The organism is Ruminococcus sp. OA3 (genome assembly GCF_022440845.1).
GTDB lineage: Bacteria > Bacillota > Clostridia > Lachnospirales > Lachnospiraceae > Ruminococcus_G.
This window is the reverse complement of the sequence record NZ_JAKNTO010000001.1, coordinates 1785937-1843607: the sequence shown is the minus strand read 5'-3', so window position 1 is coordinate 1843607 and position 57671 is coordinate 1785937. Positions and strand designations below refer to the sequence as shown.

At 48.2% G+C, this 57671-nt stretch carries 55 protein-coding genes (2 of these 55 only partly in view); 8 read left to right on the top strand and 47 right to left on the bottom strand.

The features are described 5' to 3' along the window. A protein-coding gene (locus MCG98_RS08420) for a dihydroorotase (protein WP_240301576.1) crosses the window boundary here: on the bottom strand, positions 1-282 show its beginning. It extends 999 nt beyond the left edge of the window; the window shows 282 of its 1281 coding nt (coding positions 1-282); it begins with the start codon at positions 280-282; the stop codon falls past the left edge of the window. 255 nt (positions 283-537) lie between these two features. On the opposite strand from MCG98_RS08420, the gene MCG98_RS08415 reads away from it, so the two are divergent. Further along, positions 538-738: a cold-shock protein gene (locus MCG98_RS08415; protein ID WP_028529056.1), complete on the top strand. Its 201-nt coding sequence runs from the start codon at positions 538-540 to the stop codon at positions 736-738. 88 nt (positions 739-826) lie between these two features. Here the strand turns inward: MCG98_RS08415 and MCG98_RS08410 are convergent, their stop codons facing one another. From MCG98_RS08410 to MCG98_RS08325, 18 genes are all read right to left on the bottom strand, one after another. Further along, a complete protein-coding gene (locus MCG98_RS08410) occupies positions 827-1894 on the bottom strand; it encodes a sulfate/molybdate ABC transporter ATP-binding protein (protein ID WP_240301575.1) in 1068 nt (355 codons plus the stop codon). After that, the gene (gene modB, locus MCG98_RS08405) at positions 1891-2565 is read right to left on the bottom strand and encodes a molybdate ABC transporter permease subunit (RefSeq protein ID WP_240301574.1); all 675 of its coding nucleotides are present in this window, start codon (positions 2563-2565) and stop codon (positions 1891-1893) included. The genes MCG98_RS08410 and modB overlap by 4 nt, the downstream gene beginning before the upstream one ends. A gap of 7 nt (positions 2566-2572) precedes the next feature. Continuing rightward, entirely contained in the window at positions 2573-3445 is an 873-nt protein-coding gene (gene modA, locus MCG98_RS08400; protein WP_240301573.1) for a molybdate ABC transporter substrate-binding protein, read from the bottom strand. A 136-nt stretch (positions 3446-3581) separates the two neighbouring features. Further along, complete coding sequence (locus tag MCG98_RS08395) at positions 3582-4073, bottom strand: MogA/MoaB family molybdenum cofactor biosynthesis protein (RefSeq protein WP_240301572.1); 492 nt, start codon at positions 4071-4073, stop codon at positions 3582-3584. 4 nt (positions 4074-4077) lie between these two features. After that, complete coding sequence (moaA, locus tag MCG98_RS08390; protein WP_240301571.1) at positions 4078-5052, bottom strand: GTP 3',8-cyclase MoaA; 975 nt, start codon at positions 5050-5052, stop codon at positions 4078-4080. Then, the gene (moaC, locus tag MCG98_RS08385) at positions 5045-5524 is read right to left on the bottom strand and encodes a cyclic pyranopterin monophosphate synthase MoaC (protein ID WP_240301570.1); all 480 of its coding nucleotides are present in this window, start codon (positions 5522-5524) and stop codon (positions 5045-5047) included. The genes moaA and moaC overlap by 8 nt, the downstream gene beginning before the upstream one ends. A 14-nt stretch (positions 5525-5538) precedes the next feature. After that, positions 5539-6462: an XdhC family protein gene (locus tag MCG98_RS08380; RefSeq protein ID WP_240301569.1), complete on the bottom strand. Its 924-nt coding sequence runs from the start codon at positions 6460-6462 to the stop codon at positions 5539-5541. A 20-nt stretch (positions 6463-6482) separates the two neighbouring features. Then, positions 6483-7517 carry a molybdopterin-binding protein gene (locus MCG98_RS08375; protein WP_240301568.1) on the bottom strand — a complete coding sequence of 345 codons (1035 nt, stop codon included), beginning with the start codon at positions 7515-7517 and terminating at the stop codon, positions 6483-6485. Positions 7518-7532: 15 nt separating this feature from the next. Beyond that, positions 7533-8141, bottom strand: a complete 609-nt coding sequence (locus MCG98_RS08370; RefSeq protein WP_240301567.1) for a histidine phosphatase family protein — start codon at positions 8139-8141, stop codon at positions 7533-7535. Next, a complete protein-coding gene (locus MCG98_RS08365) occupies positions 8138-9418 on the bottom strand; it encodes a DVU_1553 family AMP-dependent CoA ligase (RefSeq protein ID WP_240301566.1) in 1281 nt (426 codons plus the stop codon). Before MCG98_RS08365 ends, MCG98_RS08370 begins: the two co-directional genes overlap by 4 nt. Then, positions 9408-10790 carry a radical SAM (seleno)protein TrsS gene (gene trsS / locus MCG98_RS08360; RefSeq protein WP_240301565.1) on the bottom strand — a complete coding sequence of 461 codons (1383 nt, stop codon included), beginning with the start codon at positions 10788-10790 and terminating at the stop codon, positions 9408-9410. Before trsS ends, MCG98_RS08365 begins: the two co-directional genes overlap by 11 nt. A gap of 19 nt (positions 10791-10809) precedes the next feature. Next, entirely contained in the window at positions 10810-11112 is a 303-nt protein-coding gene (locus MCG98_RS08355; protein WP_240301564.1) for a hypothetical protein, read from the bottom strand. Further along, complete coding sequence (locus tag MCG98_RS08350) at positions 11109-12227, bottom strand: aminotransferase class V-fold PLP-dependent enzyme (RefSeq protein WP_240301563.1); 1119 nt, start codon at positions 12225-12227, stop codon at positions 11109-11111. The genes MCG98_RS08355 and MCG98_RS08350 overlap by 4 nt, the downstream gene beginning before the upstream one ends. Before the next feature lie 2 nt (positions 12228-12229). Beyond that, positions 12230-12856, bottom strand: a complete 627-nt coding sequence (locus MCG98_RS08345; RefSeq protein WP_240301562.1) for a nucleotidyltransferase family protein — start codon at positions 12854-12856, stop codon at positions 12230-12232. A 17-nt stretch (positions 12857-12873) separates the two neighbouring features. Continuing rightward, complete coding sequence (locus MCG98_RS08340; RefSeq protein ID WP_240301561.1) at positions 12874-13305, bottom strand: DVU_1555 family C-GCAxxG-C-C protein; 432 nt, start codon at positions 13303-13305, stop codon at positions 12874-12876. 23 nt (positions 13306-13328) lie between these two features. Continuing rightward, complete coding sequence (locus MCG98_RS08335) at positions 13329-13550, bottom strand: DVU_1557 family redox protein (protein WP_240301560.1); 222 nt, start codon at positions 13548-13550, stop codon at positions 13329-13331. Between the two features lie 3 nt (positions 13551-13553). Further along, entirely contained in the window at positions 13554-15812 is a 2259-nt protein-coding gene (locus MCG98_RS08330) for a pyridine nucleotide-disulfide oxidoreductase/dicluster-binding protein (RefSeq protein WP_240301559.1), read from the bottom strand. 153 nt (positions 15813-15965) lie between these two features. Next, positions 15966-18701, bottom strand: coding sequence for a molybdopterin-dependent aldehyde oxidoreductase (locus MCG98_RS08325; protein ID WP_240301558.1), 2736 nt, complete (start codon positions 18699-18701; stop codon positions 15966-15968). 169 nt (positions 18702-18870) lie between these two features. Between MCG98_RS08325 and MCG98_RS08320 the strand changes: the two genes are divergently transcribed. The 5 genes from MCG98_RS08320 (at position 18871) to xylB (ending at position 24054) form a co-directional block, all read left to right on the top strand. Continuing rightward, positions 18871-19269, top strand: coding sequence for a hypothetical protein (locus MCG98_RS08320; RefSeq protein ID WP_240301557.1), 399 nt, complete (start codon positions 18871-18873; stop codon positions 19267-19269). Between the two features lie 209 nt (positions 19270-19478). Beyond that, positions 19479-20324 (top strand): AraC family transcriptional regulator, encoded by an 846-nt coding sequence (locus MCG98_RS08315; RefSeq protein WP_240301556.1) that lies wholly within the window; start codon positions 19479-19481, stop codon positions 20322-20324. A gap of 107 nt (positions 20325-20431) precedes the next feature. Further along, a complete protein-coding gene (locus tag MCG98_RS08310; protein ID WP_240301555.1) occupies positions 20432-21049 on the top strand; it encodes a DUF4867 family protein in 618 nt (205 codons plus the stop codon). Positions 21050-21079: 30 nt separating this feature from the next. Beyond that, positions 21080-22573 carry an L-fucose/L-arabinose isomerase family protein gene (locus MCG98_RS08305; protein ID WP_240301554.1) on the top strand — a complete coding sequence of 498 codons (1494 nt, stop codon included), beginning with the start codon at positions 21080-21082 and terminating at the stop codon, positions 22571-22573. A 23-nt stretch (positions 22574-22596) separates the two neighbouring features. Further along, the gene (gene xylB, locus MCG98_RS08300; RefSeq protein WP_240301553.1) at positions 22597-24054 is read left to right on the top strand and encodes a xylulokinase; all 1458 of its coding nucleotides are present in this window, start codon (positions 22597-22599) and stop codon (positions 24052-24054) included. A 54-nt stretch (positions 24055-24108) separates the two neighbouring features. On the opposite strand, the gene MCG98_RS08295 is transcribed toward xylB, so the two are convergent. The 20 genes from MCG98_RS08295 to MCG98_RS08200 all read right to left on the bottom strand — a co-directional run bounded on the left by MCG98_RS08295 (position 24109) and on the right by MCG98_RS08200 (position 46808). Next, on the bottom strand, positions 24109-26307 hold the full coding sequence (locus MCG98_RS08295) for an extracellular solute-binding protein (protein ID WP_240301552.1): 2199 nt from the start codon (positions 26305-26307) through the stop codon (positions 24109-24111). 127 nt (positions 26308-26434) lie between these two features. Beyond that, positions 26435-27691, bottom strand: coding sequence for a uroporphyrinogen decarboxylase family protein (locus MCG98_RS08290; RefSeq protein ID WP_240301551.1), 1257 nt, complete (start codon positions 27689-27691; stop codon positions 26435-26437). A 15-nt stretch (positions 27692-27706) separates the two neighbouring features. Next, positions 27707-28870, bottom strand: coding sequence for a multiple monosaccharide ABC transporter permease (gene mmsB / locus MCG98_RS08285; RefSeq protein ID WP_240301550.1), 1164 nt, complete (start codon positions 28868-28870; stop codon positions 27707-27709). Next, positions 28863-30410: a multiple monosaccharide ABC transporter ATP-binding protein gene (gene mmsA / locus MCG98_RS08280; RefSeq protein WP_240301549.1), complete on the bottom strand. Its 1548-nt coding sequence runs from the start codon at positions 30408-30410 to the stop codon at positions 28863-28865. The genes mmsB and mmsA overlap by 8 nt, the downstream gene beginning before the upstream one ends. A gap of 35 nt (positions 30411-30445) precedes the next feature. Beyond that, entirely contained in the window at positions 30446-31603 is a 1158-nt protein-coding gene (gene chvE, locus MCG98_RS08275; protein ID WP_240301548.1) for a multiple monosaccharide ABC transporter substrate-binding protein, read from the bottom strand. Between the two features lie 79 nt (positions 31604-31682). Beyond that, entirely contained in the window at positions 31683-32732 is a 1050-nt protein-coding gene (locus MCG98_RS08270; protein ID WP_240301547.1) for an aldose 1-epimerase family protein, read from the bottom strand. A 1-nt stretch (position 32733) separates the two neighbouring features. After that, positions 32734-33633: a sugar phosphate isomerase/epimerase gene (locus MCG98_RS08265; protein WP_240301546.1), complete on the bottom strand. Its 900-nt coding sequence runs from the start codon at positions 33631-33633 to the stop codon at positions 32734-32736. Positions 33634-33648: 15 nt separating this feature from the next. After that, positions 33649-34752: a Gfo/Idh/MocA family oxidoreductase gene (locus MCG98_RS08260; protein WP_240301545.1), complete on the bottom strand. Its 1104-nt coding sequence runs from the start codon at positions 34750-34752 to the stop codon at positions 33649-33651. Positions 34753-34983: 231 nt separating this feature from the next. After that, entirely contained in the window at positions 34984-35226 is a 243-nt protein-coding gene (locus tag MCG98_RS08255; RefSeq protein ID WP_240301544.1) for a hypothetical protein, read from the bottom strand. A 74-nt stretch (positions 35227-35300) separates the two neighbouring features. Further along, positions 35301-36140 (bottom strand): DegV family protein, encoded by an 840-nt coding sequence (locus MCG98_RS08250; protein ID WP_240301543.1) that lies wholly within the window; start codon positions 36138-36140, stop codon positions 35301-35303. Between the two features lie 195 nt (positions 36141-36335). Further along, positions 36336-37715, bottom strand: coding sequence for a citrate/2-methylcitrate synthase (locus MCG98_RS08245; protein WP_240301542.1), 1380 nt, complete (start codon positions 37713-37715; stop codon positions 36336-36338). A gap of 193 nt (positions 37716-37908) precedes the next feature. Beyond that, entirely contained in the window at positions 37909-39027 is a 1119-nt protein-coding gene (gene nagA, locus MCG98_RS08240) for an N-acetylglucosamine-6-phosphate deacetylase (protein ID WP_240301541.1), read from the bottom strand. Between the two features lie 16 nt (positions 39028-39043). Continuing rightward, entirely contained in the window at positions 39044-39778 is a 735-nt protein-coding gene (gene nagB / locus MCG98_RS08235) for a glucosamine-6-phosphate deaminase (RefSeq protein WP_240301540.1), read from the bottom strand. Between the two features lie 28 nt (positions 39779-39806). Beyond that, positions 39807-40715, bottom strand: a complete 909-nt coding sequence (locus tag MCG98_RS08230) for a MurR/RpiR family transcriptional regulator (protein ID WP_345891634.1) — start codon at positions 40713-40715, stop codon at positions 39807-39809. Next, the gene (locus MCG98_RS08225; RefSeq protein WP_240301539.1) at positions 40645-41532 is read right to left on the bottom strand and encodes an ROK family protein; all 888 of its coding nucleotides are present in this window, start codon (positions 41530-41532) and stop codon (positions 40645-40647) included. Before MCG98_RS08225 ends, MCG98_RS08230 begins: the two co-directional genes overlap by 71 nt. A 73-nt stretch (positions 41533-41605) precedes the next feature. Further along, the gene (locus MCG98_RS08220; RefSeq protein WP_240301538.1) at positions 41606-42058 is read right to left on the bottom strand and encodes a YhcH/YjgK/YiaL family protein; all 453 of its coding nucleotides are present in this window, start codon (positions 42056-42058) and stop codon (positions 41606-41608) included. A gap of 3 nt (positions 42059-42061) precedes the next feature. Further along, positions 42062-43582, bottom strand: coding sequence for a sodium:solute symporter (locus tag MCG98_RS08215; protein WP_240301537.1), 1521 nt, complete (start codon positions 43580-43582; stop codon positions 42062-42064). A gap of 22 nt (positions 43583-43604) precedes the next feature. Beyond that, positions 43605-44525 carry a dihydrodipicolinate synthase family protein gene (locus MCG98_RS08210; protein WP_240301536.1) on the bottom strand — a complete coding sequence of 307 codons (921 nt, stop codon included), beginning with the start codon at positions 44523-44525 and terminating at the stop codon, positions 43605-43607. 15 nt (positions 44526-44540) lie between these two features. After that, positions 44541-45236, bottom strand: a complete 696-nt coding sequence (locus tag MCG98_RS08205) for an N-acetylmannosamine-6-phosphate 2-epimerase (protein WP_240301535.1) — start codon at positions 45234-45236, stop codon at positions 44541-44543. Between the two features lie 219 nt (positions 45237-45455). Continuing rightward, positions 45456-46808: an MATE family efflux transporter gene (locus tag MCG98_RS08200; RefSeq protein ID WP_240301534.1), complete on the bottom strand. Its 1353-nt coding sequence runs from the start codon at positions 46806-46808 to the stop codon at positions 45456-45458. 100 nt (positions 46809-46908) lie between these two features. Here MCG98_RS08200 and MCG98_RS08195 point away from each other — a divergent pair, with 100 nt between their 5' ends. Continuing rightward, positions 46909-47721, top strand: coding sequence for a MerR family transcriptional regulator (locus tag MCG98_RS08195; RefSeq protein WP_240301533.1), 813 nt, complete (start codon positions 46909-46911; stop codon positions 47719-47721). A gap of 13 nt (positions 47722-47734) precedes the next feature. Here the strand turns inward: MCG98_RS08195 and MCG98_RS08190 are convergent, their stop codons facing one another. The 5 genes from MCG98_RS08190 to trpD all read right to left on the bottom strand — a co-directional run bounded on the left by MCG98_RS08190 (position 47735) and on the right by trpD (position 53296). After that, positions 47735-49570, bottom strand: coding sequence for an ABC transporter ATP-binding protein (locus MCG98_RS08190; RefSeq protein ID WP_240301532.1), 1836 nt, complete (start codon positions 49568-49570; stop codon positions 47735-47737). After that, positions 49560-51326: an ABC transporter ATP-binding protein gene (locus MCG98_RS08185; protein ID WP_240301531.1), complete on the bottom strand. Its 1767-nt coding sequence runs from the start codon at positions 51324-51326 to the stop codon at positions 49560-49562. The genes MCG98_RS08190 and MCG98_RS08185 overlap by 11 nt, the downstream gene beginning before the upstream one ends. Positions 51327-51395: 69 nt before the next feature. Beyond that, on the bottom strand, positions 51396-51569 hold the full coding sequence (locus MCG98_RS08180; RefSeq protein WP_240303397.1) for a cysteine-rich KTR domain-containing protein: 174 nt from the start codon (positions 51567-51569) through the stop codon (positions 51396-51398). Beyond that, positions 51556-52038, bottom strand: coding sequence for a helix-turn-helix domain-containing protein (locus MCG98_RS08175; RefSeq protein WP_240301530.1), 483 nt, complete (start codon positions 52036-52038; stop codon positions 51556-51558). The genes MCG98_RS08180 and MCG98_RS08175 overlap by 14 nt, the downstream gene beginning before the upstream one ends. A 247-nt stretch (positions 52039-52285) precedes the next feature. Next, positions 52286-53296 carry an anthranilate phosphoribosyltransferase gene (gene trpD, locus MCG98_RS08170; RefSeq protein WP_240301529.1) on the bottom strand — a complete coding sequence of 337 codons (1011 nt, stop codon included), beginning with the start codon at positions 53294-53296 and terminating at the stop codon, positions 52286-52288. 481 nt (positions 53297-53777) lie between these two features. Here trpD and MCG98_RS08165 point away from each other — a divergent pair, with 481 nt between their 5' ends. Then, positions 53778-54278, top strand: coding sequence for a DUF5721 family protein (locus MCG98_RS08165; protein WP_240301528.1), 501 nt, complete (start codon positions 53778-53780; stop codon positions 54276-54278). On the opposite strand, the gene vanT is transcribed toward MCG98_RS08165, so the two are convergent. The 3 genes in view from vanT to MCG98_RS08150 are tightly spaced (at most 36 nt apart) and all read right to left on the bottom strand, a layout consistent with a single transcriptional unit that may run on beyond the window. Next, entirely contained in the window at positions 54262-56403 is a 2142-nt protein-coding gene (vanT, locus tag MCG98_RS08160; RefSeq protein WP_240301527.1) for a serine racemase VanT catalytic subunit, read from the bottom strand. The two genes, MCG98_RS08165 and vanT, sit on opposite strands and share 17 nt — an antisense overlap. After that, the gene (gene vanG, locus MCG98_RS08155; RefSeq protein WP_240301526.1) at positions 56396-57442 is read right to left on the bottom strand and encodes a D-alanine--D-serine ligase VanG; all 1047 of its coding nucleotides are present in this window, start codon (positions 57440-57442) and stop codon (positions 56396-56398) included. The genes vanT and vanG overlap by 8 nt, the downstream gene beginning before the upstream one ends. A 36-nt stretch (positions 57443-57478) precedes the next feature. Further along, a protein-coding gene (locus MCG98_RS08150) for a VanZ family protein (RefSeq protein ID WP_240301525.1) crosses the window boundary here: on the bottom strand, positions 57479-57671 show its final stretch. 377 nt of this gene lie beyond the right edge of the window; 193 of the gene's 570 nt are visible here — the last part of the coding sequence; the start codon falls outside the window, past its right edge — the gene reads right to left on this strand; it ends in the stop codon at positions 57479-57481.

Genomic DNA, 57671 nt, shown 5'->3' with positions numbered 1-57671 from the left:
ATTCGGCATGGCTACGATCGTTGTAAATCCACCCTTTGCAGCAGCTTTAGAACCGGTTTCAACATCCTCTTTATGTGTCTGTCCCGGGTCCCGGAGATGTACGTGCATATCAATCAATCCGGGCATCACATAACATCCCCTGGCGTCAATGACTTTCTTTGCCTTTTTTCTGATCGTCGGCTGCACATCTGCGATCTTTCCATCCTCAATATACAGGTCCGCCTTTTCATCCAGTTTTGTATCCGGATCGATGATCCTTCCGTTTTTAATCAAAATATCCATATTCGATTCTCCTTGTGCTCATCTTAATCATATCATACACGAAATTTTTCTTGAAATAAAGCTTTTTTTCTTCTTGACTTTTCACAATCTTCAGACTATAATATAACCGTATCGGGAAGTTATTGGATATAATAGTAATTCACTAGTTATTAGAGATTATATTATGTTTACAATATAGTCTGTGATAACTGGTGATTTTTTATTTTCCAGTTCTTTCAATTTATTATTTTTTTTATTTTATGGAGGTAACATCTTATGAACAAAGGAACAGTAAAATGGTTCAACGCTGAAAAAGGTTATGGATTCATCACAAGCGACGACGGATCTGATGTATTCGTACACTTTTCTGCAATCCAGGGCGACGGCTTTAAATCTTTAGATGAAGGTCAGGCTGTATCTTATGACTTAACTGAAGGCGCTCGTGGTATGCAGGCTGCCAACGTTGTAAAATTATAATTATATAAGAGACAACGCTTAAGTCGAAACCAAAACGCTTCTGCCGGTCTGTATATCAGCCGGCAGAAGCGTTTTTTGTGTCCCGGTCCTAATATTTATCTTCCATCACCAGAATGTCCCCGGGCGCGATGTAAAGTGTGTCGGGCAGTTTCTTTGCCAGCCTGGACCCAATCTGGTTTTTTCCGATCTTCCACCAGAGCAGTGAATTGTCCGCTGCCGGTGTTTTGATCAAAATGCTCCATTCAAACGGTGACTCACTGATCTCTTTTACACTGCACAAGATTATATTGTTTCCGTCTTTTATCTGCTGCTCATCTGCAGGCATAAAATCATGCGCACGAATGCCAATGTGGCTGAAATGTTCGGGCAATTCTGTCTCCACCTCAAATGTCAGCCCCCAGTCGGTCGCCCAGACCTTTTTACCGTTCAGCTTTTTCGCTGCTGAAATATTTTTACATCCTGTGAGTCTTGCAACTTTCATAAACCTGGGATTGCGAAAGACTTCCCTGGTCTCCCCCTGTCTTATGATACGGCCTTCGTCCAGCATGCAGACCCTCTCGCACGTCTGATACGCTTCGTCTCTGCTGTGTGTGACCAGTACGGCATCCCCCTGATACAACTCCAGAATGTTTTCGAACTGAATTTGCAGTTCTTCCTTTAAATACGCATCAAGTGCTGAAAACGGTTCATCAAACAGCATCACCTCCGGTTTATAGGCCAGGATCCTTGCAAGTGCCACACGCTGCTGCTGCCCGCCGGAAAGCTGCCCCGGTCTGCGTTTTTCCAGTCCTTCCAGCTGAAAAAGCCGGATCATGCGCTGTACCTTTTCGGTCAGATCTTCATCTGATTTTTTAAGCCCCGCTGCTATATTCTGTTCTACCGTCATATTGGGGAACAGTGCATAATTCTGGAACAGATAACCGACACCACGGCTCTGCGGTCTGATATTGATCTTCTTTTGAGAATCATAAAGCACACGTCCGTTGAGCTCGATATATCCTTCATCCGGCGTCATGATGCCTGCGATGCACTTCAGCGTCATACTTTTTCCACAGCCGGAGGCTCCCAGGATCCCCAGGCAGCCTCCATTTGTCTCAAACGCAATATCCAGCTGAAAATTCTTTACTTTTTTCTTTATCTCTACTTTCAGACTCATATCCTCATCCCGCGTTTCTCTCTCGCTGTCGCGAGATTCATCACTACGACGACGGCAAATGATATGATCACCAGAATCATCACATAGTCGTATGCCGTATTCATATCCCCCGCCGCCACCGCTGAGTAGACGGCAAGCGGAAGGGTCCTCGTTTTGCCGGCAATATTTCCGGCAATCATCGCCGTCGCACCAAATTCCCCGAGTCCCCTGGCAAATGCCAGCACTGCCCCGGAAACAACCCCCGGCATCGCATTCGGGAGCAGTACTCTCCAGAAAATCGTCCACTCCGACATTCCAAGAGTTCTCCCGGCATGGAGCAGATTTTCGTCCACCTGTTCAAAGGCACCGCGTGCAGAGCGGTACATCAGCGGAAACGAGATAACGACTGCAGCGAGTACCGTAGCCCCCCATGAGAATGCAATCTTAACGCTGAAATAGTCAATGAAAAATTTTCCCAGAGGTCTTTTGACCCCAAATATGTAAAGCAGGAAAAAACCTGCCACGGTAGGAGGCAGTACCAGAGGTAATGTGAACAGTCCATCCAGAATGTGTCTGACCGCAGTTTTTTTAATCCCCACGACAAAACGTGCCAGCCCAATGCCGATAAAAAACGTAACAATGATAGCGAGCCCGGCTGTCTTCATAGATATCAGAATTGGTGAATAGTCCATACGCCGCCTATCCTATATTTGAGGTGAAACCGTATTCTTCAAATACAGCCATGGCTTCCGGCGTCTGCAGAAAATCCACGAACTTCTGTGCCGCATCTTTTTTCTCAGATGCGGTGACAACTCCGACCGGATAGATCACAGGTTCCGCCAGAGCTCCCTCCGGTGCCTCTGCCACCACCTTAACCTTGTCTGTCGTCGCTGCATCCGTTGCATAGACGATACCTGCATCAGCACTTCCCTCAGCTACCCAGTTCAAAACTTCCGTCACATTGGTCCCAAAGCTGGACTTTGCCGCTACCTCATCATAAATCCCGAGACTCGTAAGCGCTTCCTGCGCATACTGTCCTGCCGGAACACTCTCCGGATCTCCAAGTGCAACTGTCTCAGCATTTTTAATATCCTCAAATGCTGCAAGTGAAGATTCGCCGTCAGCCGGAACAATCAGTACGATTTTGTTCTCCAGCAGCTCCACAACAGAATCCGCATCGATCATCGATTCGTCTTTCAGTGCATTCATCTGTTTCATGGCAGCTGACATAAAGACATCTGCTTCCAGGCCCTCTCCAATCTGTGTCTGCAGTTTTCCTGAGCTGTCATAAGTACCCTCTACCTTGATGCCCGGATTTGCTTCCTCGAACATTGGAATGAGTTCATCCGTGTAGGAATACTCAAGACTCGCAGCGGCCGCGACCAGGATCGTCGTCTCCTCGCCCGCCGCATCTTTATCATCTGCTGCCTCGGTCGGATCTGCCTCTTCCGTTGTTGGTTCTGCCTCCTGGGCAGTATCCGTTTTGGATTCATCTGCGGCTTTATCTCCGCACCCTGCCAGCGCCGCTGTCATCGCCGCTACCATCATCACTGCCATTAATTTTTTTTTCATTTTTGTCATCCTCCTTTTAGTAAACATCTTCTTTTTTATGATAACACGACCGGCTGGCCACCGTCACCGATGATGCCTCCTTTCATCATCTTTCCTGGTTCCCCTTACCGATCGGTGTTTCCAGAATCATACGGGGCTATTTCCTTGCACAATTCGCCGCAGTCCCAGTCAGAATATCAAGCCCATGTCCCAGTTCACTGATAATGTATTCCAGACACTCCCTGACCGCCTTCGGGCTTCCCGGGAGATTGACGATCAGTGTAGCTTCCCGGATACCGGCTGCCGCCCTGCTCAGCATCGCTCGTTTAGTAAACCGTGCGCTGTAAGCGCGCATAGCCTCCGGGATTCCCGGAACCATCCTCTGTGCCACCTCCGCCGTCGCCTCCGGCATACAGTCTCTCGGCGAAAAGCCGGTCCCCCCTGTTGTGAGGATCAGATCCGCCAGATTTCCGTCAGCGATGCGTCTCATCTCATCACTCAGCATCTGCTTTTCATCCGGCAGAACCACCGCTGATACCACCTGATATCCATTGTCTTCCACGATTTCCCTGATCGCGGGACCACTTAGATCCTCTCTCTCTTTTCGATATCCCGCATCACTGGATGTTATAATCGCTACCCGATACATATCATCATCCTCCTATCTGTGCCATGCAGTGAGATTCTTCTTCCGAAATCTGTTCTGCCAGAAACTCATGTCCTGTCGGTTTCTTTAAAACAACCTCACGGATGGCGGCCTCGATGTCCCCGTCATCCGCTCCTGTTCTCAAAAGCGTGCGCAGATCACGCCCCGTCTCATACTGCAGGCACGACTTCAGAAACCCCTGCGAAGTCATTCTGATTCGGTTACATTCATTACAGAACTTATGACTGATCGCACTGATAAATCCAATTTTCCCGGTCAGCTGTTCTACTGTATAGTAGTGTCCCGGTCCATTGCCCAGTTTATCCATACAAGGCGTCACCTCTCCGAACGCCGCCCTGAGCTGTCCGACAATCTCATCCTCTCCGATGAATTTGAATTTTTTTCCATATCCTATCGGCATCATCTCAATAAATCTCACATGAACAGGATGTTCTCCTGCCAGTGCCGCGATCTCCATCAAATCCTGGCCTTCCATTCCCATCGGTACACAGTTGATCTTCAGCGGAACATCCCTGTACCTCATGGCAGCTTCGATCCCGCATTTCACATGATCCAGCATATCCCGTCTCGTGATCTCACGAAACAGTGCCGGATTCATGGTGTCCAGGCTGATATTGATACCGTTGATCCCCGCCGCATGCAGGTCTTTCATATACTCTGTCAGCAATATGCCATTTGTCGTCAGCGTCACTTTTTCAATACCTGAAATCTGTTTCAGTTCACGTACAAGATACGGTACATCTTTTCGCACCAGAGGTTCTCCGCCCGTCAGTTTGATTTTGGAAATTCCAAGCCCCGCCATAATGCGGCATACTCTGAGAATCTCGTCATATCTGAGAATTTCTTCGTGAGGTGTGTTTTTCACACCGTCTTCAGGCATACAGTAGACACATCTCAGATTGCACCGGTCAGTCACCGAGATCCTGACATAGTCGATATTTCTCCCACATTGATCAATCATATGCAAAATCACCGCTCTTTCCGCCGCTTTTGTTCACCAGATGAATATCGGTCATAACCATCCGCTTGTCAATCGCCTTACACATATCGTAGATGGTCAGAAGCGCGATCTGTACACCCGTAAGCGCCTCCATCTCCACGCCTGTTTTCCCGTCAGTCATCACCGTACATATGGCTGTAATCTCCTGCTTTTCCTTTGAAACTTCAAACTCAACGCTGCATTTTCCGACAGGCAGCGGATGGCACATCGGAATCAGGTCAGATGTCCTTTTTACTCCCATGATCCCCGCTATCCTTGCAACCCCCAGTACATCTCCTTTTTTCACGCTGCCGCTTAGTACCGCCTGCATGATATCTTCATTCACCCTGATCGTACCGCGGGCAGTAGCCGTGCGGTGGGTCACTTCCTTTTCTGTCACATCTACCATCACCGCATTTCCATTGCTGTCAAAATGCGTCAGTTTATTCCCCATAATCGTGTTCCTCCTTACAGCGGCTCAAACATCACCGCCACACGTCCTCCGCATACCATTCCCAGCGTTGCCGCTTCTGAATTGCCAAGGTCATACCCTGCGGTGTCAAAACACCCTGTCCGGCATAATTCAACGGCCCGCTTAACCGCAGCATATTCAATTGCCCCGCCGCCTATTGTCCCATAGTTTTTCCCGCAGGAGGTCACCACCATCCGGCTGCCCTTACCCCGCGGCGACGATCCTTCCTTTTCTGTCACCGTCACCATCACAGACGGTTCTGTCTGGTTCAGGCCTTCAAGCACCGCCTCGTCCAGTGTGCTGCCCGATTCCGTATTCTTCACCTGTATAATTTCAGCTGCAATACTGACAGCGATCTCCGCCGGTGTCTGTCCTCCGATCCTTAATCCGATCGGCGCATGCACCGCATCCACCTGCTCCGCCGAAAAGCCTTCTTCCGCCAGCCGTTCTCTGGACAGCTTTACTTTGCTTCTGCTTCCGATCATACCGATATATCCATGTGAACGCGTCAGGATGTTGCGCAGGCACGTATAGTCATGCTCATGTCCCCGCGTCAAAATCACATAATAAGCATGCTCCGGAAACCGGGCATTCGGAAACTCTGTATCAAAATTCAGACAGCGAATCTCATCGGCCATCGGAAATCTGACCGTATTCGCATATTCCAGTCGGTCATCCACCACGATCAGGCGGTATTCCAATTCCCGGAAAATTCGTGCTGCCGCCTGCGACACATGACCTGCCCCGCACAGCACTACAGTCATTTGACCCTGAAAGTTTTCTGAAAAGCATCCATTTACCTGCTCTGTCTTGAATTCCTTTTCACCCCTTCTGGCCCCGGTCAGATACGTGGTCACGGGAACCAGCGCTTCCCTTTGCATTCTCCTATGCAGTTCCAGATAAAATCCCCGGTAATCCATATCTTCTCCTCCCATTTTGGTTATGCTTTTCCAAATCCACAGTTCGGGAACGTACATGTCGGGCATCCCAGGCACAATCCTCCAACTCCCAGGCGTGCGATTTCTTCTTTTGATATCCGGTCGTCCGCCAGTACCCGGGGAAGCATGATGTCAAAAATGGTCCTCCTGGCGTACATCACACATCCAGGAAGTCCCAGAATGGGAACCACCTGTCCGTCTTCTCTGTGATAGTAAGAAAGCAGCATCATCGCCCCTGGCAGAACCGGTGCTCCGTATGTAATAACCTCTGCGCCTGTGGCTGCGATCGCTCCCGGTGTCCGGTCATCCGGATCCACACTCATTCCGCCGGTACAGACTACGACCTCTGCCCCCTGTGCGATCATATTCAGAATTGCCTGTCGGATGTTCTCCTTGTCGTCACCCACTAAAGTCTTCATTGTGACCTCGGCACCGAATTCTTCAAATTTTTTCTCGACTACCGGAGTGAAGGTATCTTTTATCCTTCCATAGAATACTTCATTTCCGGTTGTTACGATCCCTGCCTTTTTCGGCTGTATCGGTTTGAGCATAAGCAGCGGCTGTTCCCCTGCGGCCTCCTTTGCGAGCTCCATCTTTTCCTTTTCTATGACCAGCGGGATTATACGTGTTCCTGCCAGTACTTCCCCCTTTTTAACAACCGTATTATTATGGCGGCATGCGATCATCATATCACCCAGCAGGTTGACTTTCAGCAGACGGTCTTCCCTGATCTTCAGCAGTCCGTCCCTTGTCGCTTTGATCTCTATTTTTCCTTCCTTTACCTCTGACGGTTCCATATATTCATTCCTGCACATCCGGTACAGGATATCAGCCGCCTCATTTTCATGAAGGATATTCTCATCTTTTTCCCAGACATAGATGTGATCTTTCCCCATGGAAAGCAGCACCGGAATATCTTCCTCCTGAATGATGTGCCCCTTTCGAAAAGCCGGTCCTTTCTTTTTGTCCCTGATGATCTGTGTAAGATCATGACATAATACCTGTCCAACTGCCTCTGTGGTTGCCATCTCTTTCATCTTATGTTCCTCCTTTTAGTGATAACTTTGATCCTTCAGTCTTTCCATAACAGCTGCCTTAGTCGCATCCCAGACCACATACTCTCCATATCCTATCTGATATTGCAGCAATTCATCGGGATTCCTGCCGTCTCTGCAGCAGCAGAGCGTTCTGATAACGCCTGCATGCGTAATAAAAAGAAATACCTTTTCTTCCTGTAGACATTGTACCCTTTCTTGTGTAAACTGTACAGCGCGTATCATCACCTGGAGAAAATTTTCTCCGCCCGGTGTGCGGTAGTTCCCCGGATGTTCCCCCCTGATCCTGTACTCTTTAGGATATTCCTGCCGGATCAGGCGGACGGATTGCCCCTCCCAGTCTCCGAGATTAATTTCCCGGAGACGTTGATCCGTCCGAAACGGCATTTCAAAATGCATTGCTGCACGTTCGGCAGTCTCCACGCATCGCTTCAGGTCGCTGGACCAGATTTCATCGACCCATCCGATCTGTCCTCCCAAACGCTCCAGGCTTTTATCGACCTCTGTCTGCCCCTCCTGCGTCATGGACCTATCCGTCTGTCCGATGTAACACTTTTCTTCGTCAGGCAGCCGGATAGAGCCGTGCCGCATCAAAATTAGCTTCACTCGTTTTCACCATCCCTTAAGATTGTACGTTTCTGCAGATACTGCGGGCGTATTTCCATCGAAGGTTCCGCTGTGATTTCCGTCTTCAGCCCCGTCTGTTCCCGTATGACCTTCTGTATCATTTCGATGAACTCTGTCATGTTACCCGGCAGCTTTGCATAGAACACCAGATGCAGCTTCAGCAGATTATCAGCGTATTGATAGCCAGCCCTGTAATCCATCAGTCCCTCCGCCGCGAACAGCAGTTCATCCAGATCCTCCATCGTCAGCATCCCGTCCCGATGCCGTATCTCATTGCCGATCCTGCCGCCCGATGCCCACAACCGCGTAAGAAAACTGCCACAGCTGCACCGTTTTCTTTCTATTTTTCCGTAATCGCCGGTCCGGTAACGGATCAGCGGCATACCTTCTCTCGTCAGGGTCGTCAGAACAAGCTCCCCGCTGCAGCCGTCGGGAAGGATTTCTGCGCTTTCTGGATGAATCACCTCAAACAGCAGATCATTTTCACGGATGTGCATGCCGCAGTGTGCCGGACAGTCGATTGCCGCACCGAGTCCTGCCTCCGTGATGCCAAAATGATCATAAACCTCACACTGCAGATCCGCCTCCAGGCGTTTTTTTACACTGCCCGACAAATGATCCGTGCTCAGCAGTATCTTATGAAGAAAGAGGCGGATGCCATGTTCCCGCACATAGCACGCAAGCGCAAGTGCCTGAACGGGCGCTGCTACAAAGGAGTCTGCCCTGTTTGTCATCAGGACATTCACTGCATCTTCAAGTTCCGTGATCAGCCCATAACCGATGCCTTTTGTATGCATCCTTGTCAGTCCCTTAAGCAGCAGGTCGCCCACACTGCCCACCCTCTCATAAGGCAGAAAGACCACCGTCACTCCGCCCGGTCTTGCCACAAGAGCCATGCCGTGGTAAAAAAAATCGATCGTCAGATCCTGATCTTGTCTTGTAAAATACAGACGTTTCGGCAAACCTGACGTTCCGGTTGTGGTGAGCGTGACCACACGCTCAATCTCTCCCTGTGGTACACACAGCATCTGCAGACCCTGCTCCCGGACTGCAGACGCATCCGTAAACGGCAGACACCGAAACGCATCCCACGAATCCGGCACTGCAGTATCATCATACAATCTTCTGTAATAAGGGCTTTCGCTCTTTGCTCTCCGGATCAGTTCCGTGATCCGCTTCAGCTGCCAACAGCGGATTTCTCCTTCCCGCTCTGTTTCTATTCCATGTTTTTGCCGGATCCAATCATCAAGTATCACCGTCTTCCTGCCCCCGATATAAGGTTCTCCCGTCAGCCGCCGTCATATTATAGGCACAGAACGGCACGAGATCCATCTTTTCTTTCTGAGATATCATATGAATATAGCATTCCCGCAGACGGTCCAGATCCAGATTCCATGCATCCATAAATGTCATACAGGAGACCGCAAGCGTATACTGCTCGATCCGCTCCAGGAAATCATCGAGGGACCCCGTCTGGCAGCAGCTCTGTTTCTGATCCGCGCTCTTAACCTTCGGACGCCCCGATGACCAGCGTCTGGCCACGAATTTCTGTGCTTTTCTGGATGCAGCACCCGGCTGTACATGCTCCGCTCCGCATCCGCAGCTTTTTTCTGAGTTCAGCGACCGTATCGTTCCATCCTGCATTTTCATAAAATTCCCGCTGAACGAACAGTAGGCATTCTCCGCATTTCCCGGCGAAAAACCACTGACTTTCATCCTGCCTTCCGTCTGTGCTTCAATGTCCCGCAGCAGATCCGGCAGTGTGTAACGTATTTCTGCATCCATATCCTCAAACCTTCCAAAATAACTGATCGGCTGAAAATGTACGCCGCGCACCACCGGCATATGATCCAGCGCAAATTGAAGAATGTCTCCCACCTCCTGTGTATTGACACCCGCCGCAAGTGTCGGCACCAGTACGACCCCGATATCGGCTGCCTCACATTCGGAAATCGCCTTTTTCTTCAGTTCGGCCAACGGCCGCCCCCGCAGCTTTTGATAAGTCTCATCACTCAGACCGTCAAACTGTAAAAACACGCAGTTCAGACCCGCCTCAGCCAGGCGCCTGATGTAGCCCGGCTCCTCTGCTATCCTGATACCATTGGTATTCAGCTGGAAGAACGTAAATCCCTTCTCTCTGCCCAATTTGATGATCTCATCCAGATCGTCCCGCATGGTAGGTTCTCCGCCGGAGAGCTGAATGTTGAATGGTCCACCGCACTCCATCATCGCATCAAACCATCCCTTGATCTGCACAAGATCCGGCTCCTTAGACGGAGTTCCTGCAGATGCAAAACAGACGGGACACCCCAGGTTGCAGCGGCTGGTAACTTCCATCAGCACACAGCACGTATGCTGGCGGTGATCCGGACACAATCCGCAGTCATAGGGGCACCCTCTCTCCGCTTCTTCATGCGCAGGGTTCACAGGTGTTGCCTGAACATGTGCCCGTCCCCAGCTCTCGTAATCGGGCGCCCCTCTCCAGATCAGCGTTCGAAAATACCCGTGATCAGGGCACTCCTTTTCGAGATATACCTCATCCCCCGTTTTTACTTTGCACGCCGGTATCCGCTGCAGACATACCGGACATACACTTTCCGTCGTTCCTATACACGTTTGATTCCCCATGACGTTTCCTCCTGCCGTCTCACGGCAGTTTTTCCAAAATCCCGAAAAGCTGCTGTTCAAATTCCTGTTTTTGATCTTCCCACCCGTCATCGGCAAAACCGGCTTTTACTATCACATCATTCAGGATCCCTTTTACCTTTACGCCGTATGCGGTCTCCATCATGAAAAACGGACGCCGAAAATTCCTCTTTACCGTGAGATTTCCCCAGTCTGCAAATTTCTCCAGCATGGCTTCATCGATCGGACGTTTTAGAAGGTAATGGAAAGATTTAGCATTGGCAAAACAATTCTCTGCTTTCTTACATGTAAAATATTCTTTCATAGCAGCACCGCCTTTAACGCCTCTTCCGTCTCCGCGATCTCCTCCTCTGTGGTGAAGCGGGAGAGGCTGAAACGTACGCTGCCTGTTTTCGGCATCCCGATTGCCGGAAAGATCAGCGGTGCACAGTGCAGTCCCGTACGGCAGATAATGTCAAAGCCTCCGGCCAGCATATCACCGATATCCTCCGCTTCCAGAGAATTCGAAGCGAATGTCAGTACCGGTGTCCTCATGTCTTCTACCTCTGCCACATGACATCCGAGAACCCGAAGAACCTTTTCCAGCCTGCGGATATAACCAAGCGTACGCTTAAGATTCATTGGATGTTCTCTTGCCCATCCGATGGAAAACGCAAGTCCGCTTAAAGATTGTTCATTCTGAGTTCCCGCTTCCAGATGAATCGGCATCTCATCCGGCATCTCGTCCTCATCGGAGCGGATTCCGGTTCCTCCCGTCAGCACCGGTGTCAGTTCCGTATTGCCGGAAACATACAATGCCCCTGTTCCCTGGGGACCCAGCAGATATTTATGCCCGGTCAATGCCACCATATCGATCCCCCAGATCTCTGGTTCAACAGGATATAACCCCACAGTCTGCGAAGCGTCCAGAAAGACCGTACAGCCGTATTCCTTTGCCAGTGCCGTCAGGCCTGCGGCATCATTGACTGCTCCCGTCACATTGGAGCCATGTGTCAGTATGACCATCCGGGGCCGGTACTCCTTCAAAAACTGTGCCAGCGTATCTTGGGTCAGGCGTCCGCTTCGGTCAACCGGCATCACATGATACCGGAGTTTCCCCTGTTTCTGCAGAAAATACAACGGTCTCAGCACTGCATTATGCTCTGCCGCTGTTGTCAGCACGATGTCCCCGTCTCTCCATGGGAACCCCAGTAATCCCATGTTCAATGCATGGGTGGCACAGGAAGCATACACGATACAGGCCTCATCCCGTACTTTCAAAAGCTCGGCCAGATAATTCCTGCAGGTACGCTCCGCTACATGGTCAGTCAGTGTCGCACGGTTTCCATGACCCGGAAGGTTTTGGAACACTTCCTTCATATATCCGGAAAGTCCCTCTGCCTTCGGCCACGAAGTCGCCGCATTGTTCAGATAGATCATTCTCATCTTCCTTTCTGCCGCAGATCATACGCCCTCAGCAACCGCTCATAATCACCCGGCAGGTCCGTATCCTGAAGGATCTCTTCATCGTCAACCTCCAGAAAACAGGTGCTGTCCGCGTAACGTTTGAAAACTCCTCTCAACCCCTCCTCTCCCCGGTATTCCAGAATTCCTTTGATTACGTTTCCGGAGAACATTGGCGGATGCCCCGGCTTCCCCTGAAATGTGGGAATGAGCAGTTTTGGCTGTTTCTCCTGAAAAGTCTCTGCGACACGCACGATCGTCTCCGGTGCGATCAGAGGTACATCCCCCGGACAAAACAATATCCCCTGTGTTCCCGGTCTCACGGCACGGATACCAATCCTGACAGATTCCATCATATCCGTCTCATCATAATCTTTATTCTCCGAATAATGGACTTTCATTCTCCGAAGCAGCGGAATCACTTTATGCCTCTGATACCCCACCACAACTTCAATGTGATCGAGACCTGCATGCCGGAAACTGTTGATGGTAGATTCCAGAATGCAGCCATCTCCCAGTGGGAGAAGTGGTTTAAACTTCTTCATTCTCCTTGAGCAGCCGGCAGCTACTATGACTACGGTATAGTTTTCAAATCTGTTCTTCATGATGTCCTTCACCTGTTTTATCCCTCTAAGATCTCATATTCTGTCAGTAATTCCAGTATCTTCCCGCAGCACTCCTCAATAATGGGGGCACACACTGTCAGACATTTTGAAAAATCTCCTCCAATGATCTGCATGCAGTCCGTGCTGCCATACTGCGGCATGTATCGTTCCCGAAACCAGCCGGTATACTCCTGAATGATTTCATGGCAACGGTTGTCCTCCATCTCCTCAGGATCCCCTTTTCCGGTGAACACTCCCAGCACACAGCATCCGCCAGTCAGCGCACCACACATTCCGCCGCCATGGCCCATCCCGCCGGTCAGTCCGCTTACCGCACGGATCAAATCCGGATTTTCTTTCCCTTCCAGCTCCAGTACGATCATCATCATGATCTGACTGCACTCAAATCCCTGCAGCCCAAGTTCCAGCAAACGTTCCTTCAAATCCATCAGCGTCCCTCCCTTTCCCGTCGTTATTTATCCTCGAGTGCCTGTTCTACCTGAAAGATTTTTCCCAGAGCGAGCTCCTCCGGAAGAAATGCCTGTCCGCAGCACGGACATTTCGGCATCAGAATCGGAAAATCATTTCCCATATAGTGGAGCACGATCTCTCCCGGTACCATTGACACCTGACATTTTTCGCAGATCAGGCTCCCCGGCTCAAAATCCCAGGACTCATAATATTTTTCTGACATCGCCTATCCCTCGCCCTCATTCGAAATCGTCATCCGATGTGCATACGCCTTCCCGATCACATAGGCTCCGTTTTGAGTCTCATGATAATACACCCAGAACGTCACATTCCCCACCTGCCGATGCGCGACTGACCAGCCGCTTTTCTGATCTCTGACACTGTATCCTTCCTGCGCGCGCGCCAACACGGCCCGTATATCACTGTCCAGGATTTTCCGTTCTTCCAGCATCTGCTTCACCTGATCGTCATACTGCAGTTCCATCCGTACCTCATCCACCGTCTTTTCATTCCAGAATCTTTCCAATACTGCACGGCGCAGCAGCAATCGGTTGTCCCATCGCATTGAATACCCGGGATACGCTCTCTTGTATGCGTCCTCCGTATCGTAGATCAGTTCCAGAATATGTACAGCCACAGCCCCGCCTTTCCGAAAACGTTCTCTGCAGTTGATGCAGTATGTCAGATAGAATTCTGCTCCGTCTGTCAGACATTGTTCTGTCATCAGATCCGCAACTTCCGGATTTGAAATCTGCGTCAGACCGCCGTATCCGCAGCACGCCGTCTGTTCCCCGCGGTATGTCCCCTCCCTGAGTTCATATCCCATTGCCCTTGCCAGCTGCCGCACCTGTTCCTGTACCTTTAAATCATTGCGGGCACCACAGGAGTCATGCATCATCAGCGTTCCCTGCTGCCCACGATACGATGATGGAAGGCCGATCTCCAGCAAAACCTCCCAGATACCCCTGCATTCCACACCGGAAATCTCCTCTGACAGCACCCGAAGACACATCGGGCATGCGGCGATCACGATCGGTTTTCCCATCTTTTCCCAGGCTCTTTGAATCTTTTCTATTGCCTCCGTGTATTGCTTCTTCTCACCTGCCCAGTCCGCCATCACACCACAGCATCCCAGGATCAGACCGACCCCTCCGTTCAGCCGCTCCCGCAGATGGGCATAGGCTTTTTCCACGGCTCCCGGTGCTGACGCCGGTAACTGGCATCCGGGAAAAAAGACATAGGCACTCTCCTCATCCTCCTGTGCCCTCGCCAGAAATACCTGTTCTGAATTGCTGTACTTCATGTCATTTAATGCGAATTCAAAAGCGGACTGAGGCATCTTTTCTTTTTCCACCATGATCTGCCGTGCTTCCCGGATGACCGCTCCGAGGTCAAGTCCATGGGGACAGACTTCTTTGCACTGACCACAGAGACTGCATGAATTGATCATCTTGTTCGCATGACGCGTACCCATGGCGATGGAAAGATTATTATAGATCTCTCTCAGATACTTTTTTGGATAGCCCTTATAATACCGCATAAACGCACAGGCATTTGTACAGTCTGTACATTTGCAGTCCAGGCAGCGTCCGGCTTCACGGACCGCCGCATCTCTGGAAATTTCCTGCTCACTGCCGGCAAGCTTTGACCTGAAGTTTTCTTCCTGCGCGATGTTGACGTGGAGACTGGTAGTGTAGACGCCTTCCTGCTCCCGTCCTGCATCCATGGAAACCCTTTTCAGAAAACGGTCTGCGGAGATCGCCGTACGCCTTCCCTCAGCCACCGCATCCACAAAACGTCCCGTGGAGGTACGAATGGCATCGCCGCAGCTAAAACGGTTGGTCTCTCCAAGCTGAAAATCATTTTTATTTACGTTCAGCACTGTATTCTGTATTCCCCACGCAATGACTACCGCATCATATTCAGCTGCCAGCCCTTCGAGATCCGTGACTTCCTGTCCCGTATTTATGGTTATCGGATATTTTTCGAGACGCTTCTGTTCCCGTTTCAGCATATCCTCTGAGATACCAAAATTTTCTTCCAGTGCAGACCATATTTTTTCCTCTTTTTCAAAAACAGTTACCGCATAGCCTTTTTTCCCCAGCTCAAGTGCTGCTGCCATTCCTGCAATACCGGCTCCCACCACGGCAGCCCGCTGTGTTTTTCCAGGCAGAAATACCCGTTTTTCTTTAACGTTTCCAAACCGGACCGCTGCCTTCTCAAGGACACGCAGCCACAGCCCTCCTCCACAGGCATCTCTTGCGCAGGAATCCCGGCACGGCTCTTCACAAAGAGTGCTTAAAAGTTCAGGAAAGACGGCCGCCTTTTCATAGACAGTCCTTGCCTTGTCAAAGTCCTCCTGCGCCAGTGCCCTGCAGATATCTCTGCAGTTGATATGAAGCGGACAGGCGGCCATCGCCGCAGGCGGCTGTTCCTGTGTACACAGCCGTTCCAGTTCATGAAGTTTTTGCTGGTTTACTTCCATTATATCACATCCCTTATGTATGGACAAAAAAGCCTGCCACAGGCAGCCTTTTTATACACGATAGCAAAAGGATGACAGAAATAATCACCTGTGGATTATCCCTGTCATCCATGGACGGGGAAACTTCTTTCCCTCTGTTACTTTCAGGCTAAACTACCTGAGTGCGTCCAGAGCCGCTTTCACTTTCTCCGGTTTTGCCGGAATCTCTGTGATTCTTGCACCGGTCGCGTTATAAATTGCACTTAAGATTGCAGGATGTCCTGCCGTCAGAGGACCCTCACCACATCCGGATGCACCGTACGGTCCAAGCGGCCTCGGTGTCTCTGTATAAATGATATGAAAGTCATCCGGCACATCTTCCGGATATGGAATTCCGCAGCCGGCAAGGGTCGTATGTTTCTTGTAATCTTCAAAGTCTTCAGAAAGTCCAAGTCCGAAGCCCTGTGTACAGCCGCCGTAAACCTGGCCGTCAACAACGATCTTATTGATAATTGTACCGAAGTCACAAACTGTCGTGAAGCGTATAATTCGAACTTTGCCTGTCTCAACGTTTACTTCCACTTCCGGAATAAACAACTGATACATGTAGTTGGAGAACGGTGCTCCCTGTCCTGTCTCCAGATCACAGTCCGTGCATGCGCTTGCCACCCAGGTTCCCTCATAGAATGTAGGAATATTCTCAGCAGTCATCTCATCATATGTGCGGAAAGTTCCATCCTGTTTTCTCATCGCATTCACAAGCATCTCCGCTGCTACACGCGTAGCGTTTCCGGTTACAACGTTGGAGCGGCTTCCGCCTGCCGGTCCGGATGCCGGTGTCAGCGCCGTATCATTCATAACAAGTTTGATCATATCCGGTGTGATACCTGCTTCGCGCAGTGTTTCATGTGCCATCGTCAGCGTACCGATATCAGCACCCTGTCCGTGATCTTCCCAGGAGTTAAACACCGTCACGGTTCCGTCCGGATTCAGCTGGATATTGGCAAAGGAACCATCCTTACCATCCAGGCCGCATCCATAGACACCTGCTGCGAATCCGACACCGTATCTCAGTTTATCCGTATTCATCCTGGCAAGACGTTCTTTTGCCTCATAATAAATCGGCCTTGCTTTCTCATACATTTCTTCCAGGCAGAAGACTTCCGGTTCCTGTCCGGTCGGAGTCGTACATCCGGTTCCTTCTCTGTAGATGTTGCGGTAACGCAGTTCAAACGGATCGATGCCCATCTTCTCTGCCAGTACATCCATACACAGCTCAGATCCCAGGAATGACTGAGGCGAGCCGTATCCGCGAAATGCAGACCCCCATGCATGATTGGTACATACCGTCTGGCTCTTATTACGTATATTGCGGATGTCATAGCCCGCACCTGTAAACTGTGTCAGACGCATAGTCAGCAGATCGCCAAACTCGGAATATGGACCGTGATCGATATAATTGTCGCCTTCCATTGCCAGCAGTTTGCCATTTTCATCCGCTGCCATCTTAATATGCATAAATGCCGGTGAACGTTTCCCTGTATACGTAATATTCTGATACTGATCGTACACGAGTGAACACGGACGTCCGTCCAGTGCCAGACATGCAACGCCGAGCAGAGCTTCCATCGTCGGACTGAATTTATAACCAAATGTTCCGCCTGCCGGATTCTGTACAAGACGGAATTTTTCCGGTTCAATACCGATGCCTGCCGTGATCATCGCAGAGTGCAGATGTATTCCGATACTCTTGGAATGTACGGTCAGTCTGCCCTCCTCATCGATATACGCGAGTCCGCAGTCGGGTTCGATATGCAGATGAGGCTGGCGGCTGGAATAAGCGTCAATTTCTGCCACGTATGGAGCACTCTCCATGATAGGCGCAGTCTCTTCGCCTTTGATACAGTTTGTTTCATAATAAATATTCGGTGTGCCCGGATGAATCTCAATAGCATCCTCAGCGATCGCTTCCATCGCGCTCATATAAGCCGGAAGTGCTTCCAGATCCAGTTTTACCTTCTTTGCAGCCTCCCTCGCATGCTCTTCCGTATCAGCGGCTACAATGGCAACTGCATCGCCGATCTGAAATATTTTTTCATCACAGAGGATCGGACGGTCCCATCCGTCACCCTTGTTGTTTGCAAATGTGATCAATCCGCTGATACGGTTCTTACCTTTTACATCCTTATGTGTAATCACCTTGTACACACCCGGCATCTTTTCAGCTTCCGAATAGTCAATACCTTTCAGCAGTGCATGCGGAATTTCCGCCTGAACGAGCGCAAGCCTGGCGGTATTGTCCGGCATCTGCAGCGCCATATCAGCACCGTAGTCCCATGTTCCAGTAACCTTCTGAGCCGCCGATGGGCGGATATAGCTGGTCCCCAGTATCTTATTGCCGACCGGTTTAAAGATCAGATCTTCTTTTGCCATCTCTCCACGCATAACGCTGGCTGCATCCATAACCGCATCCACGAGCGGCTTGTAGCCGGTACATCGGCAGAGGTTTCTGTGAACCTGAAACCAGTGACGTACTTCCTCACGTGTAGGTGAAGGATTCTCGGCCAGCAGCACTTTGGCAGACATGATAAAACCAGGTGAGCAGAAACCACACTGCGCACACCCATGCCCCATCCATGCCAGCTGCAGCGGATGCAGGTCCTCAGGTGTGCCAATACCTTCAATCGTCTCGATAACGGTATCATCTTTTACCTTGCTCATCTTCATAATACAGGAACGCACTGCCTTTCCGTCTACAATGACAGTACATGTCCCGCACTGACCCTGATCACAGCCGATCTTACATCCCGTAAGAAGAAGCTGCTCACGGAGCACTTTTGCCAGGGAGTCTTCTGGATTCACCAACAGGGTGCGTGGTAATCCGTTAATTACTAATCTTTTTTTAACCATTCATTAACCTCCTTAAATATCACGTTGACTTTCGTTTCCCTGGTAACCGAAGTTGTGACCGTAAGTAGCAGAACCATCATAAAAATACCATGCAAAAATGCTTTTCATCTCTGCGGTATTCTTTTATAATGAAAACATAGACAGGCATACACTGGAAAGGAAGAATATTATGAAAAATCCCTATGCAGAAATTGAACTGCAGATGGCACGTACCATCGACTATCTCATTGCAGCTGCCAAAGCAGACTCACAGGAAAAACTCGGTGATCTTCATTCCCAGATCATCCAGGCCGTAAATGCACAGATGGAACTTCAATATAAAAATTATGAACTGCCGGATCATATCTGCTCTTCCTCTGTCACACTTCAGATTCAGGATAATGAGACTGGGCGCCTTTACACCCGGACACTGCCGCTTGATTTTAAGGAAAACAACAATGGGCTGACTCTGGAAGGTGAAACTTCACAGGGAGTCCCTTCAGAAATTGTGTTCCTGTCCAACACAGCAGTCGATAAAATCGCAGATGTTACCGGCCATGGACCTGATCATTCAAGGTGTGATGATTAGATTGAACAGAACGATCAAATTTTGTGCATTTTTTCAAATTTTATCTATGTTTTGCATCATATTGTATTTATATTGTACATAATTCAGGCGGTTGCGTCAAGAAAATTTCGGAAAATTTCAAGATATACTTTGCATATTTCGATTCTTTCCACCTGAGAAATACACAGCCACACATTGTAAGAATCATGACATTACAGAGGAGAACATTCATGGACATTTCTCACGAACTGATCATACCGAATGATGACATTCCATTTAAGATGTTTGTCTTTGAAGGTAAGGACGGCAATTATAACCGAGAAAAACACTGGCACCGTTCGGTGGAGATTTTTGCACTTTTTGAAGGTGAACTTCAGTTTTTTATCAACGAAAAAGAATATCCGCTTATCCCCGGAGAATTCATGTTGGTCAACTCTAACGAAGTACACTCTGTTCATTCCCCCAAACCCAACCTGACGATCGTCCTGCAGATTCCTCTGTCCGCCTTCGAAAGTTATTATACAGATGATAAATTCATCTATTTCTCACACAGCTCACGCAATCAGGATGCAGAAGTTATGACCTTGCTGCACAGTCTTTACACAACATATGCCAGGGGTGAATGCGGTTATGAGCTTAAAGTGCTGAGCCAGTTCTATATGCTGGTGTATCTGCTCGTAACAAAATACCGGAAACTGGATGTGAATCCAGAGCTTGTGCGCAGCAATAAAAACCTTAACCGCCTCTCCAGGATCACTTCCTACATGAAGGAAAACTACGCTCAGAATCTGACACTTGAGAGCCTTGCTCAGACTTTTGGATATTCACCCACGTATTTGTCACGGATGTTTCAGAAGTATGCCAGGACTACTTTTAAAACGTATCTGCAGAATCTTCGCCTGGAGTATGCCTATAAACAACTCGTCAATACCCGAACTCCCATCGGTGAGATCGCCCTCAGCCACGGTTTTGCCAGCAGCAAATCTTTTTCTCATGTCTTCACCAAACGCTACGGCATCCTGCCCAGCGAATTTCGCAGAACTGAATTTTCCAAAAAGGATAAGAAATCGCCATAAACAAGCTAAGTTTTTGGTAGTTAGGTCAAATAAAGGTTGCTATAATGTCCATATAGAACACGGCGGGCCCAAACGGGCCGGCTGCCGTACCATGAAGGAGGACTTCTATGAGGATACAGGAAATAACAGCCTCTTCTTTCCGCAAATACGGAAAGATACTTCACTCTTATGACGTAAGCGGACTTCTCGAAGAGATGAAACACACACCGCTGCCTGACAATGATGTGATTTACGTTCCGTCCGATCAGGATATGGAACAACTTCCCGTCGCAGAAGAATTAAAAAACATGGCTTACGGCGGACTCCCCATTCAGATCGGATACTGTAATGGAAACAACCGTTCACTGAATGCAGTAGAATATCACCGTGATTCAGAGATTAATATCGCCGTGACGGACCTCATTTTGCTGCTCGGCATGCAGCAGGATATCACGGATGACTTTATATATGAGACTTCAAAGATGGAGGCTTTTCTGCTTCCCGCAGGAACTGCGGTTGAGCTTTATGCCACCACGCTGCACTACGCACCGATATCCGTCTCCGGAGAAAATTTTCGCTGTGTTGTCGTGCTTCCAAAAGGAACGAACACGGACATTGATTTTCCGCTGATTGATGACGCCGAAAACCGTCTGATGGCAGCAAAGAACAAATGGCTGATCGCCCATGCGGATGCACACATCGAAGGTGCGTTCTGCGGACTGAAAGGTGATAATATCACACTTTAATGACAAATTATATTTGGGAGGGAATCTATTATGAACAATCTACCAGAAGTAAAAATCGGAATTGTAGCCGTGAGCAGGGACTGTTTTCCGGAAAGCCTGTCCGTCAACCGCAGAAAGGCATTGGTTGAAGCCTATACACAGAAATACGGGGCTGACTCCATCTATGAGTGCCCGGTTTGTATCGTGGAGAGTGAGCTCCATATGGTGCAGGCGCTGGAAGATATTAAAAAAGCCGGCTGCAACGCACTGGCAGTCTATCTCGGCAACTTTGGTCCTGAGATCTCCGAGACACTGCTCGCCAAACATTTTGACGGTCCGAAAATGTTCGTGGCCGCGGCTGAGGAGAGCGGTGATCATCTCATCCAGGGCAGAGGCGACGCATACTGCGGTATGTTAAACGCCAGCTACAATCTGAAACTGAGAAATGTCAAAGCTTACATACCTGAATATCCGGTAGGAGATGCTGAAGAATGTGCGGATATGATTCACGAATTCCTGCCGATCGCGCGCGCGGTCATCGGTCTCCTGGACCTCAAGATCATCAGCTTTGGTCCGCGCCCGCTCAATTTCCTTGCCTGCAATGCCCCGATCCAGCAGCTGTACAACCTGGGTGTTGAACTGGAAGAAAATTCCGAGCTGGATCTGTTCGAGGCATTCCACAGGCATGACGGAGACGAAAGGATCCCGGCGCTTGTAAAAGAGATGACGGCAGAACTCGGCAGCGGAAATAAAAAACCGGACATCCTTCCGAAACTTGCACAGTACGAACTGACTTTAAAAGACTGGGTGGAAGAACATCGCGGTTACCGCAAATACGTGGCAATCGCCGGGAAATGCTGGCCGGCATTCCAGACACAGTTTGGTTTCGTTCCGTGCTACGTTAACAGCCGTCTGACTGCACAGGGGATTCCGGTGTCCTGTGAGGTCGATATCTACGGAGCCTTAAGTGAATTTATCGGAACAGCTGTCAGCCAGGATATTGTCACTCTGCTCGACATCAACAACTCCGTGCCGAAAGATCTTTATACAGAAGACATCAGCGGCAAATACGACTATACCTTAAAAGATACCTTCATGGGATTCCACTGTGGAAATACGGCATCACAGAAACTCTCCTTCTGTGAGATGAAATATCAGTTCATCATGGCAAGAGCACTCCCTGAAGAAGTGACACAGGGTACCCTGGAAGGAGATATCGTACCGGGTGACATTACGTTCTTCCGTCTGCAGAGTACATCCGACAACAAACTGCGCGCTTACATCGCACAGGGTGAGGTTCTTCCTGTAGCAACTCGCTCCTTCGGTGCGATCGGTATCTTCGCGATCCCTGAAATGGGAAGATTTTACCGTCATGTGCTGATCGAAGGCAACTATCCGCACCACGGCGCAGTGGCATTCGGTCATTTTGGAAAAGCATTGTATGAAGTATTCAAATACATCGGCGTTCCTGTAGAGGAAATCGGTTATAATCAGCCGGCCGGCGTCCGTTACCCCACAGAAAACCCATTTGGATGCAGCCTGTAGGCTGTATCATCGGAGGTGTACATATGCTGTATATCGGTATCGATCTCGGTACTTCAGCAGTCAAATTGCTGCTGATGGACGAAAAAGGAACCATCTGCAAAACAGTCAGCCGGGAATACCCGCTGTACTTTCCTCATCCGGGCTGGTCGCAGCAGAACCCCGAAGACTGGTTTGCACAGACAATGGACGGTCTGCTGGAGTTGACGGACGGCGCTGACAAGAGCAGCATCCGCGGCATCAGCTTTGGCGGCCAGATGCATGGTCTCGTTGTCCTGGATGATCAGGACCGCGTCATCCGCCCTGCCATTCTCTGGAATGACGGCAGAACATCAGAGGAGACCGATTATCTGAACCGGGTAGTCGGCAGGGATAAACTGTCGCAGTACACGGCCAACATTGCATTTGCCGGCTTTACTGCACCGAAGATCCTGTGGCTTGCAAAGCACGAGCCGGAGAATTTCAGGCGCATCAAAAAGATCATGCTTCCGAAAGACTATCTGGCATACCGCCTGTCCGGTGAATTCTGTACGGATATGTCAGATGCATCCGGCATGCTGCTGCTGAACGTAAAAGACAGACGCTGGTCAGACGAGATGCTTTCTGTCTGCGGCATTACACAAGAGCAGCTTCCGAAGCTGTATGAAAGCTACGAACCTGTGGGAACGCTTAAGCCGCAGATCGCAGATGAGCTCGGTCTTTCCCACTGTGTACAAGTCATCGCGGGGGCAGGAGACAATGCGGCAGCTGCCGTCGGAACCGGAACGGTAGGTGACGGAATGTGTAATCTCTCACTTGGAACTTCCGGGACTATCTTTATCTCCAGTGATAAGTTCGGAGTAGATGAAAACAATGCACTGCACTCCTTCGCACATGCGGATGGGCACTTTCATCTGATGGGCTGCATGCTCAGCGCTGCATCCTGCAATAAATGGTGGAATGATGATATTTTAAAAACTACAGATTATGCGGCAGAGCAGAAAAATATCACACGCCTCGGTGAAAACCAGGTGTTCTACCTGCCTTACCTGATGGGAGAACGTTCTCCGCACAATGACCCAAATGCCAGAGCCGTTTTTCTCGGTATGAGTATGGATACCACCAGGGAAGATATGACGCAGGCCATCCTGGAAGGGGTTGCCTTTGCCCTGAGAGACTCACTGGAAGTAGCCAGAAGCCTGGGTATTCCGATCGTAAGGACAAAAATCTGCGGCGGCGGTGCCAAAAGTCCTCTCTGGAAGACCATCATCGCCAATGTCATGAATCTGAAAGTGGATGTGCCCGAAGTTGAAGAAGGCCCTGCTCTCGGAGGTGCCATGCTCGCAGCAGTGGGCTGCGGAGAATATCCGGATGTCACAGGTGCTGCTGATGCGATTGTAAAGGTCGTACAGACAGTGGATCCCGATCCCGGACTGGTTGCCAGATACGAAGAACGGTATCAGAAATTCAGGACATTATATCCTGCTTTAAAAGACGTTTTCTAATATTTATATACTTTTCCTTAAAAAGGCCACCGATTTTACACGGTGGTCTTCTCCTTATTTTATCACCAGTTTCTCTATCCTGTCCTTCATATTACGTACAGCCTGGCTCTCATCACTCTCTCTTCTCAGCACACGCTCAATCTCACCCGGAATAATCTCCGTATAAATATTGTTCTTCCTCCGGCTCTCGTCCAAAATCTCCGGCATGTACCGTTTCTTGCTCTGCCGATAACTCTCCAGAATCAACGTCTTCCAGGGAACTGCATATTCCAGATCGGAACGCTCATAATAATCTTTTCTCAGCGTAGAGCCACCAAGCAGCGCCAGTGGTATTGCATTCTGATTGCCGCATGCCCAGATCAGGAAGTTCTGTGCGTCCTCCATATGACGGCCATAACGGTTCAGGCCGAGACTCCAGCCTCCAAGCACCGGTTTTCCTCCCGGTACCAGCGCACATCCCAGATTTCCCGCCACTTTGGATTTCGTATAGTTGTTGATGCTTCCCGCATCAGAATCATACAGTACAATCATCGCACTGTCGCCCCTGGCAAACTCATCCGCCACATCATTCCATGAAAACAGTTCTTTCCCTGACGTATACTGATAAGAAGTGATCAGATTCTTCAGCGCTGCAACCGAATTTCCGTTGTCGATCACTACATTTCCCTTCTCGTCAAAGACATCACTTCCATATGCCCAGAGATGAGAAAGAAAGCTGATGGTTGTATAAACATTTGCCCCCGTCGGCAGTGAAGTCCCGTATTTTACCGGAGACTGCGGGTTGATAGATTTCGTAAAGAATTCTGCAACCAGATTAAACTGCGCCCATGTCTTCGGCGGAGCCAGCTCCTCGCCGTACATCCTTCGAAACCGCATCTGCAGCATCCGGTCTTCAAACAGATCCTTCTGATAGAACAGAATCTGTGCACCTGACATGAAAGGAACTGCATACAGAGACTCCACATACATACCGCACTCCTTGACGACATCATCCACAAATCCGGTAAAGTATTCCTGATTTTCCTTCAGCAGACCATCCAGATTTGCCACTCCGCCACTCTCGGCCAGTCCCTCCAGCCATGTGATGTCCATCATAAACCCGTCATACCTGCTGTCCTTCTGCATGGAGTTTTCATACAGAAGTTCTTCGAGTTCCCTGTATTTCAAAAGATCGAAACGGATCTTCTTACCGCTTTCTTTTTCATAAATCTGCGAAAGCATCTGCAGACTCCTGGACGATGAACAGTCATACATAGCAAATACCAGCTCTCCCGGAGCTCTCTGAATCTGCGCACCTGACGCCGGATCCTTATCATATCTTGCCTTAATTATATTCGTAATATTTTCATGCAGGTTCGGGCGTACAATGGCATCCATCATCCGTTTGGCAGCAGCCTGTGCCACCTCCTTCTGCAGAACAGTAAGCTGTGCATGATACTTTCCCGAATCCTCCATCCAACGGCTTTCTTTCATCACCACAATGAGTACATTCTGTGCCTCCAGCGTTTCAGCCGCCTTATGAACTCCGATACCGATCTGTTCGCTGCCCACGATCACTGCCTGAAGATCATGAGTGGCGGTGTATAATTCAAAAAATGCCTGAAAGCCCTGTTCCTGATTGCTCTCCACCACTTTGATCAGTTCCTCCTGTCCAAAGCAGCCGCGATATTTCTTTAACATCTCCTCATTCTGCATCAGTTCTTTTTCCAGAATCAGTCCCACCCTTGACAGACCCATACTGCGAAAGTCTTCCAGCGCTGATTCAAATGCATCCCCATAGTCGATCACAATCCGGTCATCAGATGAATCTTTGACTTTGTTTCTTCCGATGATCACTCCGGGCACATTCTTCCCGTTTAATCTGGCATCAATTTTGTCCCTGACATTGGAGTGCAGGACAATCCCTGCCACAGACTGCTGAAGGCAGGCCTCGATACATTTTTTTTCAATCAGACGGTTATTTCTGCTGAATTTTACAACAATACTGTACCCCTGTTCCCTGAAACATCTTTCCAGATTATGGAGAAATTCCGCATAATCCCGCTGCAGTGCATCCGGGAGAATCACTCCGATCAATGAACTTTGTGTATTTTTCAGGCTGCGTGCATTGGCATCCGGCTGATACGCCAGCTCTTCCATCGCTTTCTCCACACGCCGGATCAGTTCCTCATTCTGTGTTTTTCCATTCAATACATTCGAGGCTGTACCAAGAGATACGCCTGCAAGCTTTGCAACTTCTTTTATCGTCGCCATATAGCCCTCCTAATGCATCATGATACGTTTCATGCTTTGCATTCAGTTTAGCACATTTATGATTGATACTGCAAGAAAGATTGCGCCTAAGCGCAATCTTCACCTGCGGCAATACGCTGCTCCCAGCTTATTCACCGTTATATCTTCGTATCGCATCTACCATCGCCACAACATTTTCAACAGGTACCTGCGGCTGAAGATTATGTATCGTATTAAATACAAAACCTCCGCCCCTGTTAAATGTATTGCAGCATGCGAGCACTTCCTCATAGACCTGATCAGGGGTTCCGAACGGCAGTGTCTTCTGGGTATCCACACCTCCGCCCCAGAAAGTGATCTGACTGCCGTATGTATCTTTAAGCGCATCCCTGTCCATATTCTTTGCTGTCCACTGCACCGGATTTAAAATGTCAAATCCCGCTTCAATCAGTTCCGGAATCAGTGTGAAAATACTTCCGCAGCAATGTTTGAATGTCTTCCATATCGTATTTTCATGAATCCAGTCATTCACTCTTTTATAGTAGGGTTTATAAACGTCCCGGAATACATCATTGGAACAAAACGGTCCGTTCTGAGTACCAAAATCCGCACCGCAGATATATGCCACCTGTATTGAATCCCCCAGTACATCATGCATTTTCTTTAAATTCTCGATCGCATAATTGGCTTCGTACTCAAAAATCTCGTGCAGGATCTCCGGTCTCGATACAATGGAGATATACCATTCTGCGACATCCCGGATTCCTTTCGGCTGTCTCAGCTGAGGTCCAGGGACAAGAGCTATATCACCGAACGCCGTCCCACCCAAATTGCCCATAATGACATCGGAAGAGTTCTCAAAGAGGGGTCTCTGAACTCTCAGCCATTCCAGATCTTCTTCAGAAACCGGTCCGAACTCTTCCAGGTTATCCCTGATATCATAGTCATCCTCGTCAAACTCCGGAGCCCGCATGATATTGTCAAAGAAGAAACCGCCTTTCGGCATACAGCCTGCCGGCGGATAATTCATATCGCCGCATGCGTAGATGAAGGTATCACCCTTCTCGTTGGACGAAGTCATGAAGTCTTTGGCGACAAGTACTTCCTGCCCCCACGGAGTTTTCCATTCTTTGAATTCATCAGTCTGCCGGAACCCGAACATTGTTCCGGCTCCCCAAAGGGGTGTCGTCTGAATCCCCATTGCCTCTTTCAGATCATCGTCGAGTGCAGCCAGCAGCTGAACCGGCTCCTGAATCCTGATCATACGTTTCTCGAGCCCGTAATATTCTCTGAGCTTTTCCACCACTGTACAGTGTATTCCAGTGGTCGGCATCCCCCCCAGGTCAAATAATACAGGACCTTCCTCATGGTTTACCGCCAGTTTTAATTTTTCTTTTCCTGTCATATTTTGTTCCGCTCCTTATTTTTTCTTTGACTGGTTCATAATATCGAATACGACCGCCGCAAGCAGTACCAGGCCTTTGATCGCTTTCTGCCAGTCAGTTCCCACGCCTATAATGGACATTCCATTATTCAGCACACCCATTACAAGTCCGCCGACGATAGCTCCCGTGATCTTGCCGACGCCCCCTGAAGCAGATGCGCCTCCGATATAACAGGCCGCTATGGCATCCAGCTCAAAGCCATCACCCGCCGTCGGGTTTGCACAGTTGATTCTCGCTGAATAAACGATTCCCGCAAATGCTGCCAAAACTCCCATGTTCACAAATGTCAGAAATTTTACCCGTTTCGTATTGATACCGGACAATTCTGTTGCTCTTTCGTTTCCTCCCAATGCATAGATATGCCTTCCCAGAACTGTCTTCTGGGTAATAAAAGAGTAAATAAACGTCAGAATCCCCAGGATCACAAGAATCACCGGAATGCCTTTAAATCTCGTAAACCAGTAAGTAGCAACTGCGATAAGCCCGGCCATCACGACAAGCTTCACAACAAACAGCGGTGTCCCGGGAACCTGAAAACCATATTTTATCTCACGTTTTCTGCGTGTGATCTCAGTGGCAACGTAAGCTATCAGCAGCAGCAGCCCAATCAGGATCGTTGTAGAATGAATGTCTGTCATGCCTCCGATATCCGGGACATAGGCCTGCGCAATATACTGATAGGAGTCCGGATACGGTCCGATCGTCTTGCCCTGTGTGATGACCAGCGTGAGTCCGCGAAAGAGCAGCATGCCTGCCAGCGTTGCTATAAATGCCGGAACCCTTACATAGGCAACCCAGAATCCATGCCATACACCGATCAGGGCCCCTACCAGAAGTCCCGCCAGAATCCCCACGAAAACCGGCTTTGCGCTGCTTCCGACAAGCAGTGTGCTCGTGACGGCTCCTACCAGAGCTACCACGGAACCTACGGATAAGTCAATATCTCCGGTCAGGATGATCGGCAGCATACCAATGGTCAGAATCAGAATATACCCATTCTGCATCAAAAGCTTTGATATGTTCATCGGTGCCAGAAGCACCCCTTTGGTCAGCACCTGAAATAACACGGTGATGACGACCAGTGCGATCACCATTCCATATTTCTTAAAATCCAACCGGATTTTTTTCTGTTCATTCATCCTGGTTCCTCCTGTCACTTCGTACGATTGATTTCATGATCTTCTCCTGGCTGGCCTCTTCTCTGGAAAACTCTCCCACCATGCTTCCCTCTTTCATGACATAAATCCGGTCACTGATTCCAAGCACTTCCGGAAGCTCCGAAGAAATTACCAGGATACATTTTCCCTGTCCCGCCAGCTCATTGATAATATTATATATCTCATACTTTGCGCCTACATCGATTCCTCTGGTTGGCTCATCCAGGATCAGCAGGTCCGGATGGGAAAGAATCCATCTTGCGAGCAGCACCTTCTGTTGATTTCCCCCCGACAGATTGTTGGTAGTCTGCATGATGCCGGGCGCCTTGACCGCCAGTTTTTCGAAATATTCTTCCGCCACTTTTACTTCTTCATTCTCGTTGATAATACCTTTTTGTGACATCTGTTCCAGATTCGGCAGCGTAATATTATTTTTAATGCTGTCGTGAAGCAGAAGCCCCAGCGCTTTTCTGTCTTCCGTCAGATAGGCAATTCCATGTTTAATAGCCGCAGCAACTGTCCCGACATCGATTTCTTTTCCGTTCTTGAACACTTTGCCCTGTATTTTTCCTCCGAAACTATGCCCAAAGATACTCATGGCAAACTCGGTGCGGCCGGCCCCCATAAGCCCTGCTATCCCCACCACTTCGCCTTTTTTAATATTGATATTCACTTTGTCAATGCATACTTTATCTTTGTAATCCTCGGAACAAACCGTCCAGTCACGTACTTCAAAAAGTATTTCACCAATCCTGCAGTCCCGGTCCGGATACAGATTCGTCAGTTCCCTGCCGACCATCCCCCGGATAATGCGGTCTTCTGTAATATCATCCGTCCGGGCACACAGTGTTTCCACGGTGCTTCCATCCCTGAGGACCGTAATGTCATCAGCCACCCTGGTAACCTCCGACAGTTTATGGGAAATAATGATTCCGGTCATGCCAAGTTCCTGCTTCAGTCGGATGATCAGGTCCAGAAGCCGCCGGCTCTCCTCATCATTCAGTGCGGCTGTCGGCTCATCCAGTATCAGCAGCCTGACGTCTTTTGACAACGCTTTTGCAATCTCCACCAGCTGTTGTTTTCCCACACCGATCTGATTGATCAATGTCTCCGGCTTTTCTTTTAAACCCACAGTCTCCATCAGCTTCTGTGCTTCATATCTGCACTGCTGCCAGTTGATCACGCCTTTTTTTGCCTGCTCATTGCCCATAAAGATATTCTCCATAATGGACAACTGTGGAATCAGTGCAAGCTCCTGATGAATGATCACGATTCCCTTTTTCTCACTTTCCCTGATCCCTTTAAACCGGCACTCGCTCCCGTCGAATATGATGTTCCCCTCATAGGAACCGTGCGGGTATACTCCGCTCAACACCTTCATGAGGGTGGATTTCCCGGCGCCGTTCTCTCCGACCAGTGCATGTATCGTGTTGTCTCTGACTTTAATATTGACATTGTCAAGCGCACGCACACCGGGAAATTCTTTCACAATATCCTGCATTTCCAATATAATCTGTTCCATCGTGTACTCCCTCATACAGCCAGACGGCTGTCCTTTTACTGCAAATCCGCCTCTGTATAATAGCCGGAATCCATCAGCACTTCCTGATAGTTGTCCTTCGTCACGATCAGTGGTTCCAGCGCATATGCCGGTACTACTTTTGAGCCGTTGTCGTAGGTCGTCGTATCATTGTATTCTGGTTCCCCCCCTTCGATAAATGTCCTGGCCATATTTGCCACTACCTCAGCCAGTGCCCTTGTATCTTTAAATACCGACATGGACTGTTCTCCGGCTACGATTGCTTTAACATTTGCAACATCACAGTCCTGTCCTGTGATGATCGGGAAAGGCAGATCGCCGCTTCCGTATCCTGCAGATTTCAGAGCCGACTGTGCACCGAGTGACGTAGAATCGTTGGAACAGAGTACCGCATCCAGCTTTTCTGTCGTGTAAAATGCCGTCAGAATATTATCCATCCTGGCCTGTGCCACGTCTGTCTGCCATGCATCCGTCGCGCACTGCTCTCTCGTCGTCTGTCCTGACTGCACCACCAGTTTCCCACTGTCGATATACGGCTGCAGGACTTCCATCGCACCGCCCAGGAAATACGCTGCATTATCATCATCCAGAGAACCTGCAACAATCTCCAGATTAAAGGATTCGTCCGTATTTTCCAGATCCAGCTGATCCACAATGTACTGTCCCTGGAGTGCACCTACTTTACTGTTGTCGAATGTTCCGACGCAGTCCACATCCTCCGTATCAGTAATGAATCTGTCATGTGCGATAACTTTCACACCCTGTTCATGTGCCTCCGAGAGCACCGCTGAGAGGGAACTCCCGTCAACAGGTGCGATGATCAGTACTTTTGCCTGCTTGGTGATCATATTTTCAATCTGGGATACCTGCTGCTGCACTTCATTGTCCGCATACTGAAGGTCGACCTCATAACCCATCTCCGTCAGATACTTCTGAAGATTTTCACCATCCTGATTCCAGCGCTGCAGAGACTGTGTCGGCATTGCGACGCCGACCACTGTTCCTGATGTATCCCCTCCGGCATCCGCAGTGTCACCTGTTTTGGCATCATCCGCCTCCGCCCCTTGTTTACTGCCATTAGCCGACGTATCGGCTGTATCGGAACCTCCGCATCCTGCCAGAATGCCGACACACATCGCTCCTGTCAAACAGAGTGCTGCAATTTTTTTCATCATGATTTTTTCTCCTTTAATAAAATATCGTTTCATAAAACGTTTCATTCAATTGTAAAAAATAATAAACTCAGACTGCCTGTTATTGGACCGACTTTAATTCATTTGCCTCGTTTGCTGCAGCATCAAGCTCATCCTCGCCTTCCAGGATACTGACTGTGAGCCTGATGACCTCCTGTTCAAACGGTCGTATCATGTGAAGCCGGCTTCCTTCTCTGATCCGTCCATATACACCGGAATTTGTAGGTTCAAGCCCCATGACGTAATCTCCTGCCGCCAGAGACTTCCACTGTACAAATGCGGGCAGATACCGTTTGTTGAACGTAATTTTCACTCCCAGACCCAGCTCCCTGTTAATCATACAGGCAAACGTATTTCCCTGTCTGTCCGCCGCCAGCTCATGAAGATACACCCGCTCCGGCTCATTCTCGGCTGCATCCTCCATGATGTTCCACAGATGAGCATCCTTTTCTGCAGCCCTGTCTCTGGGGACTGCTTTCTGGGAAGGCAGGACTACTTCACATCCGGGCTGAAGAAATGGATAACCGATATTAAAATGGTACAGGATCATCATCGGCTCTTCGCGAAATGATGTGTTTTCAATTTTATCGGTTATGGTAAAACTCCGCTCTTTGTATACTGTCTCTATCTTCCTTGAAAGTGTAAGGTTATGTCCGAACAGCTTCGCCTCCCGCATGGTGCCCTGCACACAGATTTTGTAGTCCTCACCTTCCCAGTACGCATCTGCTCCTGTGTACTCTGCCGGAACTGAGCGTATCCTCCCGTGCATGGGGTAATAGTTTTCTTCTTCACTGCAGGGAAGGCATGTGTTCTCCAATCCACACGTAAAAAGCATTCCGCCCATCAGGCTTGCAGTTCCTTCTTCTCCATGGGTATCATAGTCCATCCTTCCGATCAAGCCCTGCTTTGCCAGAAAAGAAAGGTTGATCCCCTTGTACGAACATTCACTGATATCCATACATTTGTCCGGAAGCACCTGGAGTCTGAGGTGATCGTTTTTTATTTCATATGCCCGCATCCCCCCGGCCCTTCCCTCCGAAAAGACCAGGGGTCTGACGAATGCTGCCTGCTGTATGCTCCCGACTTTTCTTAACAGTTCTTTTTTCTTCATCTCACGCTCCGACGTCCTTTAAGATACCATCTACGTATTTCTTGGCTCTTGGTATATCATCTTCATCCAGATGTTCAATGATAAGCGGAATATTCGGATGATGTTTCTTCAGTCTCTCGATATAGAGCGGATAATTCAGTACTCCGAGACCTGCTGCCGGCAGTTCAACTGCTCCGGCACCGCGGAAACTGTTGTGTTCCGCAGATCCTCCGCCGAATTTTTCGCCGGTGTTTTGTGCCCGTCTGCAGTCTTTCGCATGTGCAATCTTAATTTTGTCATCCAGTACATGGAAGATCTTCTCAATCGTCGGGTCCACATTGTCAATATTGGAATCGTCAAAATAATTTGTCGGGTCCAGCATCAGCCCGATTCCCGGGTGGTTGATCTCCTGCAGGAGACGTGCCGTCTGGTCTACAGAACCGACAATATTGTTCACATAGTTTTCAATCAGGAAAACTGCATCGTGGTCGTATGCAAACTTTGCCAGTTCAAGTGCAATTTCTTTAAATTCCTGATATGCTTCCTCTGTTGAATTTATCGGGTCATACAGCCAGTCACTCTCCACGTTATAGGTACCCGTCTCGCTGACAACGTAAGGTGTTCCAAATTCCCTTGCAAACTTCAGAATCTCTTTCACATATTCGATGTTTTTCTTTCTCTTATCCTGATCCGGATGTGTCAGGTTCGTGTATGCTGAGATTGCCGTGATCGGCAGATTCGCATCGCGGAATGCGTCCCGCACCTGATTGGCCTTTTCTCTGGTGATGTTGCCCTGTGACAGATCAAAATCTTTAAATTCCAGATCGAGCTGAACACAACTCATCCCATGTTTTTTTGCTTTCTGGATCGTTCCCTCCAGAGTATCCGGGTAATATCCTGTAAAAATCCCCACTGAAATCATACCTTCTCCTCCTCCTTACAATGAAATGTCTATCTCTGAAAATTTAACAGTCCGCTCTTCCATAATGGACCGGTAGCACGCCTCAACGCAGGCCATACTGCGCAGATTGTCCGCACCGCTGATCTTTGGCTCCTCATCATTTTCAACAGCCACAAGCAGCTGTGCCATTGTTCCCCTGAAGGCATCCGGAAACCACTGCAGATCCCATTCGGGGCGGATCCACTGGTTTGGAAACGTCTTGCAGGTAAATTCCATCTTACTGGGAACTCCGGGATCGTAACACCACCCGATATAACCCTGTGCCATTCCGTCCAGACCTTCCACCCTCCATTTAATGTAGATATCCTTTTCTGTCTCTTCTCCCTGCCAGGCCCACACGTCGTCAAGGCTGGTCGCCATCATCTCGTCCGCATACTGGAACGTATACTGACTGATGCCGTCCAGATGTTCAAAAGCAGTCCTTGGATCATGTCTTGTGACAGCAGTAATCTTCTCCGGATCTCCAAACAGATATCGGAAAGCATCAATATGGTGAATTCCCATATTCAGAATCTCAATATGGTCATACGCCTCAAGAAATGTCTGCCAGTGCGGGATCGCCCTCATATCAATGGTAGCAAGGACAGGTTTCCCCAGGTAGCCGGCCTCCAGTACACTTTTTAAAGCTCTGATGGACTGGTCATACCGCATATTGGAATTTACACCCAGTTTTACCCCGGCGTCCCGGCAAATCCTTACAATCTCTTTTGCCTCCCGAAGGTTCATCGCCAGCGGTTTCTGGCACAGGATGCCCTTTATATGAGGTCTGGTGACCGCATATCGTACCACCTCCAGCTGACAGTCCGGCGGAATCGCAATGTCCAGGATTTCAACCTGTTCATCATCCACAAGCATTTTCCAGCTGTCATACACATTCGGAATCCGGTACTGACCGGCAACCTCCAGACATCGCTCCCTGTTTCTCGCAGCAATTGCATACGGAAAAAAACCTGCGTCGGTATATGCTTTTAAGTGACAGTTCTGAACAATCGCCCCTGAACCAATGATGCCGATTCTGTAATCCATCCTTTTCGGATACTCTGATTCAATTCTGTACTCAATTCCATATTTATCCTTCATTCTTATCCTCCTTTCATGAATATTATTTCATGTAACGTTTCATATCCTGATATTAACACTGTTATGCAAATATTACAATACTTTCCGTAAAAAATATTATTTTTTGCTATATTGACCAAAATTCCTTTTATATTTTAGGGTAAAAATTATAACACCAGGTTCTCCATACAAAAAAAGGACTGTTCCTGTTAAGAACCAGTCCTGATATTCTTATGATCTGCTGTATTGCCTTTACTGCCCCAAACCATTGATATAATCGTCTACAGCCGTTGTATCCATCGTATACTCTACCGCCGGTTTTCCGGAAGGATCTGCTGCTTTTTGATAAATAGACCAGCCAAACCAGCCAACCAGTGCCACAGCCACAACAATAGCTGCTGTATATTCCAGTCTGCGGATACGTTTTTCTTTTTTCAAAATCTTATCTTTATTTGCCTTATAATTTTTATAACGGTCAACTTTTTCCTGACTCATGCATTCCTCTCCTTCACTCACAGATGTAAAAACAGTATAGCACAATTCCCTCTGTCTGCAAAGTGTTAAAATAATCAGATCACAACGATCACACCACCGTCATTTGCATACATCGAGCTCAGGCCTCGGGTATCCAGAATCACTGTATCTTTTACCTTCATACGCGCCATAATTCCTTCTTTTACAATCTCTGCACGTTCCGCACAGTTGCAATGAGATATCGCAAGCACACGGTTCGCACTGTCTGCAGTACGTTCCGCCACATAATCCACCATCTTAACCAGGGCCTTATTAATGCCTCTTGCCTGATCAAGCTGACAGATCGTTCCCTCATCAGTTGCTCCCATAACCGGTTTGATCTTAAGAGCAGATGCTACAAACGCTTTGACCAGACTCAGGCGTCCGTTTTTACGGAGTGTATCCAGATTTTCCAATACAAAAAATGTATTCTGGCTGGCAATATAAGCCTCTACCGCCTGTACGATCTCTTCGAATTCCATTCCTGCCTCTTCACACTCTGCAATCTTCAGCGCGATCAATGTCTCTCCGATAGACGCGCTTCGGGAATTGAACACGTAGATCTTCTGATCCGGCTTCTCCTCCAGCAGAAGATCCCGTCCCAGCATCGCACTGTTAAAAGAGCCGCTCAGTTCTGCCGACAGAGTCACCGCATAGACATGTCTGGCACCGCAGTCAAACGCCCTTCGGAAACTCTCAGGCGACGGACAGGAAGATTTTGGACAGTTTGGTGAGTCCGCTACTTTCCTTAAAAAATCCGCCTGTACAAACGTCTCATCGTCAACAATGGATTCGCCATCCACGTCCAGGATCAACGGAACCGATTCAAAACGGGGATCCGCTTTCATCTCCTCCGTAAATTCACCGCTGCTGTCCACTACTATTTTAAAATCCATATCTCCTCTTTCCTCCGGTTACTATTATATCTGTATTATCGAAATTCATTCTTATTTCCACTTAATGTAGTATTCAATACTATATTATACTAACACAGATATGCTGCTTTGAAAAGAGGTATTTTATGCTTTCTAAAAGCTGCACAAAAGGGACTGCACAAAACAAAGTGACAGTCCCTTTCACATATATCATAATTATCTTTCGTCGATATCCTCAAATTGTTTATGTGTTCCCACATATTTGTAAGCCGGGCGAATAATTTTCCCCTGATTTACCAGCTCTTCCAGGCGGTGTGCACACCATCCGGAGATACGGGCAATTGCAAAGATAGGAGTAAACAGTTCTCTCGGGATACCAAGCATGGTATACACGAATCCACTGTAAAAGTCGACATTCGCACAAACAGGCTTGAACAGCTTTCTCTTGTTCATGATCAGCTCACCGGCATTCTTCTCAACCAGCTCATACAGCGCAAACTGTTCCATCAGGCCCTTTTCCTTTGCAAGACTTCTTGCATATTCCTTCAGGATCACACATCTCGGATCAGACTCCGTATAAACGGCATGTCCCATTCCATAGATAAGCCCGCTGTTATCAAATGCCTTTTTGTCCAGAATATCATTCAGGTATGTGCGGATTTTGGCTTCATCCGTCCAGTTCGGACAGTTTTCCATAATGTTTGCAAACATATCCTGAACTTTCAGGTTAGCACCGCCGTGACGCGGTCCTTTCAGTGAACCGATGGATGCAGCGATCGCTGAATATGTATCTGTTCCCGTCGAAGTCACAACATGTGTTGTAAATGTCGAGTTGTTACCGCCGCCGTGCTCAGTGTGCAGAACCAGCGCGATATCCAGAACTTTTGCCTCCAGCTCCGTATACTTTCCATCCTCACGCAGCATGTGGAGAATGTTCTCTGCAACAGACAGTCCACGCTCAGGATTGCGAATCAGCAGATTCTTGTCGAGACGGAAATGCTGGAATGCATGAAACGAATACACTGCGATCAGCGGCATTTTTCCGATCAGCTCCAGAGACTGGCGCAGAACATTTGGAATTGAAATATCATCCGGATTATCATCATAGCTGTACAGTGTCAGGATACAACGCTGCATTGCATTCATGATATTGGCATTGGATGCCTTCATGATGACGTCACGGATAAAACGTCCGGAAAGATCCTGCATGTCAAACAGAATGTCCATGAATTTTTCCATCTGAGTTCTGTTCGGAAGCTCCCCAAACATCAGGAGATACGTCACTTCTTCAAATCCAAATCTGCGTTTCTCATAGCTCTTTACCAGATCCATCACATCATATCCCTGGTAATACAGGCGTCCGTCACTTGGAATCTTACGCCCGTCCACCGTATCGTATGCACAGACATCGGAGATCTCCGTCAGACCTGTTAAAACACCCTTACCATTTGAATCACGAAGTCCTCTCTTCACGTCATACTCTGCATACAGATCCAGATTAATTTTTCCTGAGATCATACAGTACTTTAACAGCTCTTCAAAATCCTTGTCCTGTTCGATCTTCATAGTATTGGAATCAGAATGATTTGTGCTCATTTATTACTTCCTCCTTCTTGTAATATTAAAAGAACACCAATTGCGATTAACTTCGTAATCAGTGTCCTTTTTAGCTCTGTAGCTTATTATAGCGGAAAAGTATTTTGATTTCAACTAATTTTTAACAATCTATCAAAAATTAGTATTAAAATTAGTATTTTCGACGTATATTACGATAAAATACCCCTTCAATTCAGCGTTTTACCGATATCCCATCGATATATACATCCACAATCTCCAATTCCCGGTCCAGCAGAATCAAATCTGCTGCCTTACCCGGCGTGATACTTCCACAGGATCCATAGATGCCAATCTGCTTAGCCGGATTCATGGTGGCAGCGCCTATCACATCCTCCAGCGGGATGTTCATCTCCTTCACAGCTGTCCTGACACATGACATAAGATCTGTGACAGAACCGGCAATGGTTCCATCAGAAAGTACCGCTTTGCTGCCGGTGACAGATACTTTTTGACCGCCCAGCGTATATGTGCCGTCCGTAAGCCCTGCAGCCCGCATACTGTCGCTGATCATTATGATTCTTTCAGCTCCAAACATCGCAAACGCAGCACGCACTGCGGCAGGATGAATATGCACACCGTCACAGATCAGCTCCACGCAGCAGTCCGGATTGTCAAATGCTGCACCGATGACCCCCGGTTCCCGGTGTGAAAGCGGAGGCATCGCATTGAACATATGCGTAACGTGTGACGCACCATTTACAAAAGCCTGTCCTGCTGTATCATAATTTGCTTCCGTATGGGCAATAGAGACCACAACTTCATCTTTCACCTCCCGGATAAATTCCATTGCGCCTTCACACTCCGGTGCAATATCCACAAGGCGGATCAGTCCCCCGGAAGCTTTTTCAAGCTTCCGGAACATTCCGATGTCACACGTACGTATATATCTGGCGTTCTGCGCTCCCTTTTTCTTCGTGTTGATAAAAGGACCCTCCATATTGATACCGACAAGTTTGGCACCGTCTCCCCGGTAAGATGCAGCCGTTTCCATGATATGCAGCAGTTCCTCCTCAGGAAGTGTCATGGTCGCCGGACAGATGGATGTGACGCCAACGGATGCTTCATATGCGGCAATTCTGGCAATTGCTTCTGTACTGCCATCACAGAAATCAGCCCCGTCACAGCCGTGAAAATGGATGTCGACAAGCCCGGGTACTGCATAACAGCCCTGACCGTCCACCGTCTCATGCTCTCCCCGTTCATCAGCGGAGAACCTGCCGTTTTCGATTACCAGATTTCCTTCTTTGAATTTTCTGTCTTCGCCATATATAAGTACGTTCTTAAGAATCATCGGTATCCTCCTGATACTATCCGGTTATGATTTTTGACATTGCCGCCTTATCCGCAACGACTGTTACATCACGATGCATCTGCAGAACAGATGCCGGTACCTTCGGTGTCACTTCACCGAAAAATGCTTTTTTCACAATATCAGCCTTATCTTCTCCGCTTACAACCACCAGGACCTTTTTCGCACGCATGATGGTCCCTATCCCCATCGTATACGCCTGTCTCGGCACGTCATCTGCAGATGCAAAGAAGCGTTTGTTTGCCTCAATGGTACTCTCCTGCAAATCCACACAGTTCGTCTCCAATGCGAAAAATTCAGCCGGCTCATTGAAACCGATATGTCCGTTATGTCCAAGACCAAGCAGCTGCAGATCGACACCGCCCATAGATTTAATCACGTCCTCATAACGGCGGCATTCTTTGTCACTGTCCGGCTCCGTGCCGTCCGGAAGATGGGTGTTGTTCAGATCAATATTAACGTGACTGAACAGATTATCGTGCATGAAATAGTAGTAGCTCTGGTCATTCTCTCTGTCGAGTCCCTTGTACTCATCCAGATTCACCGTTTTGATTTCTTTAAAGTCCAGATCCCCTTCGTTATACCATTTCACCAGATTCTGATAAGTGCCGATCGGCGTGGAGCCGGTCGCAAGCCCCAGTACGCTGTCGGGTTTCAGTATGATCTGTGATGCAATGATGTGAGCCGCCTTTTGGCTCATCTCCTGATAGTCATTTGTCGTATAAATTTTCATAAATCCCTCCAAAATTGGTTTTACTATATTATATGGGTTTATCCTCTCCGCGCAGTGCTTTTAATGTATCATCGTGCAGCATTTCTTTTTCATATTTATCCAGGTTCACATAATACGAATACAGGATATCGATCATCACAAGTATCGGAAACTGGGGTGAAATGACATTTCCATGGTTCAGATGGGCAAGTGATGGCAGCAGAACCACCTCGTCGCAGTAATTTGAAAACTCGTCTTTATTCGTCGCAGTCAGCAGCACAGTACGCGCGTGCCGTTTGTGGCCTTCCCTCAGAAGATACCGCACGGCCTCATTCTCACCGCTGATACTGATACCGATGATCATACACTTTTCATTCTGAAACACGGAACGCATTCGGATCACATCCGGATCGTTTATAGTATCAATATCCACGCCGATGCGCATAAAGCGCAGTTCCATTTCCTTGGCAGCAAGTCCCGAACTTCCCAGGCCGCTCACAAATACTCTGGATGCCTTTGCCATATAGCTACACACTCTCGCAATCTGTGATTCATCCTCCAGATTGTATGTTTTGTTCAAAAGCTCCTGATACGTGTTCAGAACTGTCCTTGTATTTCCAGCCATTGCTTCTGTCCGCTCTGCAAAGCCTTCCTCATACTGATAGATAAATTCCCGGTAACCTCTGTAACCACATTTTTTGGCAAAACGTGACAGAGAAGCCTCCGATACAAACAGATGCTCAGATATGGCCCGTGCAGAAAAATCCATCTTTGTCCGGTTTTTAATAAAAAAATCGGCAATATTACGCTCCACTGTCGTGAGCTTCTCATAGTTTGATTCGATGACAGGAATCACTGTTTTTGCATAAACTTCCATCCTCTGATCCTCATCTGCACTGTCTCTGTTTAAAGTTATAAAATGCCCCCAGCATTCCCGCATCATTTCTGTGTCTGGCAAACGCCAGCTCCGTATGTTCTTCAATACTTGCTACCAGATATTTTTTCAATGCCTTCCGGACTTTCTCCTTCAGATAATCTTCCTGCGTCATAATGCCGCCTCCCAGCACTACAATCTCCGGATTCATGACATAACAGATATTCGCGATTCCCTTTCCCAGCACATCCGCCAGCTCATCGATTGCCAGAATACAGTCTTTGTCTCCCTGTTTTGCGGCTTCAAAGATGCGGTATCCATTCCACTTCCCTGAAGTGTCCTGCTTTTTCTGTGCCACCTTTTTGCTCAGAATACTGCTGGCTCCAAGCGTCTGAAAATCACTGCCATCCATTTTCATGTAGCCAACCTCACAGGCACTGCCGGACGCACCGTGAAAAATTTTTCCATCCAGAATGATCGCCCCGCCGATTCCGGTGCCTACCGTCAGGCAGACTGCATATCTTTTCCCGCGTGCGGCCCCGGAAATGCTCTCCGCAAGTCCTGCACACTTAACATCATTTTCCACCTCACATGGTATCCCGAATTTCTTTTCCATGGTACTTTTAAAATTCGTACCTGCATAATCTGGAATCAACGGAGCCGCATGGAAAATCTCTCCCTTATCTCTGTCTACCATGCCGGCAGTGGAAATACAGATACCCGCAGGACGGTATGCATCCAGGTACTGCTGTACAATCCCCACGGCTTTTTCCAGAATGGCGGCTCCGCCTTCCTGCGCCCTGGTCTCCATCTTATCTTTCTCAGCAAAAGTTCCGTTTTCATCCAGAACCCCGTATTTGACAGCCGTTCCCCCGATGTCGATGCTTACATAATACTTCAACACTGATCCCCCTTTCTCTCTTTTTGATGACTGCCACAAAAGACAAACCTCTTGGTTTGCCTTTCGGTGACAGTTACTGGATTTTCACCTTGAAAATTGCTTTTTTAACAGTCTGCGGTTCTCCCGTTTGAATACCCGTCATATGGCCGTCAGATGGGAAACAGATCAGAAAGTCTTCTGCCTGCAGCACTGCATGACCGGCTGCTCTGCCTTCCAGCGGAAGAAAATCATCTTCCGGCACAAATTCTCCCTGTTTCATATTCTGGATAAAATTAAGATCAATCCGTTCTTCTCCGCGCAGCATGATATGAACATCCAGATACTGCCTGTGCGCTTCAAAAAAGCGCTGTTCCCTTTCCTGCGTTCTGTATTCTACAATATTAACATATAGGTTGTCTTTGTCAATCTCATGTCGCCCCGTATCATACGAAATCAGGTCATGCTGTTTTGCATAAGCAAAACAGGATTTGATATTACCCACCAGAAAATCATATTCTGAAAGCTGATGCAGATTTCCAAATATCATCGGTTATGCCTCCTCTTTCTTTTTGCCAATTCCGTAAATGGTCGTTTTCTCATCCGGCTGCTCCTTATTTCCTGTAACCGCTCTGTGGATATAGCTGACAATCAGGCCGACTACAACAGAGATTCCGATCGTGATCAGTGAGTAGGACCAGATGGAAACTTCCGGCTGTGTATATTTAACCCAAATGATGATAACTGCAGAAACTCCAAATGCCACATACGCACCCAAAGTCGTCGCCACTTTTGTAAACGCCCCAAGAACGAAAGTTCCGCCCAGCACCCCGAGTACCAGCCCCATAAAACCATTGAACCATTCGTATGCAGACTTAATTTCACCGTTTGCAAGCACCATGGAGATCAGGATCGCAACGATACCGACACCCAGGGATACAAACTGCGCTATCCTTGTCTGCAGCTTAAAGCTCATCTCCTTTTTGGAGAGGCGTTCCTGGATATCCAGGGTCCAGCTTGTCGCCACGGAATTCAGACCAGTCGACAGTGTGGACTGGGAAGCCGCGTAAATAGCTGCCAGCAGAACTCCTGTGATACCGACGGGAAGCTGATATGCGATAAATGATGCGAAGATCTGGTCCTGCTGTACCGTCTGGGCAAGGTCCGGGTTCTGTCCGTAGAATACATACAGGCCTGTTCCGATCAGGTAAAATACAGTCGCAATAAAAATGGAGAGTGCACCGTTCGTCAGCATCATTTTATTCAGTTTTTTCGTATCCGTGGTCGTAGTAAAGCGCTGAACGATATCCTGGCTGGAGATGTAGGAAGAACACGTGTTGAGTCCTGCTCCTACAACTATAATGAATACGCTGTTCTTCAGGAAATTCCAGTCAAAGATAGCCTCATCGCCTCCCAGGAATTTTCCTGCTGTAAAAGACTCAAAGATGGCACCCATTCCGCCGTCAATATGGAAAATCAAAAAGACAAGCGCGAAGGTAACTCCAATCAGCAGCACAGAACCCTGGATAAAATCCGTCCAGAGTACGGACTTCAGGCCACCCGTGTAGGAGTAAATGATCGCAATCACCCCCATCACAATGATCAGAATATTGACATTGATACCCGTCAGATTCGCCAGCACCATGGAAGGAAGATACATGATGATAGACATTCTTCCAATCTGATAGATAATGAACATCACTGCTCCCAGTACACGGAGTCCCTTGCTGTGAAACCGCAGTTCAAGATAATGGTAAGCGGTATCAATATCCAGCTTACTGTAGATCGGCAGGAAAAAACGAATGGTCAGCGGTATTGCGATCAGCATTCCCAGCTGTGCAAACCACAGGATCCACGTACCCCCGTAGGAATTCCCCGCCAGTGACAGAAACGAAATAGGACTCAGCAGTGTCGCAAAAATGGAAACCGACGTTACCCACCAGGGAATCGTTCCGTCCCCTTTAAAAAACTCTTTGCCCTTCATCTCCTTCTTCGAGAAGTGAAGGCCGGCGAACAGAACAGCCGCCAGATATACAACTAAAATCACCAAATCAATGGTTGTAAAACCCTTCATCCCAACACCCTCCTGTATACAATTAACCGCAGAATTTACCGACTGCTTTTTTGATCATGTCTGCCGCTTCTCTTACTGTTGCCATATCTGCGTCAATTAATGCAGGAAGCGGTTCCCGCACACTTCCAAGTTCAATGCCTTCATTTATGCGGAGAATCTCTTTGATCACCCCATACATGTTTCCATGGCAGGAGCACATTTTAAATATGATTTCATTTGCCGCATACTGCACTTCCATCGCTTCACTCATCTGTCCCGTGCGAACCAGTTCATCAATCTTCAGATAGAGTTCTGGCATCGCTCCGTAGGTGCCCCCGATCCCGCCTTCTGCGCCTATCGCAAGACCACTCACCAGCTGTTCATCCGGACCGTTGAATACAACGAAGTCCTCGCCGCCCTCCGCCTTAAACATCTGAATATCCAAAACTGGCATGGAAGAGTTTTTCACTCCGATCACCCTTGGATTTTTCCTCATCTCGGCAAACAGGCTCATCGTCAGTGCGACTCCCGCCAGCTGCGGTATATTGTAAATAATAAAATCAGTATCAGGCGCAGCTTCACTGATTGTATTCCAGTATTCAGCAATCGCATACTCCGGAAGCCTGAAATAGATGGGAGGAATCGCAGCTATGGCATCCACGCCCAGACTCTCCGCATGACGCGCCAGCTCTGTGCTGTCTTTCGTATTGTTGCATGCCACATGCGCGATGACTGTTAGCTTTCCATCCGCAGCCGCCATCACATTTTCCAGTACCGTCTTGCGGTCCTGTACGCTCTGGTAAATGCATTCGCCGGATGATCCGTTCACATAGACACCTTTCACACCTTTTTCCACAAAATATTTCGTCAGGTTCTGAACGCCTTCCGGACTGATATTCCCTTCACTGTCATAGCACGCATAAAATGCCGGTATGATTCCTTTGTATTTTTTCAACTCTGCCATTGTGATATCTCCTCTCTATCGCACTTGCTGAAGTGCCTCTGCAAAATTTCTGGTAATAAGCTGCGGTCTCGTGATAATCGACCCAACTACAACACTGAACGCCCCGAGCTCGATCACCCGTCTGGCTTTTTCCGGTGTATTAATATTTCCTTCCGCGATCACCGGATGTTTTACCTGTCCTACAATGCTCCGGATGATCTCAAAATCATTTTCTTCAATTTTAAGACCTTCACTCTGTCTGGTGTAACCGACAAGCGTCGTTCCGATAAAATCAAATCCCAGCGCGTCTGCATGGAGCGCTTCCTCTACGGTGGAACAATCCGCCATCAGCAGCTGATTCGGATACCTGTCTTTGATTTCTCTGAAAAATGCATCCAGAGACTGTCCGCCCGGACGCAGGCTGATCGTCGCATCAACCGCAATGATCTCCGGACATACTTCCATCAGTTCGTCAATTTCCCTGACCGTAGGGGTGATATAGATGTCACTGTCCTCGTAATCCCGCTTCACGATACCGATAATGGGCAGATCTACCTGTCTCTTGATCTCCGCAATATCCTCTTTGGTATTCGCGCGGATGCCGTACGCTCCTCCTTCCTGAGCTGCTTTCGCCATACGTCCCATGATAAAAGAAGAATGCAGTGGTTCATGCGGCAGTGCCTGACACGATACGATCAGTTTTCCTCTCAGCTTTTCGATTCTTTCGTCCATTTGCTGCGACCTCCTCAATTTGTAATGTCAGTATAACACTTTCGTTTTTATTTTCAACTATTTGTCAAGTTTATGAAAGTACTTTCACTTCTTTTTATGTTCTCCTTATTAATGTCTATCTTCCGCTGTTTTTTTAGTAAATATGCACAATGAAATGTCGCTTCTTTCAAATGGCATACAAAAAAACCGGCCCTCAAGAATTTTGAGCGCCGGTAATGCTTAATTATCAGTTGAAAGCTTTTGTTTCCTCCGTTCCTTATTTCCAAAAAACCCACCCAGATACGTGAGCGATACCGTCAGCGTCAGAATCTCCGCCAATGGAATTGACAGCCACACTCCGTCAGTTCCCAAAAAGTACGACAACACCAGCACTGATATCACGATAAACACAAACGTCCGCAGAAATGAGATCAACGCCGATGTCCTGCCGTCCGACAGTGCGGTAAAAATTCCTGATGCCAGAATATTGATTCCGCAGAACAGATAGGCAAATGCGAACAGATAACAGCCCCGTTCTGTCAGGCTGTACACTGCCGTTCCTTTATCTACGAAGATCTGTGCGATCATCGGTGCCCCTATAAAAGCTGCCACTCCTATGATGACTGATGAAACGGTGGTAAACCGCATACAGATACGATAAATCCTTTTCAGCATATCCCGTCTTCCGGCTCCGTAATTATAGCTGAACACTGGCGCAACACCGATGCTGAAGCCAAGATACAGGGCACAGAACAGAAACTGTCCATACAGTACAACGGTGATAGCTGCCACTCCGTCTTCGCTTGCGAGACGCAGCATAATGATATTGAACAGGTAGGTCACGACCGCTGCAGACAGATTCGTCACCATCTCCGAGGAGCCGTTCAGACAACTCGCCCGCAGTGCCCTGAAGTCCAGCTTCGGCCTGACGAACCGCAACCCGTCTTTCTTGATCAGAAAATACAAAAGTCCCGTCACCGCCGGTATACACTGACCGATCCCTGTCGCCAGCGCGGCACCTGCTACCCCCATGCCAAGCGGTCCCATAAACAGATAGTCGAGCACCATATTGGCAGCTCCCGCAGCCACTGTCAGTGCCAGACCCATCCCCGGCTTTCCCGCTGTCACAAAAAATGACTGGAAAAGCATCTGCAGCATACACATCGGAGCAAAGAACAGAACCACTCTCAGATAGGTGGCGCTGTAGCCGATCTGCATATCTGTAGCTCCCAAAACCCGGCAGATCTGCTCCAGGAACACAACCCCGATGATCAGGCCTGCAATTCCTGTGATCACTCCGGTGACAATGATCATTGAAAAGTTTTCATTCGCCTCTCCGGGCTTTTTTTCGCCCAATTTTCGGGCAATAATGGCACTTCCTCCGGTGGCAAGCATTATTCCGATCGCCATCAGTATATTCACCGCCGGATACACAATATTGTTTGCAGACAGCGCCACGCTGCCGACCAGCCGCGAGATAAAAATTCCGTCTACAATTGTATACAGCGACATGAATACCATCATGATCATCGAAGGCAGTGCAAATTTCATCAATGATAAAAATTTAAAATCATGCGCAATTGTTTGTTTCATACTGTCAAACCTTTCTTTTTCTTTGCAAAATTGCTCTACATAAGGTATGATAAAGTATCGGGTAACCCAATAGTCAAGTTTTTTATCCTGGGAGGATAACATGAAGTCAAACCGCTTTCTGACAGCCGGTGAATTTGCAAAGATAACCGGGACTACCAAACACACGCTGTTCCACTATGATAAGATCGGTCTGCTTCCGCCCGACCACCGCACAGACAACGGATACCGGTATTATTCTCCGGAACAGCTTGAAACCTTTGATGTGATCTGCACACTCAGAGAGCTGGATATGCCGCTCGCCGAGATCAGGCAGTATCTGCAACATAAAAGCCCCGAACTTTTTATGAAGCTGCTTGAACAGGAGGAAGAACTGATCTCCCGCAAGATGAAGCAGCTGAAGCAGACGCGGGCACTGCTGCGCAAAAAATCTGTCCAGCTTGCATCCTATCTGGAACGCAGGCCGGAGGACCCTGAACTTCTGGAATTTCCTGAACAGTACTATATTTCATCCTACAGTAAACTTACAGACAGTACCATGATGGCTTCCGCCATCGGCAGTCTTTATGAGCACTGTGCATCCATGGATGATAAAAGCCCTTACAGCGTCGGCTACCTCCAGTACCAGTCCGTTCTCTCACAGGGTACCTATACCGACTATCATACGATTTATCTGCTGTTTGACAATCCGCCAAAACGTCTCCGTCATACGGTAAAGCCCGCCGGAACTTACCTCTGCGTCTGGCATACCGGATATTGGGATCTTATCGGGAATTCTTATCAGAAGCTGTTTGCTTTCGCTGATGCCCGCGGGCTTAAACTGGAAGGTCATTTCTTTGAGGACGCCATTCTGGACGGACTGACCGTCAGTGAGGAAGAGCTTTACGTTACACGCATCTCGGTACGTGTGGTGTAGGCAGACTCATCTTTTAAGCAACTTCAAACTGGCTGTTATAGAGCTTTGCATAAAACCCGTTTTTTTCCATCAGTTCCGTATGGCTGCCGCTTTCGATAATATCTCCGTCTTTTAACACTAATATGATATCCGCATTTCTGATAGTGGAAAGCCGGTGGGCGATGACAAACGATGTGCGTCCCTGCATCAGCTTATCCATGGCATTTTGAATCAGCACTTCTGTCCTGGTGTCAATGGAGCTGGTTGCTTCATCTAAGATCAGCATAGGGGCATTATCAATCATTGCCCGTGCAATGGTGATCTGCTGCCGCTGACCTGCGGAAAGATTGACCTTATCATTCAGGACTGTATGATAACCATTTGGGAGCGTCCGGATAAAGTGGTGCAGACCGACGGCCTCACACGCCTGTCTTAGCATTTCATCAGACACATTTTGCTTACTATATACAATATTCTCCCGGATAGTTCCCTCAAAAATCCAGGTATCCTGTAATACCATGCAGAAGAGCGAATGCACCTGCTCCCTCGTCATTTTACTGATGGGAACACCGTCGATCAAAATTTCCCCGTCATTTAGCTCATTAAAACGCATCAGCAGATTGACAAGCGTTGTCTTTCCAGCACCGGTGGGGCCGACAATTGCGATTTTCTGCCCGGGACTGGCGTTTGCAGAGAAGTTATTGATAATTATTTTGTCAGTCCCTTCGTATCCGAATTTTACATTTTTAAATTCCACGTGGCCGGTAACGGTCTGAAGATGTGTATTTTTATTCCCCTCCTCATCCATTTCTTCTGCATCCAGGAATTCAAATACACGTTCACCAGCAGCAATTGCCATCTGTAATCCTTGTGCCAATTGGGCAATCTGGGTGAGGGGCTGGGTAAAATAACGCACATATTCCAAAAAAGCTACAATTACCCCAAACGTGATATTTCCGCTTAATACTAAAGCCGCCCCCACAACAATCACTGCCACATAGCCGATATTGTCCACAAAAGTCATGACAGGCATCATCAGTCCAGAGAGAAACTGGGCCATATAAGTGCTTTTTTCCAGTTTTCTGTTCAGGCTCTTGAAGGGTTCGTACATCTGCTGCTCGCCGTTATATGCTTTCACAATGGTGTGACCCGTGTAGGTTTCTTCTATATGCCCGTTAATCCTCCCCAGGTATTTCTGCTGATTATCAAAATGCTTTTGCGAATGGTTCATAATAAGCAGCATGATGATAAAGCCAATGACAACAGACGCGATTGCCGTGACCGTCATAATCCGGTTTGTCATAAACATCATGGTCAAAGAGCCTCCAAGCATGGTTATCGATGTGACAAGCGTAGTCACGCTGTTGTTTAAATTCTGCCCTAAGGAATCCACATCGTTGGTGATACGTGAAAGAATATCTCCTGTGGTGTTTTTGTGATAAAAGCACATCGGCAGCCGGTTTATTTTCTTGCTGATGTCTGTTCGCAGTCTTTGGGAGATTCTCTGTGTAACTGTCGCCATAATCCACCCCTGCAGGGTGTTCAAAAGCGCACTCGTCAGATATAGTATAACAAGCAGCGTACCTATCTTCATAATGCCGGACATATTGATTGCTGTATCTATTCCATCCGTGATAAGATTGGTCAGTTCCTTCAGTTGTCCGGGTGCCGCCAGCGCAATCACAGTCCCTGCAACTGCGGCGATCACAGCGATGACAATAATAGCCAAATATTTTTTTGAATAGGACAGCAGCATTCTGACTGTTTTTTTCGTATTCTTTGCTTTTGGAGGGGTTCCGCCCAATCCCGAAAAGTCGGACATATCCATCCCATCCGCACTCTGATTTTTATTGTATTGTTCATGATCCATTTTCCAATTCCTCCTTTGAAAGCTGTGAATAAGCGATTTCCTTATACAGCCCGCAGTCTTTCATCAATTCCAGGTGCGTACCCATACCGGCAACCCGGCCTTCCTCTAAAACGATAATTTTATCCGCATCTTTGATCGTTCCGATCCGCTGCGCCACAATGATGACGGTCGCATCCGATGCATGGCGCTTCAGCTCCTTTTGGAGCAGTCTGTCTGTCTTATAGTCAAGGGCTGAGAAACTATCGTCAAAAATCAGGATTTCCGGATCCCTTGCAATTGCCCGTGCGATGGAAAGGCGCTGTTTTTGTCCCCCCGACAGATTAGTTCCCCCAGGTGCCACATAACTGTTATAGGAATCCTCCATCCGTTCCACAAATTCCTTGCTTTGGGCGGTAGAAATGGCAGAAACAACTGCCTTTTTAGACACTCCGCCTGTTCCGTTAGAACCAAAGGATACATTGAAGGAAACATCTCCTTTAAAAAGAACTGCCTTTTGAGAAACGTATCCGATTTTATTGCGTAAAGCGGCCTGGGTAAAATCCTTAACATTGATTCCGTCCACATAAACCCCGCCCTCTGTGGCATCGTAAAATCTCGGAATCAGGTTTATGACTGTGCTTTTCCCGCATCCTGTAGCCCCGATAAACGCAACTGTTTCGCCTTTGCCCGCCCGAAAACTGATGTCCTTTAGCACATAGTCTTCCGCATCCGGATATTTAAAGCTGACATTTTTAAATTCCACCTGTCCGGGCGTAGCCGTATGCAGACCGTCGATGGTCCCATCCTTGATCGCCGGGTCTGTTTCCAAGACCTCACAAATGCGGTGAGCAGACACGCTGGCACGCGGAATCAATATCAGAACCATAACGAGCATCATAAACGCCATGAGCAGTTGAATGGCATAAGAAGAAAATACCATCATGTCAGAAAACAGGGTGAGTCGTGTCATTACAGCTGCGGAAGAAATCAGTACAGCCCCAATCCAGTAAACAGATAGTGCCAGGCCGTTCATAATCAATTCCACAGAAGGCATCAACGCAGCCATCAGACGGTTAGAGAATAAATTTGTGTGGGTAAAAGCATCATTAATCTTTTTAAATTTTTGCTCCTGATATCCCTCTGCATTATACGCACGGACCACGTGAAGACCCGTCAGATTTTCTCTGGAAACGCGGCTTAAATCATCCGTTTGCTGCTGAAGTAATTTGAATTTGGGAATCGCCAGCGCTATCAGTACCACGGATACAGCAATCAGTGCCGCCACGGCAATTCCTGTTGCAAAGGACCACTGCCAGCTTTTGCCCGTGATTTTTACAATAGCCCATACTGCCAGAATCGGAGCTTTAATCAGTATTTGTAACCCGATCACTACCAGCATCTGAATCTGCGTGATATCGTTTGTGGTTCTCGTAATCAGACTGGGGATGGAAAAATTGTTGATTTCCTGCATTGTGAACGACTGGACCTTACGAAACAATTCCGTCCTCAGTCTGGAAGAAAGACTGGTTGCGATTCGTGCCGCCAGTCCGGCTATCATGACAGAGATCACAACGCTTCCCAGTGTGAGCAGCAGCATTCTGCCGCCCGTGAGCAGGATTTCATTCATCCTGCTTCCAGCGCTCTGGACAAGCCCGGTGATTTTTCCCATAAATTCCGGCAGGGTCAAATCCATCCACACCTGAAGGACTATCAGTCCAAGGCTTATTACCGTAAACCCCCATTCTTTCTTCGTAAGATTCTTTAATATTTTTATCAAGCGTATTCCTCCCTTCTGACACAAAAAAAGAGCCTGCGAAATGAGAAAACATTTCATCGGCTCTGCGTCTTAAGCGTCTGGCTCTGTAAGAATTTTCAGTTTCAAATTTGTGATGCTGATCAGTGTTTCCTGCCTGCACTTCGGGCAATATAATGGAAAGTTTTTAAGCAGGGTATCACTGCGTGCCTTCAATCTGGTTTTACTTTTGCACAGTGGGCAGTGAATCCAGTTATTTTTCATCAGCACCGGCACCTCCTGTCTCGTTTTTTTGGTGAATGTGCGTTATCCTGCTAATTGCATTCCGGATACATTCTTCATATATTTCTGCGTAAATAATCAGTGTCTCCCGCTGCTCATCAGTCATTTTTTCCATTACATCGCTGTCCACTTTCCATAAGCAGCCGATGATTTTACCTGCGTACTGCATGCCTCGTTCACTCAGCTTTACCTGCTTATTTCTCCTGTCAGTACTTAATTCTACCAGTTCTACATATCCCTGCTTCCAAAAAGATTTGATAATCATATTTACGCTTTGCTTGGTAAACTGACTTTGTTCACAGATCAGCTTTTGTGTGCATTTGTCCTGGTTGTCATAGATAATCTCCAAAACAAGCAAACTCATGGAAGTCAAACCTGCTGCCCTTGCATACTCCCCGTACAGGTTGCTGAGCAACTGCCATTTTTCAGATACCCTGTCTTCTGATTGTTTCATACTTCTCACCTCCATGTGACCGGCTTTATAATAGTCCAAATCAATTACCATCATGTTTATTGACTAATATACTATAGGATATTCCACTTGTCAAGTGTATTGCAAAAATTTCAAGGCAAAAGTTCTGTATCGCTGGCATAAAACAACCGGTCAATGTACTGTTCCATGACATCGGCCGGTTGTTTTCTCACTATTTAAGATATTTGCTCCTCGAAATCATAACCTGCAATCGCCTTTCATCTTCATCCTATTTTCCGCTCTCACGAATAAACGCTTCCAGTTTCCTCATGGCAGCCCCGGTATCAATCAGGTTTTCCGCCAGCTTAACACCCTCTTCTATGCTGCCGGCTTTTCCAGTAATGTAAAGAGCCGCCCCTGCATTCAGGCATACGGCACAGCGCTTTGCGCCGCGTTTTGTTCCGTTTAAAATATCCCGTGTAATCCCGGCGTTCTCTTCCGGAGTTCCTCCGGCCAGCTCCTCCTTCAGACAGCGTTTATAGCCAAACTGTTCTGGTGTAACCGTGTAAGACTGGAACCATCCGTCCCTGATCTCACAGATCTTTGTTGGTGCACTCATGGAAATCTCATCCAATTTATCCTGCCCATACACCACCATACCCCTTGAGACGCCCAGTTTAGCCATAACCTGTGCCAGTGGCTCGACCAGGGCCTCCTCATAGACACCCATCAGTTCCATATTGGCCCCCGCCGGATTGGACAGCGGTCCCAGTATGTTAAATACCGTACGGATTCCCAGTTCACGGCGGATCGGCGCTACGTATTTCATTGCAATGTGATAGTTCTGAGCAAACAGGAAGCAGATACCGATATTCTTCAGCAGCTCTGCACTTTTCTCAGGTGGAAGGTTGATGGTGACTCCCAACGCCTCCAATACATCTGCGGCTCCACACTTTGATGATGCGGCACGGTTCCCGTGCTTCGCCACCGGCACGCCGCCTGCGGCGATAACCAGTGCCGACGTAGTGGAGATGTTAAAGGAATTAGCCCCATCTCCTCCGGTGCCCACGATCTCCAGCACGTCCATATCGTGCAGCAGTTTGATGCAGTGATCCCGCATTCCGGCCGCGGAAGCCGTGATCTCATCGATCGTTTCACCCTTCATGGACAGGGCTGCCAGATATGCCGCCATCTGAATGTCGTTCGCCTTGCCCTCCATGATCTCATCCATTACCTGCTGCGCCTCTCCGTAAGACAGGTCCTCATTTTTTGCCAGTTTTAAAATCGCTTCTTTAATCATTTTTTACCCTCCTGATGGATCTCCTGGTTTCCCTGTCAGGACGGAAAATAATCCTAAAGGTGCACAATATCAAAGGTTGCACTTTTCCAGGAAATAAAAAACCCGTCCAGACAGACATAGACTCTGTCAAGGACGGGTGATAATTCCCGCGGTGCCACCTTGATTCACGGTTTGACCCGTGCCCTTAGCGAGATACCAGCATATCTCCGGCAACTGACGTATGCCCTCACGTCGCAGAATACTCGGCTGCTGCCTTTCCCTGCGCCCTCAACGGTCCATTTAACAGATTGCATTTCCACCCGGCTCTCAGCTCCCCGGACTCTCTGTGCGCGCACCTCTGTTTTTATCTCCGCTTCAACGGTTTGGCTGTATTAATTTTTTTTATAATAGCACCAACCACCAGCCCTGTCAAGCCCTTTCCTGCCATTGACATGGCCGTGTCCCGCATGGTAAAGTTGTCATTAGAGAAAGGGGAATTTTCATGAAAGCTTTTCAAATCTGCGAGGTCAAGGACTTCATGTCCAAAATGCTTATCCGGAATACATTTGATCAGTTCTGGCTTTTTGAGCTGTCTCTGACTACGAATGTAACTTACAATATAGATGGTATCCTCCACCCCGATTTTTATGATGCCGGTGAAGCTGAGCAGCTCAAAGCGCGTGAGCAGACACATGTTCTCTGGAATGATATCCGGCCTTTCTGCTTCTCGCTGATCAAGGGAAAGAAAACACCCCTGAATTTCAAGATCGTATTTCAGTATGCCCGCCCCGATGTGGAACAGCTCCTGGCACAGAGCGGACTGGCTTTACAGGCAGATGACATCTTCGGGCTGTATCTGAACTGTCAGTTTGACGGTGAGCATCTGACCTGTGTGACCGGTACTTCCCTGCGCTTTTTTACGATGGACAAATCCCTCGATTATGCCTGGGACGATAAGGTGACACGCTTTTTCAGGTCTCAGGGGATCACGTTTGAGTCCTGACCACGACTCTCGTCCCCATCCGGCTGAGGAGTTCATTTGTGATACTTCCGGAACGCCAGGCTGCTTCAGAGGCCTTCAGTTCTTCCTGTCCGTCTCTTCCGATCAGCGTCGCGATGTCCCCTACAGCTGCATCAGGAATGTCTGTGATGTCAACTGCCAGCTGATCCATGCTGATCCGTCCGGCTATCAAAACCCTGCAGCCTCTGATCAGCACTTCACCGTTTCCGCAGGACAGATTCCTCGGTATCCCATCGGCGTATCCGATCGGCAGAATGGCAATCCGGCTGTCTCTCTCTGCTTTAAACATTCTCCCATATCCCACACACTCTCCGGCTTTTATCTCTCTGATCAGGACCACCTGTGACCGCAGAGACAGCACGGGGCGCAGATCCAGCTGCAGCCTGGTCTTATCATTCGGAGCACTCAGAACACCGTACAAGGAGATTCCTGCTCTCACGTAGCTGCAGTTCAGCTCAGGATAGTTTAAAAGGCCATAAGTGCTCTGGATATGTACGTCGGGAAGCGTCACCTTCTGCTCCTTCAGCCAGTCCAGTAATTCATAGAACACTTCTATCTGTCTGCCCGTAAACTTTACATCATTTTCTGCAAGACTGTCTGCGGCACATAAATGTGTGTAGATTCCGCATACATTCAGCTTCCGGTTCATTACCGTCTTTAAAATCGCCTCTCTGTCTTCCACCCCAAAGCCGAGCCGGTGCATTCCCGTATCAATTTTCACCTGTGTCCTGATGGAATACCCCTGACGAATCAGGCTCTTTGCATACGGATAATCAATCAGGGTCTGTATCAGCCGGTACCGGTGCAGTTCCTCTGCACGTGAAGGCTCCGTGTACCCCAGAATCAGAATATCTCCCCGGATTCCCCAGCGGCGCAGTGCGATGCCCTCATCAATGGTTGCAGCGGCAAAAGAGGTTACTCCGATCCGTTCAAGACATACCGCTGTTTCAAAGGCCCCATGTCCATACGCATTGGCTTTCACCACTGCCATCAGTCTGCATCCCGGCGGCATGGCTTTTTTCAGAGTTCTCACATTGTGCTTCAGATTGTCCAGATCAACTTCTATCCATGCCCTGTCTGCAGGTTTTCGGTAAGGTTTTCTCCTTTTTTTACTCCATCTGTCCCAGATGATAACCGCAGCCGCGGAACATGCCGCTGACACTGCACACACTGTCAGAAAATGAACCAGGCTGTTCTCCACCAGCAGCGCCTGTAAACCAGACAGTCCGGCAAACAACCGCACCACAACGATCATCATAGGATGAACCAGATAGAGGAGCAATGCAAACTCAGAAATCCGCTGAATCCTTCTCCCCCTCCAAAACGTCAGTGTTGCAAACAGAAAATACATTACGGGTATAAGCATGACGTACATACTGTCGTGTCTTTGCAGCTGAAAATAGTGCAGTATCATACCTTCCGCCAGCATCAGGGAAAATGAAATCACGGTACCCGTCAGACATTTTCTCAGCGAGATGCGTGCCGTCTGTTCTGCGATGATTCCTCCCATCACAAAAAACAGCGGGGCAAAAAAGATGCCGTTGCGTGTATAGTCGGAAACTTCAAAAATGCCGGCATAGAAACTCCTGAATAACGGTATCTTCTCAGCTATTCCATAATAACTGTCTCCAAACAGCCCCACTGTATAGAGTAACGCAGCTGGCGCCAGCGCTCTTTTTATTCCGAACCTTTTCACCAGCATCCATGCTGTGCCTGCACCCACAACAGAAGCCGGAAGATACCAGAGATGGTACAGAGTTCCGTCGAACACCAGATCCTTTAAAATATTCGGCAACAGATGTTTTGCATTGAAATATCCGTTATACAGATTCAGCGGCAGATAAAAAAGAATCGCACAGCCATATATTACTGCCGTTTTCTTCACAAAACTCACGAGTTTGTCCGTATCACGGCCATATCCCGATATGAGGAAAAATCCGGAGGTCATAAAGAAAAAAGGAACAGCAGCACGGGCAAAAATACGTGTCAGTATAAAATCCCCTGTATCACCAAATGACGCCAGCGGTGACGTGTGGATCGCAACAACCAAAAACGCTGCCGTCAGCCTCGCATAATCGATACCGGTGTAATCCTTTCCCCTACTCATCATACATACCCAGAAGCCGTTCCAACAGTTTTTCAAAGGACAGGCCGATTCCTTTCATCATATTCGGGTAGCGGCTGTGCGCCGTAAAACCCGGTATCGTGTTTACTTCATTAAATACGATATCACCGGTAGGAGTCAGAAACATATCTACTCTGGCAAATCCGGAGCATCCCAATGTCCGATAAATGATCTTTGCCGTCTCCTGTATTTTCTGTTCCGTTTGCCTGTCAATTCTGGCCGGCATATGGATTCTGGAACTCTTCAGTGTATATTTCTCCGTAAAGTCAAAAAATCCATCCGTCAGCTCTATCTCATCGACTCTTCCCACAGTGAGGTCCTCTGTCCCCAAAATGGCACAGCCAACCTCAAAACCGTCCACATGTTCCTCAACAATCACTTCATCATCGTGGCAGAATGCGGCACAGACGGCAGAGTCAAGTTCTTCTTTTCCATAGATTTTTGCAATTCCACAGGAAGAACCGGCACGAACCGGTTTGACGAACAGCGGATACACAAAATCCCCCGGCACAACAACAGCTCTGCTCTTCTGATTCTTTTGCAGTACTACAGCTTTCGGAACAGATATTCCGGTTGTCCCTGCCAGCCTGTGCGCCCTGTCTTTGTCCATGCAAAGTGCTGAAGAGAGTACACTGCAGCCGACAACCGGTATCCCGGCAAGTTCAAGCAGGCCCTGTACGGTTCCATCCTCCCCGTTCTTTCCGTGCAGTATCGGAAATGCCAGATCCAGCGGAGTCACACGGTTTTCCCATACAGCAAGTTCCACGATCCCGTGCACTGCAGGATTTTGATGGACAATGACCGGTGTCAGCTCCTTCTCATCCTGCAGCCATGCATCTTCCGGGATTTTTCCGTAAGCTCCCCGGTAGCGGTACCAGTTCCCCTGTCTCGTGATCCCAATTGGTATCACTTCATATTTTTCTTTATCTACAGCTTCCAGTACAGAATATGCCGACTGCAGTGATACGCAATACTCTGTCGAATTCCCCCCGAAGATAACTGCCAGTCTTTTTTTGCCCATGTCTTTTCTCCCTTTCTCTGATGTACGTGACGTGTATTACGACAGCCTGCCAGTAAATTTCTTCCAGACTTTTCTTCTCTGAAATAATTTTGAAAACAGCAGAAATATCAGATATCCAATGACACCTCCCGCCGTATTTTGCAGAAAATCATCGATATCTGAAGACCGGCCGATAAAGTACTGTACGAATTCGATCAGAAAAGAAAAACCCGCAGCACAAAACATCGTC

Excerpts from the sequence above, each read along its gene's own strand:
- mmsA (WP_240301549.1), bottom strand. The coding sequence starts at position 30,410 with ATGGAACAGATTATATTGGAAATGCAGGATATTGTGAAAGAATTTCCC.
- nagB (WP_240301540.1), bottom strand. The coding sequence starts at position 39,778 with ATGAAAATTTATACGACAAATGACTATCAGGAGATGAGCCAAAAGGCG.
- MCG98_RS08210 (WP_240301536.1), bottom strand. The coding sequence starts at position 44,525 with ATGGCAGAGTTGAAAAAATACAAAGGAATCATACCGGCATTTTATGCG.
- chvE (WP_240301548.1), bottom strand. The coding sequence starts at position 31,603 with ATGATGAAAAAAATTGCAGCACTCTGTTTGACAGGAGCGATGTGTGTC.
- MCG98_RS08415 (WP_028529056.1), top strand. The coding sequence starts at position 538 with ATGAACAAAGGAACAGTAAAATGGTTCAACGCTGAAAAAGGTTATGGA.
- MCG98_RS08395 (WP_240301572.1), bottom strand. The coding sequence starts at position 4,073 with ATGTATCGGGTAGCGATTATAACATCCAGTGATGCGGGATATCGAAAA.
- MCG98_RS08320 (WP_240301557.1), top strand. The coding sequence starts at position 18,871 with ATGAAAAATCCCTATGCAGAAATTGAACTGCAGATGGCACGTACCATC.
- vanG (WP_240301526.1), bottom strand. The coding sequence starts at position 57,442 with ATGGGCAAAAAAAGACTGGCAGTTATCTTCGGGGGGAATTCGACAGAG.
- MCG98_RS08270 (WP_240301547.1), bottom strand. The coding sequence starts at position 32,732 with ATGAAGAAAAAAGAACTGTTAAGAAAAGTCGGGAGCATACAGCAGGCA.
- MCG98_RS08380 (WP_240301569.1), bottom strand. The coding sequence starts at position 6,462 with ATGGATTACCGGGGATTTTATCTGGAACTGCATAGGAGAATGCAAAGG.
- MCG98_RS08175 (WP_240301530.1), bottom strand. The coding sequence starts at position 52,038 with ATGAAACAATCAGAAGACAGGGTATCTGAAAAATGGCAGTTGCTCAGC.
- MCG98_RS08220 (WP_240301538.1), bottom strand. The coding sequence starts at position 42,058 with ATGATATTTGGAAATCTGCATCAGCTTTCAGAATATGATTTTCTGGTG.
- MCG98_RS08265 (WP_240301546.1), bottom strand. The coding sequence starts at position 33,633 with ATGATTTCAGTGGGGATTTTTACAGGATATTACCCGGATACTCTGGAG.
- MCG98_RS08215 (WP_240301537.1), bottom strand. The coding sequence starts at position 43,582 with ATGAAGGGTTTTACAACCATTGATTTGGTGATTTTAGTTGTATATCTG.
- MCG98_RS08250 (WP_240301543.1), bottom strand. The coding sequence starts at position 36,140 with ATGGATTTTAAAATAGTAGTGGACAGCAGCGGTGAATTTACGGAGGAG.
- MCG98_RS08290 (WP_240301551.1), bottom strand. The coding sequence starts at position 27,691 with ATGACAGGAAAAGAAAAATTAAAACTGGCGGTAAACCATGAGGAAGGT.
- vanT (WP_240301527.1), bottom strand. The coding sequence starts at position 56,403 with ATGAGTAGGGGAAAGGATTACACCGGTATCGATTATGCGAGGCTGACG.
- xylB (WP_240301553.1), top strand. The coding sequence starts at position 22,597 with ATGCTGTATATCGGTATCGATCTCGGTACTTCAGCAGTCAAATTGCTG.
- MCG98_RS08340 (WP_240301561.1), bottom strand. The coding sequence starts at position 13,305 with ATGGATTTGAAGGAACGTTTGCTGGAACTTGGGCTGCAGGGATTTGAG.
- MCG98_RS08195 (WP_240301533.1), top strand. The coding sequence starts at position 46,909 with ATGAAGTCAAACCGCTTTCTGACAGCCGGTGAATTTGCAAAGATAACC.
- MCG98_RS08305 (WP_240301554.1), top strand. The coding sequence starts at position 21,080 with ATGAACAATCTACCAGAAGTAAAAATCGGAATTGTAGCCGTGAGCAGG.
- modB (WP_240301574.1), bottom strand. The coding sequence starts at position 2,565 with ATGGACTATTCACCAATTCTGATATCTATGAAGACAGCCGGGCTCGCT.
- MCG98_RS08245 (WP_240301542.1), bottom strand. The coding sequence starts at position 37,715 with ATGAGCACAAATCATTCTGATTCCAATACTATGAAGATCGAACAGGAC.
- nagA (WP_240301541.1), bottom strand. The coding sequence starts at position 39,027 with ATGATTCTTAAGAACGTACTTATATATGGCGAAGACAGAAAATTCAAA.
- trpD (WP_240301529.1), bottom strand. The coding sequence starts at position 53,296 with ATGATTAAAGAAGCGATTTTAAAACTGGCAAAAAATGAGGACCTGTCT.
- MCG98_RS08260 (WP_240301545.1), bottom strand. The coding sequence starts at position 34,752 with ATGAAGGATAAATATGGAATTGAGTACAGAATTGAATCAGAGTATCCG.
- moaA (WP_240301571.1), bottom strand. The coding sequence starts at position 5,052 with ATGATTGATCAATGTGGGAGAAATATCGACTATGTCAGGATCTCGGTG.
- MCG98_RS08190 (WP_240301532.1), bottom strand. The coding sequence starts at position 49,570 with ATGGATCATGAACAATACAATAAAAATCAGAGTGCGGATGGGATGGAT.
- MCG98_RS08165 (WP_240301528.1), top strand. The coding sequence starts at position 53,778 with ATGAAAGCTTTTCAAATCTGCGAGGTCAAGGACTTCATGTCCAAAATG.
- MCG98_RS08200 (WP_240301534.1), bottom strand. The coding sequence starts at position 46,808 with ATGAAACAAACAATTGCGCATGATTTTAAATTTTTATCATTGATGAAA.
- MCG98_RS08295 (WP_240301552.1), bottom strand. The coding sequence starts at position 26,307 with ATGGCGACGATAAAAGAAGTTGCAAAGCTTGCAGGCGTATCTCTTGGT.
- MCG98_RS08410 (WP_240301575.1), bottom strand. The coding sequence starts at position 1,894 with ATGAGTCTGAAAGTAGAGATAAAGAAAAAAGTAAAGAATTTTCAGCTG.
- MCG98_RS08255 (WP_240301544.1), bottom strand. The coding sequence starts at position 35,226 with ATGAGTCAGGAAAAAGTTGACCGTTATAAAAATTATAAGGCAAATAAA.
- trsS (WP_240301565.1), bottom strand. The coding sequence starts at position 10,790 with ATGGGGAATCAAACGTGTATAGGAACGACGGAAAGTGTATGTCCGGTA.
- MCG98_RS08330 (WP_240301559.1), bottom strand. The coding sequence starts at position 15,812 with ATGGAAGTAAACCAGCAAAAACTTCATGAACTGGAACGGCTGTGTACA.
- MCG98_RS08310 (WP_240301555.1), top strand. The coding sequence starts at position 20,432 with ATGAGGATACAGGAAATAACAGCCTCTTCTTTCCGCAAATACGGAAAG.
- MCG98_RS08325 (WP_240301558.1), bottom strand. The coding sequence starts at position 18,701 with ATGGTTAAAAAAAGATTAGTAATTAACGGATTACCACGCACCCTGTTG.
- moaC (WP_240301570.1), bottom strand. The coding sequence starts at position 5,524 with ATGGGGAATAAACTGACGCATTTTGACAGCAATGGAAATGCGGTGATG.
- MCG98_RS08345 (WP_240301562.1), bottom strand. The coding sequence starts at position 12,856 with ATGAAGAACAGATTTGAAAACTATACCGTAGTCATAGTAGCTGCCGGC.
- MCG98_RS08355 (WP_240301564.1), bottom strand. The coding sequence starts at position 11,112 with ATGAAAGAATATTTTACATGTAAGAAAGCAGAGAATTGTTTTGCCAAT.
- modA (WP_240301573.1), bottom strand. The coding sequence starts at position 3,445 with ATGAAAAAAAAATTAATGGCAGTGATGATGGTAGCGGCGATGACAGCG.
- MCG98_RS08205 (WP_240301535.1), bottom strand. The coding sequence starts at position 45,236 with ATGGACGAAAGAATCGAAAAGCTGAGAGGAAAACTGATCGTATCGTGT.
- mmsB (WP_240301550.1), bottom strand. The coding sequence starts at position 28,870 with ATGAATGAACAGAAAAAAATCCGGTTGGATTTTAAGAAATATGGAATG.
- MCG98_RS08335 (WP_240301560.1), bottom strand. The coding sequence starts at position 13,550 with ATGTCAGAAAAATATTATGAGTCCTGGGATTTTGAGCCGGGGAGCCTG.
- MCG98_RS08375 (WP_240301568.1), bottom strand. The coding sequence starts at position 7,517 with ATGAAAGAGATGGCAACCACAGAGGCAGTTGGACAGGTATTATGTCAT.
- MCG98_RS08315 (WP_240301556.1), top strand. The coding sequence starts at position 19,479 with ATGGACATTTCTCACGAACTGATCATACCGAATGATGACATTCCATTT.
- MCG98_RS08350 (WP_240301563.1), bottom strand. The coding sequence starts at position 12,227 with ATGATCTATCTGAACAATGCGGCGACTTCGTGGCCGAAGGCAGAGGGA.